General features: G+C 71.7%; 34 protein-coding genes and 1 pseudogene (2 of these 35 only partly in view). 20 read left to right on the top strand and 15 right to left on the bottom strand.

Annotation, left to right across the window (positions count from 1 at the left end):
* Positions 1 to 273: the 5' portion of an MmcQ/YjbR family DNA-binding protein gene (locus tag Q0Z83_RS34040; RefSeq protein WP_317787344.1), read on the bottom strand. Its footprint begins 114 nt before the window's first position; the window shows 273 of its 387 coding nt (coding positions 1–273); its start codon is at positions 271 to 273; its stop codon lies off the left edge, out of view.
* A 124-nt stretch (positions 274 to 397) separates the two neighbouring features.
* Between Q0Z83_RS34040 and Q0Z83_RS34035 the strand changes: the two genes are divergently transcribed.
* Both Q0Z83_RS34035 and Q0Z83_RS34030 read left to right on the top strand, forming a co-directional pair.
* Positions 398 to 1348 carry a sulfite exporter TauE/SafE family protein gene (locus Q0Z83_RS34035; protein ID WP_317787343.1) on the top strand — a complete coding sequence of 317 codons (951 nt, stop codon included), beginning with the start codon at positions 398 to 400 and terminating at the stop codon, positions 1346 to 1348.
* Positions 1349 to 1416: 68 nt separating this feature from the next.
* On the top strand, positions 1417 to 2487 hold the full coding sequence (locus Q0Z83_RS34030) for a hypothetical protein (protein WP_317787342.1): 1071 nt from the start codon (positions 1417 to 1419) through the stop codon (positions 2485 to 2487).
* Here Q0Z83_RS34030 and Q0Z83_RS34025 read toward each other — a convergent pair.
* The 4 genes from Q0Z83_RS34025 to Q0Z83_RS34010 form a co-directional block, all read right to left on the bottom strand.
* Positions 2484 to 3413, bottom strand: a complete 930-nt coding sequence (locus Q0Z83_RS34025) for a diacylglycerol/lipid kinase family protein (RefSeq protein WP_317787341.1) — start codon at positions 3411 to 3413, stop codon at positions 2484 to 2486. The genes Q0Z83_RS34030 and Q0Z83_RS34025 overlap by 4 nt on opposite strands.
* A 23-nt stretch (positions 3414 to 3436) precedes the next feature.
* Positions 3437 to 4606: a cytochrome P450 gene (locus Q0Z83_RS34020; protein ID WP_317787340.1), complete on the bottom strand. Its 1170-nt coding sequence runs from the start codon at positions 4604 to 4606 to the stop codon at positions 3437 to 3439.
* Positions 4607 to 4738: 132 nt separating this feature from the next.
* On the bottom strand, positions 4739 to 5893 hold the full coding sequence (locus Q0Z83_RS34015) for a glycosyltransferase family 4 protein (protein WP_317787339.1): 1155 nt from the start codon (positions 5891 to 5893) through the stop codon (positions 4739 to 4741).
* Positions 5894 to 5973: 80 nt separating this feature from the next.
* Positions 5974 to 7077 carry an MFS transporter gene (locus Q0Z83_RS34010; RefSeq protein ID WP_317797183.1) on the bottom strand — a complete coding sequence of 368 codons (1104 nt, stop codon included), beginning with the start codon at positions 7075 to 7077 and terminating at the stop codon, positions 5974 to 5976.
* Positions 7078 to 7274: 197 nt separating this feature from the next.
* On the opposite strand from Q0Z83_RS34010, the gene Q0Z83_RS34005 reads away from it, so the two are divergent.
* Complete coding sequence (locus Q0Z83_RS34005; RefSeq protein WP_317787338.1) at positions 7275 to 7883, top strand: alpha/beta fold hydrolase; 609 nt, start codon at positions 7275 to 7277, stop codon at positions 7881 to 7883.
* Positions 7884 to 8304: 421 nt separating this feature from the next.
* The gene (locus tag Q0Z83_RS34000) at positions 8305 to 9276 is read left to right on the top strand and encodes a TerC/Alx family metal homeostasis membrane protein (RefSeq protein WP_317787337.1); all 972 of its coding nucleotides are present in this window, start codon (positions 8305 to 8307) and stop codon (positions 9274 to 9276) included.
* On the opposite strand, the gene Q0Z83_RS33995 is transcribed toward Q0Z83_RS34000, so the two are convergent.
* Positions 9273 to 12068 (bottom strand): PAS domain S-box protein, encoded by a 2796-nt coding sequence (locus tag Q0Z83_RS33995; RefSeq protein WP_317787336.1) that lies wholly within the window; start codon positions 12066 to 12068, stop codon positions 9273 to 9275. The two genes, Q0Z83_RS34000 and Q0Z83_RS33995, sit on opposite strands and share 4 nt — an antisense overlap.
* Positions 12069 to 12194: 126 nt before the next feature.
* Between Q0Z83_RS33995 and Q0Z83_RS33990 the strand changes: the two genes are divergently transcribed.
* The 6 genes from Q0Z83_RS33990 to Q0Z83_RS33965 all read left to right on the top strand — a co-directional run bounded on the left by Q0Z83_RS33990 (position 12195) and on the right by Q0Z83_RS33965 (position 24988).
* Positions 12195 to 14222: a hybrid sensor histidine kinase/response regulator gene (locus Q0Z83_RS33990; RefSeq protein WP_317787335.1), complete on the top strand. Its 2028-nt coding sequence runs from the start codon at positions 12195 to 12197 to the stop codon at positions 14220 to 14222.
* 88 nt (positions 14223 to 14310) lie between these two features.
* Positions 14311 to 16095, top strand: a complete 1785-nt coding sequence (locus Q0Z83_RS33985) for a VanW family protein (protein ID WP_317787334.1) — start codon at positions 14311 to 14313, stop codon at positions 16093 to 16095.
* Between the two features lie 37 nt (positions 16096 to 16132).
* Positions 16133 to 16870, top strand: a complete 738-nt coding sequence (locus Q0Z83_RS33980) for an MBL fold metallo-hydrolase (protein ID WP_317787333.1) — start codon at positions 16133 to 16135, stop codon at positions 16868 to 16870.
* A 48-nt stretch (positions 16871 to 16918) separates the two neighbouring features.
* Complete coding sequence (locus tag Q0Z83_RS33975; RefSeq protein ID WP_317787332.1) at positions 16919 to 19255, top strand: putative bifunctional diguanylate cyclase/phosphodiesterase; 2337 nt, start codon at positions 16919 to 16921, stop codon at positions 19253 to 19255.
* Entirely contained in the window at positions 19252 to 24393 is a 5142-nt protein-coding gene (locus tag Q0Z83_RS33970) for a diguanylate cyclase (protein ID WP_317787331.1), read from the top strand. Before Q0Z83_RS33975 ends, Q0Z83_RS33970 begins: the two co-directional genes overlap by 4 nt.
* 34 nt (positions 24394 to 24427) lie before the next feature.
* Positions 24428 to 24988 (top strand): hypothetical protein, encoded by a 561-nt coding sequence (locus tag Q0Z83_RS33965; protein ID WP_317787330.1) that lies wholly within the window; start codon positions 24428 to 24430, stop codon positions 24986 to 24988.
* A gap of 60 nt (positions 24989 to 25048) precedes the next feature.
* On the opposite strand, the pseudogene Q0Z83_RS55965 reads toward Q0Z83_RS33965, so the two are convergent.
* Positions 25049 to 25378: pseudogene (locus Q0Z83_RS55965) on the bottom strand (ATP-binding protein); the annotation flags it as partial.
* A gap of 43 nt (positions 25379 to 25421) precedes the next feature.
* Positions 25422 to 26594 (bottom strand): helix-turn-helix domain-containing protein, encoded by a 1173-nt coding sequence (locus tag Q0Z83_RS33960; RefSeq protein ID WP_317787329.1) that lies wholly within the window; start codon positions 26592 to 26594, stop codon positions 25422 to 25424.
* Between the two features lie 150 nt (positions 26595 to 26744).
* Between Q0Z83_RS33960 and Q0Z83_RS33955 the strand changes: the two genes are divergently transcribed.
* On the top strand, positions 26745 to 27518 hold the full coding sequence (locus Q0Z83_RS33955; RefSeq protein WP_317787328.1) for a M15 family metallopeptidase: 774 nt from the start codon (positions 26745 to 26747) through the stop codon (positions 27516 to 27518).
* 70 nt (positions 27519 to 27588) lie between these two features.
* Positions 27589 to 27966, top strand: coding sequence for an HPF/RaiA family ribosome-associated protein (locus Q0Z83_RS33950; protein WP_317787327.1), 378 nt, complete (start codon positions 27589 to 27591; stop codon positions 27964 to 27966).
* 444 nt (positions 27967 to 28410) lie between these two features.
* On the opposite strand, the gene Q0Z83_RS33945 is transcribed toward Q0Z83_RS33950, so the two are convergent.
* The 5 genes from Q0Z83_RS33945 to Q0Z83_RS33925 form a co-directional block, all read right to left on the bottom strand.
* Positions 28411 to 29646, bottom strand: a complete 1236-nt coding sequence (locus tag Q0Z83_RS33945) for an AI-2E family transporter (protein ID WP_317787326.1) — start codon at positions 29644 to 29646, stop codon at positions 28411 to 28413.
* A 34-nt stretch (positions 29647 to 29680) separates the two neighbouring features.
* A complete protein-coding gene (locus Q0Z83_RS33940; RefSeq protein ID WP_317787325.1) occupies positions 29681 to 30904 on the bottom strand; it encodes a polysaccharide biosynthesis protein in 1224 nt (407 codons plus the stop codon).
* Positions 30868 to 31893: an NAD-dependent epimerase/dehydratase family protein gene (locus Q0Z83_RS33935; RefSeq protein WP_317787324.1), complete on the bottom strand. Its 1026-nt coding sequence runs from the start codon at positions 31891 to 31893 to the stop codon at positions 30868 to 30870. The genes Q0Z83_RS33940 and Q0Z83_RS33935 overlap by 37 nt, the downstream gene beginning before the upstream one ends.
* An 85-nt stretch (positions 31894 to 31978) precedes the next feature.
* On the bottom strand, positions 31979 to 32770 hold the full coding sequence (locus Q0Z83_RS33930) for a glycosyltransferase family 2 protein (protein WP_317787323.1): 792 nt from the start codon (positions 32768 to 32770) through the stop codon (positions 31979 to 31981).
* The gene (locus Q0Z83_RS33925) at positions 32767 to 33984 is read right to left on the bottom strand and encodes a nucleotide sugar dehydrogenase (protein ID WP_317787322.1); all 1218 of its coding nucleotides are present in this window, start codon (positions 33982 to 33984) and stop codon (positions 32767 to 32769) included. Before Q0Z83_RS33925 ends, Q0Z83_RS33930 begins: the two co-directional genes overlap by 4 nt.
* 201 nt (positions 33985 to 34185) lie before the next feature.
* Here Q0Z83_RS33925 and Q0Z83_RS33920 point away from each other — a divergent pair, with 201 nt between their 5' ends.
* Complete coding sequence (locus Q0Z83_RS33920; protein ID WP_317787321.1) at positions 34186 to 36057, top strand: hypothetical protein; 1872 nt, start codon at positions 34186 to 34188, stop codon at positions 36055 to 36057.
* Positions 36057 to 37844: a hypothetical protein gene (locus Q0Z83_RS33915; protein WP_317787320.1), complete on the top strand. Its 1788-nt coding sequence runs from the start codon at positions 36057 to 36059 to the stop codon at positions 37842 to 37844. Before Q0Z83_RS33920 ends, Q0Z83_RS33915 begins: the two co-directional genes overlap by 1 nt.
* Before the next feature lie 135 nt (positions 37845 to 37979).
* Here the strand turns inward: Q0Z83_RS33915 and Q0Z83_RS33910 are convergent, their stop codons facing one another.
* Positions 37980 to 39164, bottom strand: a complete 1185-nt coding sequence (locus tag Q0Z83_RS33910) for a glycosyltransferase family 4 protein (RefSeq protein WP_317787319.1) — start codon at positions 39162 to 39164, stop codon at positions 37980 to 37982.
* 104 nt (positions 39165 to 39268) lie between these two features.
* Between Q0Z83_RS33910 and Q0Z83_RS33905 the strand changes: the two genes are divergently transcribed.
* From Q0Z83_RS33905 to Q0Z83_RS33890, 4 genes are all read left to right on the top strand, one after another.
* Positions 39269 to 41005, top strand: a complete 1737-nt coding sequence (locus tag Q0Z83_RS33905; protein ID WP_317787318.1) for a substrate-binding and VWA domain-containing protein — start codon at positions 39269 to 39271, stop codon at positions 41003 to 41005.
* Complete coding sequence (locus tag Q0Z83_RS33900; protein WP_317787317.1) at positions 41002 to 45948, top strand: alpha-(1->3)-arabinofuranosyltransferase domain-containing protein; 4947 nt, start codon at positions 41002 to 41004, stop codon at positions 45946 to 45948. Before Q0Z83_RS33905 ends, Q0Z83_RS33900 begins: the two co-directional genes overlap by 4 nt.
* Before the next feature lie 67 nt (positions 45949 to 46015).
* Positions 46016 to 47074 (top strand): DUF3068 domain-containing protein, encoded by a 1059-nt coding sequence (locus Q0Z83_RS33895; protein ID WP_317787316.1) that lies wholly within the window; start codon positions 46016 to 46018, stop codon positions 47072 to 47074.
* Positions 47075 to 47254: 180 nt separating this feature from the next.
* Positions 47255 to 51268: a bifunctional nitrate reductase/sulfite reductase flavoprotein subunit alpha gene (locus tag Q0Z83_RS33890; RefSeq protein WP_317787315.1), complete on the top strand. Its 4014-nt coding sequence runs from the start codon at positions 47255 to 47257 to the stop codon at positions 51266 to 51268.
* 37 nt (positions 51269 to 51305) lie between these two features.
* On the opposite strand, the gene Q0Z83_RS33885 is transcribed toward Q0Z83_RS33890, so the two are convergent.
* On the bottom strand, positions 51306 to 55145 hold the full coding sequence (locus Q0Z83_RS33885) for an SCO7613 C-terminal domain-containing membrane protein (RefSeq protein ID WP_317787314.1): 3840 nt from the start codon (positions 55143 to 55145) through the stop codon (positions 51306 to 51308).
* A 157-nt stretch (positions 55146 to 55302) separates the two neighbouring features.
* Between Q0Z83_RS33885 and Q0Z83_RS33880 the strand changes: the two genes are divergently transcribed.
* Positions 55303 to 56784 (top strand): APC family permease, encoded by a 1482-nt coding sequence (locus Q0Z83_RS33880; RefSeq protein ID WP_317787313.1) that lies wholly within the window; start codon positions 55303 to 55305, stop codon positions 56782 to 56784.
* Positions 56781 to 57671 carry the 5' portion of an amidohydrolase gene (locus tag Q0Z83_RS33875; protein ID WP_317787312.1) on the top strand. 717 nt of this gene lie beyond the right edge of the window, so the window shows 891 of its 1608 coding nt (coding positions 1–891); it begins with the start codon at positions 56781 to 56783; its stop codon lies beyond the right edge, outside the window. Before Q0Z83_RS33880 ends, Q0Z83_RS33875 begins: the two co-directional genes overlap by 4 nt.

The following is a 57671-nucleotide window of genomic DNA, read 5'->3' as shown; positions in this document are numbered from 1 at the left end:
CAGTCGCAACATCACCAGTGGTAGCCCGTCGTAGCCGGGTGTGGTGAAGAACATGTCGGGCTCGCCGAGTAGCAGAGCCTGTTTCTCCGCTTCGTCGCCGACGAACAGAACCGCCACATCCGTACGGATCACCCGCGGTTTTCCGGGTAGACGTTCCGGATATGACCAGACGAATCCCCTCCCGGAGACCCGGAAGTCGAAGCCGTCACTGTCGATCTCCTCGACCTCGGGCAGGGCGAGCGCGACCCGGCGCACGTCATCAGCGTCACTCACGGTGGTCATTCTGCAACATGTCTGTCGACATCCGTGGCAATTGATTGCTTGCCTACTGGCTAGCTAGGCTTCTATTCTCCGATCCAAGAACTAGGAATTCCCCCTCCCACTCCGGCGGTCCGACATGCAGAAGCTCCTCCTCCTAGCCCTGGTCGGGCTGGGTGCTCAGCTCGTCGACGGCAGCCTGGGCATGGCCTACGGCGTGACCTCGACCACGCTCCTCCTGGCGATCGGCACGAACCCGGCGGCCGCCTCGGCCACCGTGCACCTCGCCGAGATCGGCACCACCCTGGTCTCCGGCATCTCGCACTGGCGGTTCGGCAACGTCGACTGGAAGGTCGTCCTCAAGATCGGCGTCCCGGGCGCGATCGGCGCCTTCGCCGGGGCCACCGTGCTCTCCAACATCTCCACCGAGGTCGCCGCGCCGCTGATGGCGGTCATCCTGCTGGTCCTCGGTCTGTACGTGTTCATCCGGTTCACCTTCCAGGGCCTGCCCAAGGGTCAGCTCGGCAAGCCGCTGCGCAAGCGGTTCCTCACCCCGCTCGGCCTGGTCGGCGGCTTCGTCGACGCCACCGGTGGCGGCGGCTGGGGCCCGGTCGGCACCCCGGCGATCCTGGCCAGCGGCCGGCTCGAACCCCGCAAGACGATCGGCTCGATCGACACCAGCGAGTTCCTCGTCGCCATCGCCGCCAGCCTCGGCTTCATCTGGGGCATCGGCAGCGAGAACATCGACTACGGCTGGGTGCTGGCCCTGCTGATCGGTGGCGTGATCGCCGCCCCGCTCGCCGCCTGGCTGGTCCGGCACATCCCGCCGCGCGTCCTCGGCGCCGCGGTCGGTGGTGTGATCATCCTGACCAACACCCGGTCCCTGCTGCGCAGCGACTGGATCGACGCCCCCGACGCGGTCCGCTACGTCTTCTACGCCGTCATCTACGTCGCCTGGGCCGCCGCGATCGTCTACTCGGTGCTCCAGTACCGCAAGCACGCCGCCGAGGACAAGCAGATCATCGCCGAGGCGGAGGGTGCCACGGCCACCGGCGCGGTGCCCGACGACAAGGCGACGGCCAACGCCTGACAGCGCCGAATCGCGGCAGATGCCGGGGTCCCCTGCGGACCCCGGCATCGCGCTTCTACGATGCGCCGATGTGGTGGAGGCGTAAGAAACGCACATTGCCGGACTTCTGCGAGGATCTGGCCCAGGGTGTCATCGCCCTCGACGAGGACGCGTCGGCGGCGGCGATGCGCGGGATCATCCGTTCCCTCGACGGGGCCGGCCCGGCCGAGCTGACCGAGGGGGTCCGCCGGCTGCTCCCCGCGGTCCGGCAGGTGTCGATCGGCAACGGCGGTCAGCTGGCCCAGGTCGCGGCCGGGCTGGTCGAGGCCGGCGCCGACCCGTTCGTCCTGCTGGAGGTCCTGGTCGAGCGGGTCACCGACGGGCTCGAGCACGCCGCCCGCTTCCCCGTCCTGGCCGACAAGGACGGCGGCGGGTTCGAGGCTCCGGGCAGCCAGGAGGAGGCCGACGCGCTGATCGACCGGGCCGCCCGGGCCGCCGCACAGGCCGGGATCTCCCGGGAGGAGGGCATCCGGATCACCGAGTCGTTCTTTACCGTCGACGAGTGGATCCCGAGCCTGCTCCTGCCGCTCCAGCAGAAGCGGGTGCGCCAGGCCTTCCCCGGCCGGGAGCGGCTGGCCGCCGCGGCCGACGCGATGACCGACCACGCGGATGCCGCACCGTGGATGTTCGGGCTGCTCCAGGTGCTCGACGACGAGCCGTTCCTGGTCATCCACCGCCCGACCGGCCGGGCGTTCCGCCTGACCGTCAGTGGGGTCGGTGACAACTTCCAGCTGCACACCCTGCTGGCCGCGACCCTGATCGGCGACCCGGCACAGGGCCTCATCGAGGGCACCCGTCCGGCGCCGGCCTGGATCGCCGCCGCCACCGACGGCCCGGAGATGCAACCGTCCGGCGGGGTACGAGGCCAGTTCGAGCTGTTCGGTGCGGACGGCGAACGGATCTGGGGCGAGGGACGCCCAGCCGACATCCCGGTGCTCGAGGGCCATCGGGTGGTGGTGCTGGACAAGCCGTCGTACGCCCGCTCCTGGAACACCGGCCGCGTCTACCCGCTGATGCACCCGGAGATCACCCTCGACCGGAAGCTGCCCGAGTCCGAGGCGGCCACCTGGCTGAGCAGGATCACCGATCCGGGGAACTAGTGATCCGGGGTCCCGGGCGGGGCCATGATCCGTAGAGCGTTGGGGTCGACGGCCACCCGTAGCGGGGTCGCGCCGCACGGTTCGCCGTCGACCTCCACGTGGGCCGGGCGGTCGGTCTCCAGCCACAGCTCGCCGACCGCGAGGAACGGCTGCTCACGCAGCGTCCGACGATGCCCGGTGAGCGCGTTGCGGGCGGTCTCGCGAACCAGTTCCAGCTTCGAGGCCCCACCCACCGGGTAGGCGACGAGCAGCCGGTCGTCGGCGTGCGCGTCGGCGGTGATCGGCCGGCCGGCGTGGAAGCCGCCGTTGGCCACGTAGACCTGGTGGGTGTGATAGACGATCTCCCGCCCGTCGGCCCGGACCGTGACCTTCAGCGGCCGATGCCTGGTGAGCAGCCCGAGCGCGGTGATCGGGTAGGCGATCCGCCCGATCACCCGTTTCAACCGGCTCGGCACGTTGATCATGATCTCGGCGGACAGCCCGGCCCCGACGTGGTTGGTGAACGGCATGTCACCGGCGATCCCCAGGTCGACGTCGATGACCTTGCCGTCGACGAGCGTCGACACCGCCTCATCGAGATCCGGGAGGATTCCGACCGTACGCGCGAAATTGTTCGTGGTGCCGAGGGGAAGCAGACCGAGAGCCACGTCGCGGTGGGCGAGCATCCGCCCGGCCGTGCTGATCGTGCCGTCGCCGCCACCGGCGACCAGCAGGTCCGGGTGGTGCGCGAGGGCCGCCGCCAGCGACTTCTCCAGCTCGCCGGGCCGGTCCACGGCATACGATCCGAGCAGCTCGAACCCGGCGGCGAGCAGACGGGCGCGCGCGTCGGCGTAAAGCTGCCGCCCGCGCCGCGACCGCGCGTTCACGACGAGCGCCGCCCGACGTTCGCGCCGGATGTCCTCGGTCAGCTCCTGCTTCGTCCGCACCGGCCGACCCTACCGTCCGGAGATCACATCACGTCCAGCCGGACCGACTCGTATCCGCGCAGCACGAACCCCGGGTTGCGAACCGGTTCCTCGGCCAGTTCCAGCCGTGGCGCGTGTTCCAGCAGGGCGGTCAGGGCGGCCTGCATCTCGATCCGGGCGAGCGGGGCGCCCAGGCAGAAGTGCAGCCCCGCCCCGAAACTCATGTGCGTGTTCGGCACCCGGCCGGCGTCGAACCGGTCGGGGTCGGCGAACACCGCCGGGTCCCGGTTCGCGGCCCCCAGCAGCGCCGCCACCTCGGCCCCCTGTGGAACGGTCACCCCGCCGATCCGCACATCCGCCGCGGCCGTCCGCACGAACAGTTGCGACGGCGAGTCGTACCGCAGCATCTCCTCGACCGCGGTCGGCACCAGCTCCCGGTCGGCTCGCAGCCGGGCCAACTCGCCGGGGTGGTCGAGCAGCGCCACCATCCCGTTGCCGAGCCCGTTGACCGACGCCTCGTGACCGGCGTTGAGCAGCAGGATCGCCGACGCCACCAGCTCCTCCGCGGACAGCCGGTCGGACCCGTCCCGCACCGACACCAGATGGCTGATCAGATCGTCCCCGGGTGCGGCGGCCTTACGTTCGGCCAGCTCCCGCATGTACTCGGCGAAGTCCCGGCACGCCTCCAGCGCGGCCGCCTCCACTTCCGGGGTGCGGTTCACCTCGTACATCCGGACCATCGCCGCCGACCAGGGCCGCAGCCGGTCCCGCTCGTCCGCCGGAACGCCCAGCAACTCGGCGATCACGGTGACCGCCAGTGGTTCGGCGAGATCGGTCAGCAGATCGAAATCGGACCCGGCCGCCTCGACCAGCGCGGTCGCCTCGGCCGCCACCGTGGCTCGCAGCCGCTCGATGTGGCCGCGCGCGAACGCCTTCGCCACCAACGCCCGCAACCGGGTGTGCACGGGCGGCTCGTTCTCCATCATCTGATGCCGGTGCAGCAGATTGAACGGCTCGAAGACGGCGGCCGGCTCCTCGTCCCGCCAGAACCGCCCGAGCCGCCGATCCCGCAGAACGGCGTCCACGGCCGCGTGGCTGACCGCCAGCCAGCGCCCGCTCGGCTCATGAAAACCCAGGTCGGCCTGCTCCCGCAGCCGCGCCAGAGCGGGATAGGGATCCCGGACGAACGACGGGTCGGAAAACTCAAGGTCCACCCGGGGCAGGTTATCCCTTTTCGGTACGCGCCGACCCGCCCCGCCAGAACCAGACAGTTCCGGAACCACACCGCGACCCGGTCCCGGCGCCGGCCCCCGGCGCGACCGCCGGGCGGTCCGGCGGGGCCGGGGTCAGGCGACCGGGACGGCGTCGGCCGGGACGGTGGCGGGGATGGGTCGGGTCAGGGCCTGACGGTAGTGGTCGAGCAGTTCGTCGCCGATCGCCGCCCAGCTTCGGTTCTGCACGGCTGCGCGACCGGCCGCGCCCATCGTGTGCCGCAGCTCGGGGTCGGCGGCGAGTCGGGCGACCGACGCGGTGAAACCGTCGGCGCGGTGTGGTGGCACGAGGAAGCCGGTGCGCCCGTGTTCGACCAGGTCGAGCGGGCCGCCGGCGGCCGGGGCGACGACCGGCAGACCGCTCGCCATCGCCTCCTGCACGGCCTGCCCGAACGTCTCGTACGGGCCGGTGTGGGTGAACACGTCGAGACTGGCGTAGATCCGGCCGAGCTGGGCGCCGTGGCGGGCACCGAGGAACACCGCGTCCGGCAGCGCCCTCCGCAGTAGCGGCGCGGCCGGGCCGTCACCCACCACCACGAGCCGCACCCCGGGTAGCCGGGAGACGTCGGCGAGCAGCCCGATCTCCTTCTCCACGGCGAGCCGGCCGACGAATCCGGCCAGGATCTCGCCGTTCGGGGCGAGGGCCCGGCGCAGCCCGGAACTGCGATGCCCGGGGTGGAAACGTCCGGTGTCGACGCCGCGTCGCCACAGGTGCACCCGTCGGACACCGTGCGCGGCCAGGGCGGCGACCGATTCGGTCGAGGGCGCGAGGGTACGCCCGGACGCATTGTGGACGGTCCGGATCCACCGCCACGCCATCCGCTCGGTGAGCCGCACCCGGTAGACGCGGGCGTACGACGCCACGTCGGTCTGGTAGACGGCGACCGACGGCACCCCGAGAGCGCGTGCGCTCGCCTGCGCCCACGCGCCGAGCACGAACGGGCTGGCCAGGTGCACCACGTCGGGCGCGTGCCGGCGCAGCGCGGCGTGCAGGGCCGGGGCGGGCAGCCCGAGCCGTAGCTGCGGATAACCGGGCATCGGTAGGGACGCCACCCGCGCCACCGGGTACGGCAGCCCGCTCACCGGCGCCCGTGATCCGGGCGGGGGCAGGGGAGCGACGACAAGCGGCTCGTGGCCGTTGCGGGCGAGGTGCTCGGCCATCCGTGCCACCGAGTTGGCGACACCGTTGACATCGGGAAGGAACGATTCCGTGACGAGCGCGATGCGCATGGGAACAGGGGAACCGGAATCACGATCCGGCAGGAGACCATCCTGTGACCGGCGGCCGAACGATCAGCGGATTCTCCGCATCAGCGCATGCGGAGGGTCACCGTGAGCAGGACGGCGGAGGTCACCTGCGCACCCGCCAGGACCACCGCCAGTAGCGCCGGCGACTGCTCGTAGAGGGCGCCCGCCAGCACCCCGCCGGCCAGCGCGGCGACACCCTGCACCGCGGCGAAGACACCGTAGGCGGTGGCCCTCCGGGGCGCCGCGACCAGATCGGCGACCAGGGCCTTGACGGTGGAGTCCTGCACGCCGATCGCGGCTCCCCAGAGCAGCGTCCCGGTGACGATCGCGGCGGTGCCGTCGGAGAGGGCGAGCGCCGGGGTGGCCGCGGCCAGGGCGGGCAACGCATAGAGGACCCGCGCGCCCCACCTGTCGTAGAGGTGCCCGCTGGCCAGAGCGGCGAGCGCCCCGGCGGCCATCGCCCCGGCGTAGAGGACCGGCACCAGGGCGATCGGGAGCTGCCCGGTACGACTGGCGTGGTACGAGATGAGTCCGAAGGTGACCAGCCCGCCGGTGGCCGCCGCGGCCGACGCGGCGAACCAGTGGAAGCGCCGGGGCAGCCGCCCGGTGTCGACGGCACCGGCCGAGGACCTGGCCGCCGGGGCGGGGAAGCGCCGGCTGATCCAGACCAGCAGCACCATGGCGGCGGCACCGGGGATCGCGAGCACGGCCAGCGCCGGCCAGATCACCCCGGCCGAAGCCGCGACCAGAGCGGCGACCAGCAGCGGCCCGGCGAACGCGCCGACCTGGTCGAGTGCCTTGTGGACGGCGAACCCGCGGCCCCGCCCGACCGCTCCGGCGGCCTCGGCGAGCAGCGCCGACTTGGCCGGCGAGCGGATCGCCTTGCCGATCCGCTCGGCGACGATCAGCACGGCGGCGACGGCGAGTCCGGCGCCGCCGAGGGCCGGTGCGAGAGCCAGCAGCGGTACGCACACCGCGGTCAGCCCGTAGCCGACGATGGTGAGCGCCCAGTATCGGGCGGTGCGATCGGCGAGCGGCCCGGACACCAGCCGGAACAGCAGCGCGGCCGCCTCACCGGCGCCGGTGACGAGGCCGACCACGAGCGCGGAGGCACCCAGCCCGGCGAGCAGCGGCCCGGTGATCGACCGGGCGCCCTCGTAGACCATGTCGGCGGCCAGACTGACCAGCCCGAATCCGAGGATGGCCCGCCACGGGGAGAGGGCCCGCGCGTTGGTCAGAGCGGAGGACACGGTGGTAACGATACGGACCGTGCACCGAAGTGGATCAATTCCCGGCAATGTTTGGTGGACCGGGGGAGACCAGCGCATGTTTGGTGTCCCCCCGAATCAGGAAGACCATCGCCGTGCATCCTCAGCCCCCGCGCCGCACCACTCACGCCTATGGAACTCCGAAGAACCTGCTCGTCTACGACCGCTGGGGCCGCTACGGGCGGCCGGTGGTGCTGTTGCACGGCCTCTTCTACGACCGGACCACGTGGTGGCCGGTCGCGGCCGAGCTCGGTGACACGTGCAGCGTGATCGCCGTCGACCTGCCCGGGCACGGGCACTCCGCGGCCCGTGACTCCAACGATGTGGCGGGCCTGGCCCGGGACCTGGCGGTGCTGGTCAACGGCCTGAATCTGCATCGGGCGCCGGTGTTGGTGGGCCAGGGGGAGGGTGCGCTGCTGGCCGAGGCGTTCGCCGACTCGTACGCGACCCGGGCGGTGCTGACCTTCGACGAACCGGCCGCCGAGCCACCCGACTGCCCGGAGCGGCACCGGGCGACGGCCGACCTGGCGGGGGTTCCGGCAGCGTACCGGCAGTTCGCCCAGGCGCGCTGGGACGGGAGCCTGCTCCGGTCGTACAAATGCTGGTTCTCGAATCGCAGGCAGTCACGGACCGGGAAGCGTCCCTGCTTCCCGCACCTGCGCGCCCCGGCGCGGTTCGCCGCGACACTGAAGGACCTGATCTGACCGGGGAGCAGCCGCCCTCGGAGAGAGCGGCTGCTCACGGATCGGTCAGCCGTGCCGGTGCCGGCGACGCCGATGCGTCGGCGGCGTCAGAGCGGCGGCGCTGATCACCATGCAGACGATCAGCAGCGTGCCTACCAGGATGTCGACGAACATGGCGGTACCCCCCTCGGAACCGCTGGTCGGCTGCGGTGACAGCCGAGCCTCAACGGTCCACCCGCCACCCCGACCCGTCAACCGGAATGCCGGAAATCCCGAGGTTGGCCTGGCCTGCCGGGCGGGTCCTGCCTAAGCTGGCCGCGAGGGGAGTACCTCCGCGAGAGCGTGGCGGTCACCACGGGCATCCATGTGCCCTCGTGCGTTCGCCCGCCGTTGGCGGGTGAGGGAGACCTCGGACGATGACTCGTGTCCGAGGGGGCTCTCCGTGTTCGATCTACCGTCCATCGCTTCTCCGCAGCTCTGGGCGATCTCCATCGCCGTGCTGCTGGCCCTGCTGGCCGTCGACTTCATGATCACCCGTCGCCCGCACGACGTGGCGATGCGCGAGGCGGTCGGCTGGTCGCTGTTCTATCTCGCGCTTCCGGCCGCGTTCGGGGCATTGATCTGGCAGCTGTACGGCCGTCGCCCGGCCATGGAGTTCTACACCGGCTACGTGGTGGAGAAGTCCCTGTCGGTCGACAACCTGTTCGTGTTCATGCTGCTGCTGGCCGCCTTCGCGGTTCCGGCGAAGCTGGCCCAGCGGGTGCTGCTCTACGGCATCGCCGGCGCCCTGGTGCTCCGCGGGATCTTCATCGCCGCCGGTGCGGTGGTGCTGCAGAGCGGCACATGGGCGTTCCTGCTGTTCGGCGGGATTCTGCTGCTGACCGCCGCCAAGGTGCTGCGGGAGGCGATGCGGCACGAGGACTACCAGGTCGACATCGATGCGATGCGCAGCGTCCGGCTGATGCGCCGGCTGATGCCGGTGACCGGCGAATACCGGGGCGGGAAGCTGACGGTACGGGAGGGCGGCCGCCGCGCGCTGACCCCGCTGGCCCTGGTCGTGGTCGCCGTGTTCATGACCGACGTGGTGTTCGCGGTCGACTCGGTGCCCGCCGTCTACGGGGTGACCGAGGACCCGTACCTGGTGTTCGCGACGAACGCGTTCGCCCTGCTCGGTCTGCGGGCGCTGTACTTCGTGCTGCACAACGTCCTGGACCGGCTGCGGCACCTGAACTACGGCCTCGCGATCATCCTGGCCTTCATCGGGGTGAAACTGGTGCTGCACTGGGCGCACGGCCTCTGGGACGGTGTGCCGGACATCCCCACCGAGGCGTCCCTGGCGGTCATCGGCGTGACCCTGGCCGCGGTGACCGCGACCAGCCTGTACGCCGACCGCCGCGAGCGGGTGTCGGCCTAGCCGACGCCGACCGGGTTGCGGCGGATCAGGTCGGCGGCGTCCCGGGCCATCATGATCAGGGGGCGCGCGGCGGTGAAGGTGACCACCGCCGCGTCCAGGTCACCGGCCCGGGCCGCGGTCTCGATCCGGCCGCACGCGGTCGTCGCCGGTCCCGCTCCCAGGTTGGCCAGCACACCCATCAGTTGGTGCGCCTCGATCCGGAGCTGGTTCGTGTCGTCGAAGGCGAGGGCCTGCTGCATCCGGTCCAGGTGTTCCGGGATCTTCGCCGACAGCGACGCGAGGAGCCCGGCCAGCGCTCCGGCGGTGGCCGCCGGGTCGGGGCCGCGCAGCTGGTCCAGCCGCCGTTCGATCTCGGTGACCATCGTCGGCAGGTCGGGCCGGACCGGTTCGGCTTTGATCCAGTGCTCCAGCACCCGGGACACGTCGGCCGGGACGAGCGGCTTGGCGATGTGCTCGTCCATGCCGGCGGCCAGGCACCGGGCCCGGTCCTCGGCCAGCGCGCCGGCGGTCAGCGCGATGATCGGCACGTGCCGGCCGGCCTGCTCCCGGCGGCGGATCTCGGCGGTCGCCGCGTAGCCGTCCATCTCCGGCATCAGGCAGTCCATGAAGATCGCCTGGTACTCGTGGCGGGTGGCCAGCTCGACCGCCTCCCGCCCGTTGACCGCGACGTCGGCGCTGTAGCCGAGGTTGGCCAGGATGCCGAGCGCGACCGTCCGGTTGATCTCGTTGTCCTCGACCACCAGCAGGTGACCGCGCCCCGGCGGCGCCTCGGCGGTGGTGCTGATCGCCTGGTCACCGGCCCGGTCGCCGAGCACCCCGACCAGGGCGTCGTAGAGCTGCGACTGCCGCAGCGGTTTGGCGAAGGCGGCCGCCACCCAGGCCGGGTCGGGTTCGTCCGGCAGGTGATGGGCGTCCTCGGCGAGCAGGATCGTCCGGGGCGGCGGGCAGTCCGGCGGGGTGATCGCCACGGTGTCCTCGGGTGCCGTGTGCATGTCGACGATGAGCAGGTCGATCGGCCGTCCGGCGGCGGCCGCGTCACGCAGCACGGCGATCGCCTCGACCGTGTCGGCCACCCCGATGGCGTCCATCGACCAGGCGGCCAACTGCTCGGCCAGGACGGTACGGTCCTCCGGGTCGCGGTCCACGACGAGCACCCGCAGCCCGTCCAGGGCGTGCCGTTCGACGAGGTCCAGGTGCTCCTGTGCGGTCCGCAGCGTGACCGTGAACCAGAACGTGCTGCCCCGCCCCGGTTCGCTGGCCACCCCGATCCGCCCGCCCATCAGCTCGACCAGGTCCCGGCTGATCGCCAGGCCCAGCCCGGTGCCGCCGAACCGCCGGGTGGTGCCCGCGTCGGCCTGGGTGAACGCCTCGAACAACTCCTCCTGCCGGTGCCCGTCGATGCCGATGCCGGTGTCGTGCACCTCGAACCGGATCGGTACCGCCTCCGGCCCGCAGGCGAGCCCGGTGTCCAGGTGCGCGGCGACCGTGATCGTCCCGTGCGGGGTGAACTTCACCGCGTTGCCGGCCAGGTTGAGCAGCACCTGACGCAGTTTGGCCGGGTCGCCGCAGACCGCGTCGGGTAGCCGCTCGTCGCAGATCGCGGTGATCGAGAGCCCGTCGTGCGTGTCCGGCGGGGCGACCAGCGACACCACGTCGTCGAGAAGTCTGCCGATCCGGAAGTTGGCCTCCTCCAGCAGCACCTTGCCGGCTTCCAGTTTGGAGAAGTCGAGGATGTCGTTGATCACCGAGAGCAGCGCGGAGCCGGCCGAGCTGATCCCCTCGGCGTACCGGCGCTGGCGTTCGTCGAGTGTGGTGCCGAGCAGTAGTCCGGTCAGCCCGATCACCCCGTTCATCGGGGTGCGGATCTCGTGGCTCATCGACGCGAGGAACTGCGACTTCAGTCGGGCCGTCTCGACCGCCTGGTCCCGCGCCTGGCCGAGGGCCTGCTCGGTCTGGAGTCGGGCGGTGATGTCGCGGACGAAACCGTGGAAGTGCGAGCCGTTGTTGTGCCGGATGCACCACATCGTCAGCTCGACCGGGATCTCGTGTCCGTCCCGGTGCGTCGCGGTCATCTCGGTGGGCCGGTCCAGTAGCCACCCCCACCGGCCGGCGAGCAGCCGGCCAAGTGCCGGGTGGTAGCGCGTGGGCAGGATCGTGCCGGTCACGTCGCGACCCAGGATCTCCGGGCGCCGCCAGCCGAAGACGTGTTCGGCCTGCCGGTTCCACTCGGTGATCACACCCTCGCCGTCCATCGTGAAGAACGGGTCGCTGGCCGCCTGCATGATCATTTCGAGCTGTTCGCGCTCCACCCGGCGGCGCTGGTCGGCCTGGACCCGGACGGTGATGTCGTGCGCGACGGTGGCGGTACCGATCACCTCGTGATCGGTGTCGCGCATCGGGGCCATGCTCAGCGACACCTCGATGATCTTCCCGTCCTTGCGGCGACGGCGGGTCTCGTACCTGGTCAGGGCCTGGCCGCGGCGGACCCGGGCGAGCAGTTCGCGCTCCTCACCGAGCCGGTCCTCGGGCAGCAGGCGGCACACGTCGCTGCCGACCATCTCCTCGGCGGTGTATCCGTAGAGACGCTCGGCGCCGGGGTTCCAGCTCTTGATGGTGCCCTCCGGGGTCTTGCTGACGATCGCGTCCTGGGAGGCCTCGACGATGGCGGCGAGCCGGGCGTTCTCCAGGGCCTCGGTCCGCCGGCCCGCCTCGGCCCGGGCCGCCGCCTTCCGGGACCGGTGGGCCAGCAGCACCGCGGTGACGCCGGCGGCCACTCCAGCCAGCAGAGACACGGCCCTACGCAACACTGCGGCCTCCGAGGATCCGAATCCGATTCAGCATCAACGTACATGCGACCTTCTTCTGCTTTAGCCTTATTACGGACATAGCACCCACAGACTCGCCGCAAGGGAGCCGACGTGGCGACAGTGATGGTCGTCGACGACGTGGCCGCGAACCGGGAGATCGTGCGCATGCTGCTCGGTTTCCGTGGCCACGACGTCATCGAGGCGCACGACGGGGCCGACGCGCTCCGGCTCGCCCACGCGCACCACCCGGACGTGGTGGTGTCGGACGTCCTGATGCCCGGCATCGACGGCCTCGAACTGGTCCACCGGCTCCGTGCCGACCCGGACCGGGAGGCCGCTCAGGCTCCGGTGATCTTCTACACCGCCAACTACCTGGAGCCGGAGACCCGGCCGATCGCCGAGGCCTGCGGGGTCAGCCAGGTGGTGCTGCGCTCCCAGGACCCGGACGCGTTGCTCGACGCGATCGACACCGCGCTGGCCGCCGGGCCGGTCGACGTCAGCGTGACCACCGACGAGGTGTTCGCCCAGGCCCACCTGCAGACCGTCAACGCCAAGCTGGTCGAGAAGGTCCGGGCGCTGCACGACACCGAGCGGCTCTTCGAGGCGATGGCCGTCGCGTCCCCGGTCGGGATCGGGATCATCAACCGGCGCGGCAGCGCCGACTACGTGAACCCGCGGCTCGCCGAGATCCTCCAGCTGCCGATGGATCAACTCGCCGACTCGCCGGCCTGGCTGTCCCGCCTCGGTCTCGCCGCCCGCGACGAGGCGGCGGTTCTGGCGCTGCTGCGTGGCGACGGCGCCGGCGACGAACTGCGCTACAACCATCGGATCACCTGGCGTGACGGCACCGCCCGCTCGCTGCGCATCCACCTGCGCCAGACCCACGACGAGGACGAGGGCCTGACCGGCGGCGTGCTGATGGTCGACGACGTCACCGACGTCACGCTGGCCGAGGAGCGGCTGCGCGAGGAGAGCCAGCGCCGCCAGGACGAGGCCCGGCACCGGGACGCCGAGCGCCTGGACAGCCTGCGCCGGATGGCCGGTGGCACGGCCCACGACTTCAACAACATCCTGGGCGCGATCCTCGGCTACACCAACCTGGCCATCGAGTCGATCAACGACGGCCGTGACGACGGCAGCATCCCGGCCGAGACCGTCGAGTCACTGCTGGGTGACCTGGCCCAGGTGGTCAAGGGCGGCGAGCGGGCCAAGGCCCTGACCCAGCACATGCTGGCGTTCGGTCGCCGCGAGGTGAACCAGCCGGCCGCGGTCAAGGTCAACGCCCTGCTGGAGGAGTGTCAGGAGTCGCTGCGCGCGGCCGCCGGCCCGGAGTGCGAGGTGCGCTTCGTGCTGCGCGCCGACCTGCCCGAGGTCAAGGCCGACCCGGTGCAACTGGCCCGGGCGCTGGACAACCTGGTCCGCAACAGCGGCGAGGCGATGCCGGACGGCGGCCGGGTGACCGTCACCACCGCGACCGAGGGCGGAAACGTCACCATCGAGGTACGCGACACCGGCTCCGGCATGACCCCGGACGTGCTGGAACGCGCCTGCGAGCCGTTCTTCAGCACCAAGTCGACGACCGGCACGGTCGGTCTCGGCCTCTCCACCGTGCACGGCATCGTCAGCCAGGCCGGCGGCCAGCTCGCGCTGCGTTCGTCCGGCACGGGCGCGTCGGTGACGATCTCGCTGCCGGCCGTGGCCGGAACCGTCCCGGCACCGCCGCCCCCGCCGCAGCCGGCCCCACGGGAACGCGGGGGAGGGGAGACCCTGCTACTGGTCGACGACGAGGACGCTGTGCTCCAGGTGACCGCCCGGATGCTCGGCGGCGCCGGGTACCGCGTGCTGACCGCCCCCGACGCGGCCGAGGCCCTACGCCTGCTGGAACGGCACGGCGGTGAGATCGCCGCCCTGGTCACCGACGTGGTGATGCCCGGGATGGACGGCCGTCAGCTGGCTCGGATCGCCTCCGGCCGGCGACCCGACCTGTGTGTGGTGTTCGTCTCCGGGTACGCCGAGTCGCTCTTCGACGAGAAGGGCAACAATCTCGAACCGGGATCCACCATCCTGGCCAAACCGTTCGACCGGGAGAGGCTGGTGAGCACCGTACGAACAGCCCTTTCTCTGACCCGACAGAGCTGACCGCCTGTCGGTCACGTGTCCGCTATCGATTAGGATTCCTGGCTCACCGCCCCGACGCACACCGCCCCCGACCCCCCGAGGAGGCACGGTGGCCACCGCCAGCGACCGGCAGCCCATCGACGGTCAGCCCGCAGTCCGGCTGCCCCAGCAGGCCTCGCCCACCCACGACGACCTCGAGAGCCCGCCCGCCGCGCCGCAGCCGCGTCGCGGCCGCCGCCTGCTGATCGCCGCTCTCACCGCCGTCGCGGTCGCCGCCGCGGCCGGTGGCACCGCCCGCTGGGCGTTCACCGGTGACGTGCCGCGCGGCGTGACGGTGCTCGGTCTCGACCTGGGTGGCCTGGCCCGGGCCGAGGCGGCCGCTACCCTCCGCGCCCACCTGGCCGGCGACCCGAGGTCCACCGCGGCGGTCCAGGTCCGGGTCGAGGGGAAGAGCGCCGCCCTCAGCCCGGCCGACATCGGCCTGGTCGTCGACGTGGACGCGACCGTCGACGCCGCGTCGCGGGGCCGCCCGGCACTGTTCCGGGACCGGGTCGTCGAGCCGGTGATCGCGGTCGACGCCGACCTGCTGGACGCCGCCCTGCGCAAAGCGGTCGGCGCGGTCGGCACCGCGATGCGGGCACCGGCCGTGACGTTCACCGGGCTCACCCCGAAGGCCGTGCACCCGAAGCCGGGCCGTGGGCTCGACCCGCGGAGTTCCGCCGAGGCGGTCAAGGCCGGCTGGCTCTCCGGCGAGCCGGTCGCCGTCCCGCTCGTCGAGCTGCACCCGGCCACCACCGCCGAGCAGGTGGACCAGCTGGTCGAGACGGTCGCCCGGCCGGCCGTCGCCGCGCCGGTCACGATCACCTCCGAGCGGGGCACCCTGACCATCCCACCGGCCGCGATCGCGAAGAGCCTGGTGCTGACCGGCGACCGGACCGGGCTGATCGAGCCGCGGATCGACCCGAAGAGGCTGCGCGCCGCGGTCGCCCCGGGCCTCGCCGAGATCGAGGTGGCGGCCGCCGACGCGAAGTTCACCTTCACCGGCGGGAAACCGCGGATCGTGGCTGGCGCCGCGGGCCGGGGCATCGACTTGACCGCGCTCGCGCCACAGCTGCTCACCGCGGCGACCAGCGCGGACGCCCGTACCGTGAAAGCCGCCCTGACCGCCGCCGAACCCGCCACCTCGGTGGCGGACCTGGAGAAGCTCGGCGTCACCGAGAAGGTCTCCACCTTCACCACCAGGTTCACCGGTGGCCTGTCGTCGTCGCGCAGCCAGAACATCGTGACCGCGGCCAAGCAGGTCCGCGGCGCGCTGGTGCTGCCCGGCAAGACGTTCTCACTGAACAAGCACACCGGCGAGCGTGGTTACGCGCAGGGCTACAAGGACGCACCGGTGATCGTCGGCGGCCACCTGCAACCCGGTGTCGGTGGTGGCGTCTCGCAGTTCACCACGACGCTCTTCAACGCCAGCTACTACGCCGGTCTGCAGGACGTCGAGCACAAGCCGCACTCGTACTACTTCGACAGGTACCCGGCGGTCATCGAGTCCACCATCTTCTGGCCCGACCTGGACTTCAAGTTCAAGAACGACAGCCCGTACGGCGTGCTCATCGACACCGCCTGGACCAGCGACTCGATCACCGTGTCGATGTGGAGCACCAAGGTGTGGGACAAGGTGACCACCGAGTGGAGCGCCCGCCGCAACATCACCTCACCGCCGACGATCACCAAACCGGACGGCCCGGACTGCATCTCCACCAGCGGCCTGATCGGGTTCACCCAGGACGCCTGGCGGTTGTTCCACTCCGATGGCAAGGTCGTCAAGCGGGAGAAGTTCACCTGGAAGTACGACCCCGAGCCGCGCTTCATCTGCGGCGGTGCGACCACCGACTGAGGTCGTCGAACTCCGGCGAATGAGGTAGGCAGGGAGGATGAACCGCAGACTCCTGATCACCGCCGGTGCCGGAGTGTTCGGCATCACCGTCGTCAATACGCTCTCCGGCTGCTCCGAGGAGAAGAGCCCCGCGGCCGGGGCCACCTCGCAGCCTGCCTCGGCGCCGGCCGCGGCGTCCGCTCCGGCCGCCGTCGACTGGCATCGTGTCGATCTCGACTTCGTCGCCGTCTACCTGTTGGTCCGCAACGGCGAGGTGGCCGTCGTGGACACCGGCACGCCGGGGTCGGCCGCCTCGGTCGAGGCCGGGCTCAAGGCCGCCGGTCTCGGCTGGGCCTCGGTCAAGCACGTCATCCTCACCCACCAGCACGACGACCACGCCGGCGGACTGGCTGAGATCGTGCCGCAGATCTCGGCCACCCTGTACGCCGGGACCGACGACGTCTCCGCGATCAACGCCGCCGGTCGGCAGATCCAGGCGGTCAAGGACGGCGACGAGGTCTTCGGCCTGCAGATGATCGGCACCCCGGGGCACACCCTGGGCCACGTGTCGATCTTCGAACCGGGCACCGGGGTGCTGGTCGCCGGTGACGCGCTGCGCAACCAGAACGTCCTGGAGGGTTCGGCCCCGATGTACACCGCCGACGCGGCACAGGCGGTCGCCTCGGTGAAGAAACTGGCCGCTCTCGACGTGCGTGCCATCCTGCCCGGCCACGGAAAGCCGATCACCGACGGTGCCAAGGAGGCCCTGCAGAAACTGGCGGCCACTATCCAGTGACGCCCGTCCGGCAACCGTTCCGCACTCCGGCCGGGTGATCGTGGTCGGGTGCGCTCCTCGACGGAACGGAATCGTGGCTGGTCCCGGCTGCTGCTCGCCGGTGCGCTGCCGGTGATCGCGGCGCCGCTGCTCGGCGACACGGCTCGCCAGGCGGCGTACGTCGTGGTGGCCGGAGCCGCGCTGATCGCCGTCCGCGGTGGGGTGCGCCGGCATCACCTGGCGCGCCGCCGGGCCTGGTGGCCGTTGGCCGCCGCGATGCTGTGCAGCGCGGTGGCCAACGCGATCTGGGGCACCGCGATGGCCGCCGGACTGCCGGTGCCGAACGGCCTGACCATCGTCGACCTCGTCTACGTGGGCATGTATCCGCTGCTCGCGGCCGGCCTGCTCAACCTGGCCCAGGGCCGGGGCGGTTCGAAATGGGCCGGCATGACCGAGGCCGGGATCGTGCTGTGCACCGGCGCGGCGCTGATGTGGGTGACGCTCTACGACCCGTTCGTGATGGACCGCGGGTACTGGTCCGGCCCGGCGTGCGCGCTGGTGTTCCCGGCTCTCGACCTGCTCGTGCTGGCCGCGGCCACCCGGATGATCGTCGTGCACGGGCGCCTGACCTGGGCCGACCGGCTGCTACTGGCCGCGGCGTGTGTCCTCACCGTCGCCGACGTGCTCTACTTCCTGGCCGCCGCGGACGGCGGGTCCTGGTCCGGGCCGGGCTGGACCGCGGCCGGATGGTTGCTCGCGTTCCTGCTGATCGGGACCGCGGCCCGGCACCCGGAGGCCGGCGCACCGGTCGATCAGAGCCTCGTGCCGACGACCCGGCAGACCCGTACCGCGCTCGCGGTCAACATCGTGCTCGTGATGATCGGCCCGGCCACCACCGGATATCTGCTGCTCACCGAGAACCACCGCAAGGATCTGGTGGTGCCGGTGATCGCGACCGCGCTGACCGCCCTGCTGCTGGTGCTGCGCCTCACCCACACCAGCGGCCTGGCCGACGCGCGTGCCACCAGCCTCCGGGACTCCCTCGCCGAGCAGGCCGAACTCCAGCGCACCCTGACCCACCAGGCTCGCCACGACGCGCTGACCGGCCTGCCCAACCGCACCCGACTGGAGGAGCTGCTCGCCGGGCAGACCGGGGGCGCCCTGCTGCTGGTCGACCTGGACGGGTTCAAGGACGTCAACGAGCGGTTCGGCCACCCGACCGGCGACGACCTGCTGACCTCGGTGGCCCGGCGGCTCGCCGGCCTGATCGGCGACGGTGACACCGCGGCCCGGCTCGGCGGCGACGAGTTCGCGCTGCTGCTGCCGGGCGCCGGCCCGGCCGAGGCGGCCGCCCGCGGTGACGCCGTGCTGGCCGCGCTGCGCGAGCCGGTCCCGGCCGGCGGCCAGCCGCTGCACGTCACGGCGAGCGCCGGCATCCGCGTCTTCTGCGCGACCGCCGACCCGGTGCAGGTGCTCAGTGACGCCGACCTGGCGCTCTACGCGGCCAAGGCGGCCGGTAAGGACCAGGCGTCGGTCTTCGACGTGGGCATGCGCCAGGAGCAGGCCGACCGGATCCGCCTGCTGGAACGGCTGCGCGCGGCGGTCGACGCCGACGAGTTCGCGGTCCACTACCAGCCGATCGTGACGCTCGACGACGCCCACCCGGTGGCGGTGGAGGCGCTGGTCCGCTGGCTGCCGCCGGGCCGTTCGCCGATCGGGCCGGACCTGTTCATCCCGGCCGCCGAGGACAGCGGCCTGATCGTCGCGCTCGGTGAGTGGGTGCTGCGCCGGGCCTGCGCCGACGCGGCCGCCTGGCATCACCGCTGGGGCACCACGGTCACCGTCAACGTCTCCCCGCGCCAGCTCGCCGACCCGCATTTCACCGTGAAGGCGCTGGCCGCGCTGCGGGCGAGCGGCCTGCCGGCCGCCGCCCTGACCCTGGAGATCACCGAGGGCGTGCTGGTCCGTTCCGGTGCGCACGCGGCGCAGGCGTTGCTGCACCTCTCCGCCTTGCGAGCCGAGGGGGTACGGGTGGCGATCGACGACTTCGGCACGGGTTACTCGTCGCTCGCGTACCTGCGGGACCTCCCGATCGACGTGCTGAAGATCGACCGCTCGTTCATGCCGGTCGACGACACCGACGGCCGGCAGACCGCGCTGGTCCGGGCGATCGTCGACCTGGCCGGCGGGCTCGGCCTGACCACCGTCGCCGAGGGGGTGGAGACCGGCGCCCAGGCCGCACTGCTGCGTGACCTGGGTTGCCACCGGGCCCAGGGCTACCACTTCGCGCGTCCGGTCCCGGCCGCGAACGCCACCGAACTGCTGGCCTTGGCGGGGAACGTTCAGATCGACCAGATCGCTGCCGATCAGCACAGTGACGCCGGACGCGGAATGAGTGTCAAGTGACGGAAACAGGGCTGACCGGCCTGGAATTGGTCGACGAGCTCGGCCGTGGCGCATTCACGATGGTCCACCGGGCCCGGCGGGGTGACCGCTGGTACGCGGTGAAGCGCCCGCTCGCCGACGCGAGCGCCTACCCGGAGATCCGGACCGAGTTCAGCCGCGAGGCCGCCCTGCTGGCCTGCATCGACGACCCGGGTGTGGTCCGGGTGCACGCGGTCGGTGACCTCGACGGCGTACCGGCCATGGTCCTCGATCATCTGACCGGCGGTTCGCTGGCCGACCAACTCGGCGGCACGCTCAGCGAGGAATGGGTGGTCACCATGGCCGCCCGGCTGGCCCGTGGCCTGGCCGCCGCACACCGCCTCGGCCTGGTGCACCGGGACATCAAACCGGGCAACATCATGGTCGGCCCGGACCAGCCGGCCACCCTGATCGACTTCGGACTGGCCCAGATCGGCGCCGAACGCGGCGACACCGACGAGGCGGTCGGCACCTTCCTCTACAGCTCGCCGGAACAGTCCGGCATGCTCAAACGCCCGGTCGACGGGCGCTCCGACCTGTACTCGCTCGGCGTGGTGCTGTTCGAGTGCCTGGCCGGGCGGCTGCCGTTCGAAGCCGACGACGTCGGGGAGCTGCTCCGCCTGCATCTGGCCGCCCCGGTGCCGGACCTGGCCGAGTTGCGCCCCGGCCTCGACCCGGCCCTGCACGCCGTGGTGTCCCGGCTGCTCGCCAAGGACCCCGACGACCGCTACCCGGACGCCGCGACCCTGCTGGCCGACCTGCGCGGCTGCCGGGGCGGGGTGGCCGCCGAGCAGGCCGCCGTCACCGGCTGGCCGATGCGGGGCCGGGCCGAGGAGGCCGACCGGCTCAGCCGCCGCTGGGAACGTGTCCGCGCCGGTCAGGGCGGGATCGCCGTCATCCGGGGCGCGGCCGGCGCCGGCCGGACCCGGCTCGCCCAGGAACTCGCGGCCGAGGTCGCGGTGGCCGGACTGCCGGTGTTCTGGGCGACCTGCCGTCCCGACGAGGCGTCCCCGTTGGCCGCCGCCCGTGAGGCGATCACCTTCTGGCAGGCCGGGGTACGCCGACTGTCGCCGGACCAGCGCGCCACCGCCGACGCCCAGATCGCCGAGGCCGGTGCGGCCGCCGGTCCGGGTTTGCTCGCCCGGCTCTTCGGCGACCTGGTCCCGGCCATCTCCGGGGAGCCCACACCGGGCGGGGACGAGCACGTCCTCGGCGCCGGGGTGGTCTTCCTCGGTGAGCTGGCCACCCGGGCCGGCGGGCTGCTGCTCGTCGTCGACGACGCCCAGCACCTCGATTCCGGCACCCGCCAGCTGATCGAGAAACTCGCCGCCGAACTGGCCGGACTGCCGGTCCTGGTGCTGTTCACCGCACCCGACGGGGCCGACGACCCGGCCGCCGGGCTGGAGAGCACCGGCACCCTCGAAGTGTCCTGCGCCCCGCTGCCCGCCCCGGCCGTCGCCGACGTGATCGCGTCCCGGCTACCCGGCGCCGAGGTCGGGGTCGAGCTGGTCCGGCACGTCACCGCGCGTACCGACGGAACACCGCTCGCGGTCGTCAGCTACCTGCTGCGGTTGCTCGACGCCGGCCTGCTCAGCCCGGTCTGGGGCGGCTGGCGGCTGGACATCGCCGGCGCCGACGCGCTGCCGCCGGCGGCCGACGTCCGCGACCTGATCGCGGCCCGGCTCACCGGCCTGTCGGACGCCACCCTGGACTGTCTGACCGTGGCCGCCGCGGCCGGCACCCGGTTCCGTCCGGAACTGCTCTTCCAGGTCGGCGAGACCGACCGGGTGCTCGGTGCGCTCGCGGCCGCCGCCGACCGGCACGTCCTGGAACCCCGGCCGGGCGGCTGGTACGCCTTCATCCACCCGCAACTGCGCGACGTCCTGCTGGACCGGGTCGGCGAGACCGAACTGCGGCAGCTCAACGCCGACCTGGCCGCCGCCCTCGAACGGCTGCCCGAAGACCTGCGCGACGAGGGGCACGCGTACGCCGTGGCCCGCCACCACCGCCGGGCCGGGGACGCCGCCGCACCCGAGGACCGCCGCCGCAGCGCCGCCATCGCCGGCCGTCGTGCCCTGGCCGACCAGGCCCCGACCGAGGCGATCGACTACCTGACCGACGCCGTCGACGGTGATCCGGCCCCGGACAGCGGGCTGCTGCACGTGCTCGCCCAGGCCTACCTGGCCGCCGGGCGGTTCGACGAGGCCGACGCGGCGATCGACCGGGCCCTCGCCGGCGCCACCGACCGGCGGGTGCGTGCGCGACTGCTGACCACCCGGATCGAACTGCACCACACCCTCTGGGACGACGGGAAGGCTCTGGCGACGGCCCGGGAGGCGCTCGCCGAGCTGCGCCGGCCGCTGCCCGGGCGGGGCCTGTTCGCGCTGGTGCAGACACTCTTCATCGCGATGGTGGGCGGGCTCGTACGGCGTACCGGAATAGGGTTTGGAACAGCTCGCGGCGGAGACCGCGAGGTGCAGGCCGCTCTCGCCGCCGTCCTCGACGCCGGCGGTTATGCCGCCGCGGTGGGCATGCGCCTGCGGGAGGCGGGAGTTCTCGCGCTGCGTGCCCTGTACGCGGTGAACCGGCTCGGTCCCTGCCCGGAGTACGTCCGCGTGTACGCCCTGATCGGCTACGTCACCGCGATGATCAAACTGCGCGGCACCAGTGAGCGCTGCCTGAAGCGGGCCGAACAGGTGGCCGAGGGGCTCGGCGATCCCGGCCTGGTCGCCTATGTGGAGTGGCTGCGCGGTGTCGCGCTGCTGTTCAGCGGTGCCGACGACGGCAGCGTCTGGGAGAAGACGATCACCCGCAACGCCCGCTGGTACGTGCCGGCCCAGCTGATTCCCGGCTATGCCACTCTCGGCCTGCGGTTCCTGCTGCGCGGCTACGTCGACGACGCGGCCCGCGAATACGAGCGCGGCATGCAGCGCCTGGCCGACCAGGAGCTGGCCCTCGGCACTTCGCTGGGCATGCTCAGTGTCATGGTCCCGGCCGGGCAGAGCCGCTTCGGTGACGCCGCCGCCGCCCTGAAACACCTGCGTGAGGTGTTCCCGCCGGGCGCCGGTACCCGCGTGCAGCGGGCCAACATGCTCACCGCGGCCGCCTGCACCCTGATCGAACAGGGTGACGTCGGGCCGCAGCTGGAGGAGGTCTTCGCCGAGTTCCACGCGCTCGGGCTGCGGCACAGCGACCTGATGCCGCAGCACCGGTGGATCTACGTCTACATGGCGCACTCCCGCCTGATCCAGTTCCGGTTCGCCTCCGACGCGGACCGGCCGGCCCGGCTCGCCGATGCGGCCAAGGCGATCAAGGAGCTCGGCAAGGTCGGCGGCACCCCGCTGCTGCGCTGCGTCTACCTCACCACCAAGGCGTCCCTGCACCTGGCCTCGGCCGAACCGCAGAAGTGCATCAAGGTCGCCGACGAGGCCGAACGGAAGCTGCGTAAGCTCGACGCGCCGTTCATCCAGTACGAGGTGTTCCGCATCCGGGCCCGGGCCATGCGTGCCCTGGGACTCGCCAACGAATCCGACCGGCAGGCCCGGTTCGCGCTCGGGATGGCCATCTTCCACGGCTGGGAGCAGCGGCGCCGGCAGACCCGTACCGAATTCGGGGTCGACGAAGGTGCCGGCACGCACCGCCGGACCGTCGCCGAACGTCGGCCGGCCTCCGGCCGCAACCGCCACCTGGATGCGCTGCAGCAGGTCGGCAGCGCGGCCGCCACCATCCTCGACCCGCAGCAGTTGGCCAGCGTCGCCCTCGACGAGATGCTGCGCATCCTCGGCGCCGAACGGGCCATCTTCTTCCTGCTCGACGACAACGGCGAACCGGTCCGCTACGCCGGCCGGGACGCCACCGGCGACCTCGCCGACACCGGCGAATACGGCACCAGCCTGGTCCGCCGGGTCGCCGAGAGCGGCGAACCACTCGTCGTCACCGGCACCGAACAGGGCGCCGCCCTCGGCTCCCGCAGCGCCGTCGTGCACGGCCTGCGCAGCATCCTGATCGCGCCGGTCCAGTTCAAGGGCCGGATGGTGGCGGTCGTCTATCTGGACAGCCGGCTCGCCCGCGGCATCTTCACCGACGAGGACGTCGCCGTGCTCACCGCGGTCAGCAGCCACGTCGCCGTCTCGCTGGAGACCGCCCGGGCCGCGCAGCTGCACTCGGCCGTCCAGGCCGCCCGCCAGCAGCAGGCGTTCGCCGAGATGCTGCGGGCCAGCCACGCCGAACTCACCGCCATCCTCGAACCGGACAAACTGCTGCGCCAGCTCTGCGGCACGCTCCAGACCGCCCTCGGCGGCACCGCGGCCTGCCTGATCGGCCGGGACGGTGAGGTGCTGGCGGTCGACGGCGCCGCGTCACCGGAGACCATCGCGACACCCGTGCTGCTCACCGTGGGCGAGGCCGTCGAGCTTCTCGATCCGACGGAGACCGCGGGGGTACGGGAGAGGCTGCTCGCCGGTGCACCGACCGCCCTGGTGGTCCCGTTGACCGGCCGCGACGGCCCGGTCGGGATGGTGCTGGTCGGCGGGGCCGGGCTGGACGACACCAGCCGTCAGGTGGCGGCCGCGCTCGCCACCCAGGGCATGGCCGCCTACGAGAACGCCCGGCTGTTCAGCCGGGTCCAGGAGCTGGCCACCACCGACGAGCTGACCGGGCAGCACAACCGGCGGCACTTCTACGCCATCGCCGGGGCTCTGGTGCAGGCGGCCGCGCGCAACGGGCGGCAGCTGGCGGCGGTCATGCTGGACATCGACAAGTTCAAGAACATCAACGACACGTACGGGCACGGGGTGGGCGACGAGGTCATCCGTACCGTGGCCGCCCGGATCCGCGGACGCCTGCGGCACTCGGACGTGCTCGGCCGGTACGGCGGTGAGGAGTTCGCCGCGGTCCTGCCCGATCACGAGGGGCACGCCGCGGACCTGGCCGAACGGATCCGCCTGGCGGTCTCGTCCGAGCCGGTGCCGACCCAGGCCGGGCCACTGACGGTCACCATCAGTGTCGGCCTGACCAGCCTGACCGACGACGACGGCACCCTCGACGAACTGCTCGCCCGTGCCGATCATGCGCTTTACCGGGCAAAAGAGGCAGGTCGCAACCGTGTGATGATCGACTGACCGACCTTGACGCAAGCGTTTACGCTCTGCCGTCATGCACATGCTTTCAGTGGGAGCGGCCGGCGGTCAGCGCGCCGTCGGCGCCTTCGTCGGGGTGTTCTTCATCCTGATCGGCTCGGGTGTGGGTGCCTTCGGAGCCGGGTTCGGCGGCGGCGCCGACGGTCTCGCCCCGGACGGTCCCGACGGACTCTTCCAGGTCGTCGGCCTGGTCTTCGCCGCTGTGGGCATGCTGGTGGTGGCCTTCGGCGTCACCGTCATCCTGCGGGCCGTCCGGTTCGCGGCCTGGCTGGACGGGACCCGGGCGTACGTCCGAGGCGCCTACCGCACCCGCAGTGTCGACCTGGCCACCGCCTACGTCCATCAGGGCGCCGTCACCGGGCGGGTCGGCCGCCAGGCGATCTCCACCGCCACCCTGGAGGCCCGCGACCCGGCGACCGGTGCCACGCTGACCATCCCGCTGGAGAGCGCCGGTTCCGGCCGGCTCCCCCCGAACGAGCTGCGCGCCCTGGCCGACGCCATGAGCCACGGCCGTGGCACCTCCGCCGACGACCAGGACGTGCTCAGGTTCGCCGAGACCCTGCGTTCGGCCCGCTGAAGACCTTCGCAGGACGGCCCACACCACCTTGCCGGACGGTGTGGGCCGGGCGCCCCAGCCGGTCGAGGTCGCCTGCACCACCCGGAGGCCGCAGCCCCGGTCGTCCAGCGGCCGCCCCCGGCGCACCCGGGCCGGCCGCCGCAGCCGGGGCAGTCGCGGATCACCGTCGGAAACCGCGAGACACAGCCCGTCCCCGTCACCGGTGAGCGTGACCCGCACCTCGGTGCCGGCATGCTCGACCGCGTTCCGGACCAGCTCGAACAGCACCCGCCGGGCCGGGTGCAGCAGCCCCGGCAGGCGCCAGGCCAGACAGGCGTCCGCGAGCAGGGCGCCGGCCAGGCTCGCGGCCTCCGGATCGGGTGCCAGCACCACGGTCAGCGTCTGCGTCATGGCCGAACGCTAAGCGCACCCACCCGCCGGCTGATTACCGGAACTAATCACGGATCCCGGCCCGGCCCGCGAGACCACGCAGACGGCCGTCCCGCCCGAACCGCGGGCGCGACAGCAGGGTCCGCAGCGCCTCCCGGGCGCCGTCCGACGCGCAGACCTGCTGCGGCGCGATCATCTCGGCCCGGTACAGGGCGGTCACCGCCGGGTCCTCCAGGCCGCGGCCCTGCAGCAGAGCCCGCGACAGATCGATGAAGTAGGTGGCCCGGCGCTGCGCCGAGGGCAGGCTCTCCGGATGGAAACCGGGCATCGGGGTACGGGCGGCCACCCCGTCGCCGAGCGCCACCAGGACGGCGAGCCGCCACATGCCCACGTTCGTCGGCCCGAAACTGAACCAGTCGTCGGCCCGTTCCCCGGTGAACGCCGCGACCGCCGCCGCCTCGTCCAGATGGGCGGTCGCCGCCTCGGCCCGGCCCGCCCGCGCCGCCATCTCCGCCGCGATCAGATGATGCATCCCGTAGGTCCCGGCGGTGACCGGGTTCGCACCGGCGTACCGGGACAAACGCTCGATCCCGTCCCCGACGACCCGGTCGGCGCCGGCGGTGGTGCCGACCGCCCGGATCCGCGCATAGTTCGCCAGCCCCAGGTAGGCCGGTTCGCCGAGGTCCTCCGCCGCCCGCATCGCCATCCCGGCCGGGGCGAGCGTCAGATCCGGATGCCCCAGCTGCACACAGGTGGCCACCGTGGTCGAACACACCTCCACCACCCGGCGCAGATGGCACCGCCCGGCCGCCCCCGCGGCCGCTCGCGAACCCAGTACGGTCAGCGCCTCTGCCAACGCCGGAACCAGCAGGTCGTAGCGGCACGCGCCGTAGAAGCGGTCCAGGGTGGCGGTGTCCACGTCGCCGGCCGTCGACGGTTCTCCGCCGGTCACCACCGGAACCGCCAGCGCCACGATCCCGGCCCGCAACCCGGCGACCGCCGCCGCACCCACCGGTGATTCCGGCGTCCCGTCGTCCGTCCGCCCGGTCAGCTCACCCACCGAGATCTGCAACGCCCGGGCCAGGGATTCCCGCGCGGCCCGACGTTCCAGAGGCGCGGTCCCGCTCTCGATCTGCGCCACATATCCCTGGCTGAACCCGGCCAGCTCGGCCAGCACCCGTTGGCTGAGCCCACGCCGTAGCCGCCAGCGCCGCAGCCGCGTCCCCACATGTTCCATCCGGTGATCACCCACGCCCACTGAACACCGGCCGCCGATCCGCACAACGCACACCCTGTCCGTCGATCCCGCCGCCCTGCCGTGGCGCCGTTGAGTGATCGGTGCCGGTTTTCCGGAGGAGTGCGGGTCTTTGGGTGACCCTGGAGTGCTGTGAGAAGATCACTGTCCGCGCTCGTCTGCGCGATCCTGCTGGCCACCCCGGCGCCTGTTTCGGCTTCGCCGGTGGCTTCGGCCTACGTCATCCGTCCCGGCGACACCCTCTCCTCGATCGCCAAGCGATACCGGGTCGCCCTGTCTGACCTGCGTGCCTGGAACGGCATCGCCCGTGGGGAGCCGCTGCGGGTGGATGGCCTGCTGCGCCTGACCGCCCCGGAGACGCCGCTGCCCGCTTGGAGCACCCGTGTACTCACCGTGACCGCTGCCGAGGCCAACGGGGATCCGGCCAAGAAGTGTCCGGTTCCGGCGTCCGACCTGCGCAAGATCTGGGTTCGCTATCTGGGGTTCGACGGTCTGGCCCACGACGGGTACGTGATCATGCACCACACGGTGGCGGGTGCGATTCAGCGGGCGTTCGGCCGGCTGTACCGGTGGCGGTTCCCGATCATGGCGATGCCGCCGATGGTGGTCGAGGACCGTACGGTGCTGACGCTCGGCTACGAGTGCCGGTTCGTGGCGGGTACGACGAGGTGGTCGCAGCATTCGTACGGCCTGGCGATCGACATCAACCCGCGCCAGAATCCGATGCTCCGCGGTGACTATCTGGATCCGCCGAACAGCCGGACGTGGCTGGCCCGGGAGCACTACTGGCCGGGGATGATGCACGAGGACGGTGCGGTGCCCGCGTTCACGGTCGAGGGCTTCTATTGGGGTGGCCGGTGGAAGACTCTCCTCGACTACATGCATTTCAGTACAAATGACCGCTGATACTCCGTTCAAGATCCCGGGTCCCGGGGTAGGAGGACGGTGACCGTATCCGCCGGAAAGAGGAGATCAGATGAGTGCCGTCGCCAACCCGGCCACTGTCGCCGAGTGCCTTCGTGTCGGGGCCGGGTTCTCGCAGGGTGACCGGAACTGGATCGTCGAGCAGTTCGGCACCCTGGACAGCCGGCTGGCCGCCTTCCACGCCGACGCCACCGAACTCGAGATCTCGGTGAAGGACCGGGAGTCGCGCGGCCAGAAGGTCACCCTGGAGTGCTGGGTCAACGGGGGTGACAAGGTCGTCACCACGTCGTCGGAGGAGGACCTGCACGCCGCGATCATGGACGTCCGTGATGACCTGCGCCGGCGGCTGAACGACGCCAAGACGAAGCAGGAGCCGCGCCACAACCGTCATCTGCGTGAGGTTCCGCAGCCGGCCGACGTGGAACTCTGACTCCGGCGTGTGCCCCGGCCGGATGTCGCCGGTCGGGGCACGGACGCCGCACCGTGATCATGAAATCACCATTGGAGAATGGTGGGCGAACGCGCCGCCCCGAATCGGCCGTGCGCCCACCATGCCGTTCGCGGATGATCAGTGGTTGATTTCCGCGACCTCCCGCAAAATGCTTGCGCGGGAAAACAATCGACACACTCGCCCGTTCGCGGCGGTGCGCGAATGCGAATATAAGCGCTGCGCCGGACGGTTGAAGTTCTCGGTGAGCAAGGCCACCTGCTTCGACGAATCTTTACTTTCGCGAAGTGGTAGGCGATTCGCGCACGGGGATGAATCGGGCGCAAACGGTAAAGGAAACAAAATTTGCGGTACGCGCTTCGCGTACCGCGGCAGGGTTGAAATAGATCTGCCCCCGCCCGGCGAAAGGCGGAGGCAGACCCGGTGTCAGGCCTCCGCGGGCCGAGAATCCGGCGGCGGAGAAGGCGCGCCGGAAACGGGCTCGGCAGAAACGGTCGCGGCCGACGGGGCCGGGGAGGACGGCGTGGCCGTGACCGGCGTGGCCGTGACCGGCGTGGCCGAGACAGGCGTGGCGGAAGGCGGCGGCGCGGAAACCGGATCCGGAGGCGGCGGCGTTTCGGTGAGCTGTTCGCGGAGATAGATCCAGAGGACCGCCACCATCGCCGCGACAGGCACCGCGAGCAACGCCCCCACGATCCCGTAGAGGCTGCTGCCGAGGGTCACCGCGAGCAGAACCACCCCGGCATGCAGCCCGAGCCCCCGGCTCTGGAGCATCGGCTGGAAGACGTTCCCCTCCAGTTGCTGCACGACGATGATGATGGCCAGCACGATCAGCGCATCGGTCCATCCGTCGGTGACGAACGTGATGACGACCGCGACGAACCCGGCGAAGAGCGCACCCACGATCGGGATGAACGCGGTCACGAAGGTGAGCACGGCGAGCGGAAGCGCGAGGTCGACCCCGAGAACGGCAAGACCGATTCCGATGAGTACGGCGTCCAACAGCCCGACGAGTGCCTGCGACCGGACGAACGATCCGAGCACCTCCCAGCACCGGGACGCGACCGCGGGCACGTCACCGGCGAGGCGGCCGGGAAGCTGACGGCCGAGCCAGGGCAGGAACCGCGGCCCGTCCTTCAGGAAGAAGAACATCAGGAACAGCGCGAGCACCGTGTTGACCAGGCCGTTGAACACCGAACTGACGCCGCTCAGGGTGGCCGTCGCGATGCTGCCGACGCTGGCCTGCAGCTTGTCGACGGCGGCGTCGAGGTAGACGGTGATGTCCTCGTTGCTGATCCTCAGCGGCGGCCCGGCGGCCCAGCTCTGCAACTCCTTGACCCCGGCCACGACCTGATCGGCCAACTCGGGGCCCTTGGCCGCGACGGGCGCCACGATGCCGACCATCGTGCCGATCGCGACCACCAGGAAGAGCAGGGTGACCAGTCCGGCGGCGAGGGCCGGTGGCCAGCTGTGCCGGCGCAGGAACCGGACCGGCGGCCAGGTCAGCGTGGTGAGCAGCAGCGCGATGACGACCGGCCAGATGATCGACCAGGCGCCGCCGAGCATCCGCCACGCCACCCAGCCGGCCAGCAGGACCAGCAGCAGCTGCAGCGACACGCTCGCCGAGGTGCGCAGCGCTGTTCGCGTCTTTCTCGAGTTCAAGCCGGTGACCATGTGATCACCCTAGAAGCAACGATCACCCGGTGCGCGCCGGGACGCGCGCCCGGCGGTGGCGGGCGATGGTGGGCACCGCGGTGGCCACCAGGATGAGCAGGGCGGTGCCGGTCGCGCACCACATGATCGCCTGAAGGGTGTGCGGCACGACGAACTCGGCGACCACGACGAGCAGCCCGGTCCCGGCCCACAGCGGGGCCGACGGCCACTTCGCGCCGGCCGCGACCTGGGCGTTGATCAGCACGAACACCAGGGCGTAGAGCGCGCCGGTGGCGGCGAACACCGGCGCGTAGCGGCCCAGTGCCACGTAGTTCTCGCCGCCCGCGAACCGGAACGCCAGTCCGCCGGCCACCGCGGACGCCGTCACCAGGATCGTCCCGGAGGCGGTGACCAGGCCGAGCGCGACGATCAGGGCACGCCGGCTGCCTTTCGCGAGCCGTGGAAGCAGCAGCACGGTGACCACCTGCGGCGCCCAGATCGCGCCCTTGGTGAGAACGGTGCCGACCGCGTACGCCCCTGACTCGTGGCCCGGCAGCAGATGCCGGGCCAGCAGGAAATCGGCGTAGGAGACGACGAGCATGGCGAGGGTGGCCGAGCACGCGGTGAAGACCTGCCGGGCGGTGATGGTCATACCGGCCCGGACACCACGGACGGCGCGGGTGAGCACCGGGAGCACCGCCGGGATGAGCAGGGCGGTGGCGGTGCCGATCAGCATCGACCCGGTCAGTCCGGCGCCCAGCAACAGTCCGGCGCTGAGACCGCCGTACCGGCCGGCGGCCAGCACCGACATGCCCAGCGCGAGACGCAGGAACCGCTCGTCGCCCTGCAACTCGCCGAGCCAGCGCCCGGCCGGCACGATCGCGCCGGTGTAGACGGCCAGCAGCAGGATCACCGGCGCCGGCACGTCGAGCAGGGCGTCGGCGACCGGCGCGAGCATCGCGACCAGGGCGGCACACGCGGCCGCGGTGAGCCAGCCGGCTCGCCGCGCCGTGGCGCCGGGCTGTTTGGCCCGGTGCACGGCGACGGCGATCTGCAGACCCATGCTGGGCACGGCGACGATGCCGGCGATGGCCAGGACGGTGGCCAGAGCGCCGAGATCGGAGGCGTTCAGGGTACGGGCCCCGAGCACCGGCACCAGGTAACCGAAGGCGCTGGTCACCGCGCTGGCCACGGCGACCGCCGCGGCGCCGATCCCGAGGCGCGAGGGGGCTACAGCCGTCCCTCTTCCACCGCCTGCGTGATCCACGGGATCACCTCGTCCAGCATCGTGTCGAGGCTGGTCTCGGCGGTGAAACCGAGCACCTCGGCGGCCTTGGTCACGTCCGGCACGCGCATCGCGACGTCGTGCGCGAACGGTTCGTCGCTGACCACCCGGAACGGCACGTCCGGCCCCTTGATCTTGCGCCAGATCACCTCGGCCAGCTGGAGCACGGTGGTGGACTCGGCGGTCGACAGGTTGAAGTCGTCGTTCAGCGCGCTCTCGTGCTCGATCGCGGTCGCGATGCCCCGCGCGAGGTCCCCGCCGTACGTGTAATGCCGCACCTGGTCGCCGGAACCCAGCACATGCAGCGGGTCCTGGCCCTTGAGCACCTTCTGCACCAGGTCCGGGACGACGTGCGACATGGCCAGCTTGACGTTGCCGGACATCACCTCGGCCGAACCGAGCGCCCGGCCCTCGCCGATGCCGACGCAGTTGAACGGACGCACGATGGTGTACGGCAGCTTGTACTGGTCCCAGGCGGCGCGGGCGTAGTACTCGACGGCCAGCTTCTGGAAGCCGTACGACGAGATCGGCGGCGGCACCTCCAGCTGGTCGCCCTCCTTGCTGGGCCAGCGGTCGGTCGACTCGAAGACCATCGACGACGACACGTAGGTGACCTTCTTCAGCGTCCCGCCGTTGCGGTGCGCCGCGATCGCCGCGTCACACGACGACGCCATGATCCGCTCGTTGGTGGCGAGCAGGTCGTACGCGTACGCGTGGAAGTAGGAGATGCCACCGATCATCGCCGCACCGGCCACGAAGTGGTCGCAGCCCGCCAGCAGCCGGGTCACCAGCTCGGTGTCCCGGGCGTCGCCCTCGGTGAAGCTGTAGTTCGGGTGGTCGTCGTAGCTGTGCGACACCGGCCCGTACTTGGAGAAGTTGTCCAGGCCGACGACCTCGTGCCCGCGGCCCAGCAGTTCCTCGACCAGATATCCGCCGATGAAACCGGCCGAGCCGGTGACCAGCACCTTCATACTGTGCCTTCCTGGGCATGCTCTCCCGGCCCTCGCCTGGGAGGCTTCCTGTTGAGTGCAGGGGGTCGCGGCTCGGTGCAGTCGATCATGCCGGCGTGTCCTCCCTGTGTCGCCCACCGACAACCGGTGCCGGAGCAGGCCTCTTCGCCGCCCAGCGGGCGGCCATCTGAGCGTCCGACATCCGCCGGCCGAACGCGAAAAAGTACCAGCGCAGATAACTCGGCATGAACCGGCCCACGTCGAAGTGTGACTCGCCGAGCTGCCGGTCGAGCCAGATCGTCGGGATCTCGGCCACCGGGCGGCGCAGCCGGGTCGCCTTCGCGGTCAGCTCGATGCCGATCTCGAAACCGGTGTCCGACTCGATGCCCACTTCACGGACGAATTCGGTGTCGTACGCCTTGAAGCTGTTCGTGGCGTCGCGGGTGCCGACCCGGGCGAACGTCTTGAGCGTCTTGCCCGCCCACCGGGACGCGATCCGCTTGAACCGGGGACCGCCCACCTGCTGCCCACCGGGCATGTAGCGGGACGCCGCCGCGACCACCACCCCGCGGTCGACGAGTCGGGCCAGTTCGTCGATCTGCTGCGGGTCGTCGCAGCCGTCGGCCATCGTCACGACCGCCACCGGGGCGCGTGCCGCGTCGATGCCGAACCGGATCGCGTTGGCCGGCCCGCGCCCGTACGTGTTGAGCACCGCCCGCACCCGCGGGTCGGTGCGGGCCAGCTCGTTCACGAACGGCACCGTGGTGTCCTCGGGCATGTCGTGCACGACCAGTATCTCGGCCGGCAGCAGCACCTCCCGGAGGATCCGCTCCAGGTGGCGGACCACCTCCGGTCCCTCGTTGTAGACCGGGATGACGACGGAGACCCGTGGCGTCATACCAGCACCCCCTGTCCGGTGAGGCCCCACATGTCGATGACCGGTTTCTCGGTGTCCAGCGTCCGGTAGTCCGGGTGCGGCGAGGCGATCACCAGCAGGTCGGCGCGCTTGAGCACGTCGTCGAGCGGCAGGAACCGGTCGTCCTTGACGTAGGGATCGGTGCAGAGGGTCTCCCGCGCCTTCAAGGTCAAGATCTTGCGCAGCTTGTACGCCAGACTGTCCCGTGAGTCGTCGGAGCCACCCTTGAACGCCATCCCGAGGATGCCGACGCTCAGCTCGCCGAGGTCGAAGCGGTCCTCCAGCCGGGACACCAGGTACAGCGGCAGGCCCTCGTTGATCAGCATCGCGGAGTGGCCCAGCACGAAGTTGTTCCGGTTGAACGCGGCCAGCTGCATGGTGTCCTTGAGTAGGCACGGCCCGGCCGCGAACCCGGGCATCGGCAGGTCGGCGGCGCGCGGGTAGTCGTACGCGACGGCGTGCCGGATCCGTGCGAAATCGAGGCCGAAGTCGTTGGCCATCATCCAGAACTGGTTGGCCGCGGCGAACTTCAGATAGCGCCAGGTGTTGGTGAACAGTTTCGCCAGCTCGGCCTCTTCGGGTTCGAGCGTGACGATCGAGTCGGTCAGGTGCCGGAACAGCTTCTCCGCCCGGTCGAGGGCCTGCGGGGTACGCGCGGCGACGATCTGCGGCAGGGCGAAGAGCTCGGTCATCGCCTTGCCCTCGGCGATCCGCTCCGGGCAGAACGCCACGTCGACGTGCAGGCCGCGGCTGTTCAGCAGCTTCTCGGTGAGTGCGGTGACACCCGGGTAGACGGTGCTGCGCAGCACGATCAGCTGGCCGTCGTGCAGGTATTCGACGCAGCGCTCGATCGCCCGCGGCACCGCGCCCAGGTCCGGGTTGAGGTGCTCGTCGACCGGGGTGCCGACCACCACGACCAGCGCCTCGGCCCGTCCGACACTCTCCGGGGCGGTGTCGGCCCGCAACCGGCCGGCGGCCAGCGCCTCGGCCAACGGCTCGGCCGCGCCCTCCTCGTCGAACGGCATGACACCCGAGTTGACCCGGTCCACCGCGGCCGCGTCGATGTCGTACAGCAACACGGACAAGCCACGGGAGGCGAGGGCGATGCCCAGCGGCAGGCCCACCCGGCCACATCCTCCGACCACGCAGACGTCCACCCCGGCCTCTGTGCCGGTGACGTCCAGGGAATCGGTCATCTCGCCTCGCAATCGCCTCGGTGCCACCGATCTGTGTCGGCTCTGTATCGGCTTGGTGTCGGCTCGTGCAGGTTACTGGTGAGTCAATCTCGGGTCTAGTGGCTACTTTGAACGCTGATTCAGCGGGTCGGACCAGCACGTCTCGCCCTGTTGATCGGCCCCGACCTGTCCAAAGGAGGGAGCCTGTGGCAACCTGCTGACGTGTCCTTGGCTCCGCAACCCGAGCGCAGCTCACCGCCTTCACTACCGAGCGGTAACCCGATTCCCGGGATCACCCTGTCCGTGACCGCCGTCGCCGCCGTGCTGATCGCGATCAGCGTGGCCGCGCGAGCGATGATCGCGCACCGCGGATATCTGTCGTACGACGACTTCCCGCTCGTCTCGATGGCGGAGAAGCACGGGCTGAGCCCCGACTACCTCTTCGGTCTGTTCAACAACCACCTGATGCCGGCCGGTCAGTTGGTCACGTGGATGACCAACCAGGTCGGCGGGTTCACCTACACGCCGTACCTGACGTTGCTGGTGGTCGGGCAGCTGGCGGTGAGCATCGCGCTCTACCGGCTGCTGCACCTGATGCTGGAGCCCGGCTGGGCGGTGCTGGTGCCGCTGTCGATCTTCCTGTTCAGCCCGCTGACCCTGGAGGCCACCTCGTGGTGGGCGGTCGGGATCAACATGCTGCCGATGCAGCTGGCGATGATCCTCGCGGTCGGTGCACAGGTGAAATACATCCGGACCCGCAGGCCGAAACACCTGGTCACGCTTGGTCTGTCGATCGCGTTCGGGCTGATCTTCTTCGAGAAGGCACTGCTCGCGGTCGCCCTGGTCTTTTTGACCACGCTGTGCCTCTACACCCGGGGCGGCCCGTTCCGGTCGCTGTGGACCACGATCCGCCGCTGGTGGCCGTCGTGGGCGGTGCTGACCAACATCTCAGTGCTGTTCCTGCTCTTCTACCTGCTCCGGTCGACCTCCTCGCTGCGCCGGCCGTCCTCGGTGCAGGAGGTGATCACGTTCGTCACCCAGATGTTCGGCAACACGCTCTTCCCCGGCATGGTGGGCGGGCCGTGGCAGTGGATGGCCGCCGGTGACGGCGCCCCGGTCACCGCGCCGGTGGAGGCCTTCCGCTGGGCCGCGACCGGCGTCGTGGTGCTGCTCATGGCGTTCACCGTGTGGCTGCGGGGCGCCGAGGCCGGGCGGGCGTGGCTGCTGATGTTCCTGTATACGGCGCTGGTGGCGGGCCTGCTCGGGGCGACCCGCCTCGGGTCGATCTACAGCGGCGTGGCCGGTGCGGTGCCCCGCTACATCGCCGACGTGATGGTGGTGGTGGCGATCGCGGCCGGTGCCGCGTTCTGCGGGGTGCGACGCGAGGGGATCGAGGAGGCGGCCGCTCCGGTCCGGCCGCGGGCCCGGCTGCTCACCGGCCCCCGGGCACTGCCGGTGCTCGCGTTCGTGATCGTGCTGCTGGGGGCCAGCGCCGGTCTGACGTCGATCCGGTTCGGCGACGAGTGGGCGATCAAGAAGGGCCGCGACTACCTGCTCACCGCGAAGGCGGAGCTGGCCGCCGCACCGGCGGGCACGGTGTTCATGGACGGGACGGTCCCCGAGGACGTGGTGGGGCGGCTGTCCGCGCCGTACAACAAACAGTCCGAGTTCTTCTCGCCGCTCGGCAAGGACGGCCCGATCTTCGTGATCCAGTCCCGTCAGCTGTCGGCGTTCGACGAGGGCGGCCACATCCGCCGGGCCTGGGTGAACGGGGTCTCCGCGCAGCCGGGACCGGTGCAGGGCTGTGGGTATCGGATCACCGGCGCCCCGGTCACCGTCCCGCTGCAGTCGACCGTCTTCGACTACTGGTGGGTGGTGCGGATCGCGTACCTGAGCGACAAGAACGCCTCGGCGACGCTGCGGATCGGTTCCGGCGAGCTGATCCCGTTCGACGTGCACCAGGGGCTGAACGAGGTGTTCGCGCTCGCCTCGGGCGGCGGGAACACGGTCGAGATCGACCTGCTCGGTGACGGAGCCGGGGTCTGCACCGACGAGATCACCGTGGGCCAGGTCGTCCCGGCCCCGGCGGGGTAGTGCGCGCGGGGCCGGTCCTCCACACGATCGCGGGCGCCGTCACGGCGGTCGTGCTCGCGCCGCTCGCCCTGCCCGGGTACGTGCTGCGCTACGACATGACGTTCGTGCCGCGGCAGCCGATGACCTGGGAGATGGTGGCCCCGGCGGACGCGCTGCCGCGGGCCGTGCCGCTGGACGCCGTGGTGTCGGCGGCGAACACGGTGATGCCGGGCTGGCTGCTGCAGCGGATCGCACTGGTGGCGATCGTCTACCTGGCCGCCCTCGGCGCGGCCCGGCTGCTGCCCACCCAACGGCTGCTACCCCGAGCCGTGGCGGCGCTGGCCTTCGCGTGGACCCCGTTCCTGGCCGAACGCCTCCTGCTCGGCCAGTGGGCGCTGCTTCTCGCGTACGCCTGCCTGCCCTGGCTGATCATCGCGGCGCGGGACGTGCGCGCCGGCCGCAAGGGTGGCCTGCCTCGCCTGGTGATCGCGGCCGGACCGGCCGCCCTGACGCCCACCGGCGGCCTGATCGCGCTGGTGACCGTGGCCGTGCTGCTGCCGCTGCGTCGGCGGGTGACCGCCGCCGCCCTGGCCGCGGTGACCGCGCTGAACGCGCCGTGGCTGGTGGCCGCGCTGACCAGCCCGGCCGGGGGAGCGTCCGACCCGGAGGGGGTGGCCCAGTTCGCGGCCCGTGCCGAGAACTGGGCGGGCACGCTCGCCGCGCTGCTCGGGACCGGCGGCATCTGGAACGCGCAGACCGTCCCGGCCAGTCGTGAGTCGGTGCTGGCCCCGCTGGTGACGCTGGTGCTGCTGGCAGTGGCCGTGCCGGGCCTGCGGGAGCTGCGCCGCCGCCTGCCGGACGTCGCGGACCGGCTGTTCGTGCTGGCCGCCGGTGGATTCGTACTGGCGCTGGCCGGGATCACGCCGGCCGCCGGGCTGCTGGAGTGGGCGGTCGTGCACGTGCCGGGCGGCGGGCTGCTCCGCGACGGGCAGAAGTTCCTCATCCCGTACACCCTGGTCCTGGCCCTCGGTTTCGCTCTCGGCGCCGAGCTGATCGCCGAACGTCTCGCCCGCCGATGGGATCCGGCCTCCGGCCGGGCCCTGCTCGTCGCGGCCGCGCTGCTGCCGGTGATGCTGTTGCCGGATCTCGCGTTCGGTGCGATGGGACAGCTCAGGCCGGTACGGTATCCGGCCGATTGGGACGCGGTGGCAAGACTGGTGTCGGCGAGTCCGGGCGAGGTGCTGTCCCTGCCTTTCGAGGGCTATCAGCGGTACGGCTGGGCCGGCGGCGTGGTGATCAGGGATCCGGCGCCCCGTTTCCTGGACGTGCCGGTGCTGATGAACGACGCCCTGCGGGTCGGTCTGGTGACCGTCGACGGCGAGAGCCCACGGGCCGGCGCCGTCGGCGCGCTGCTCGCCGCGGGACGCCCGGCGGCCGCCGCCGGAACCCGCTGGGTGCTCGTCGCCGAGGGTGCCCAGCAGCTGGACAATTCCGTACTTTCGGGTCTGCGCCAGGTTTACGACGGTCGGTACCTTCAACTGTGGGAGAACCCGTCGGCGCCCGCTGTCCTCCGAGAGGCGGACTCCGGTCGCCGTGCTGCCGCCCTGGTCGCGCACCTGCTCGCGGCCGCGGTCGTGATCGGCGGGGTTCTCTCCCTACTGCTACTGGGCAGTAGATCGTGGTACCGTCCGCGCACCTACCGAACCGGGGAGGAAAGATCATGGCCAAACTGGCCACGTTCATTGTTGCGACGTTCGCCGGGGGCATCCTCGGGGTCGTCGGAGTGTTCGCGGCGGCCAGCGCCCTGAACCCCTCCGCCGACCACGTCGCCAGCGTGAGCAAGACCGATCCGCAGCAGGGTGCGGCGGCCTACGGCTCTCGCTGAGTACCGAGGAAACAGCCGGTCAGCATCTCGCTGACCGGCTGTTTTCGTTCTGCGGTCGCTAGTTGCGAACCGGCTCGTCGGCCGGGATCTGCTGGCCGCCGCCCAGCTGCCGGGCCACCACGTCGGAGAATCCCTGGCCGGCCTTCTCCCAGGTGAAGGCGCTCGCGTGCACGGCCGCGGCCAGGCCCATCCCGGTCCGGCGGGAGGCGTCCAGCAGCAGCGCGCGGACCTGGAGGAAGAAGTCGTACTCGTTCTCCACGAGCACGCCGGTCTCCCCGTCGGCCATCGCGTCGGCCACCCCGCCCGCCGAGCGGAACGCCACCGAGGGTGTGCCCCGGACGCCCGCCTCGACGATGGTCAGGCCCCAGCCCTCCTTGAGTGAGGGCATCAGCAGCAGCCACGACCGGCAGAGCAGCTCGTGCTTGTGCTCCTCGGTGACGAAGCCGGTGAACCGCACCCGGTCCTCGATCCCCAGGTCGGCGGTGAGCTGCAGTAGCGGCTCGTCCCACCAGCCCTGCCCGGCCACCACCAGTTCGATGGTGGGCAGTTCGGCGGCGAGCAGCGCGGTGGCCCGCAACGCGAACTCGACCCGTTTGTGCGGCACCAGCCGGCCCAGCACCATCAGGGTCGGGTTGGGGCTGCGCGGATGCGGTGGTCCGGTCACCTCGGGTGTCCCGTTGTGCACCACCGAGATCCGGTGCCGGTCCACGCCCAGGCCGACCAGTTCCTCACGGGTCGACTCGGAGACCGTCACGTACGCGCAGCGCCGGTAGACCCGGACGGCCAGTACCGACTCGATCCACCAGCCGATCCGTGCGATCCGTGGGCCGAACACCACCGGCCACTGCTCCCGGTGCACGTGGTGGACCAGCACGATCACCGGTTTACGGACATAGAGGCGGCTGAGGAACGGCATGCCGTTGCCCACGTCTATGATCAGGTCCGGTCGGCCGAGGCGACGTCGGGACAGTGGTCCGATGCCGAGGAAGCCGAGCAGGTAGGTGATGGCGGCCAGAAGGTAGACGGTGTGCCGTCCACCGCGGCGGACGATCCGCACCCCCTCCGGGGTGCTCTCCTCCGCCGGGGCGGTCCCGTGTGCCTGGCAGAGCAGGGTCACGCGGTAACCGTGGCGCACCAGTTCGGTGGCCACCCGGTCCAGGTAGAGCTCTGAGCCCCCGCCCTCGGGGTGCTTGGTGTCGCGCCAGTTCATGAACAGGACGTGACCGCCGCAGGCATCCGTCATGGTCTACTCTGCCACCCCTACTAGCGAGTACGATTCGCGGTCGCGTCACACTAGGTCAGCTCTGGGAACGTACGCAACGGGCGCGTTACATCGGAAGGAGCCGCGTGAGCGAAGGGAGCCTCCGCTCGCGACCGGAGTTCTGGCCGGTCACGATGCTGAGCATCGCGCTGATCGCGGTTCTCGCGGGATGGTCGGGATATACGTATATCGATCGAACCCGGAGCGATCCGCCGTGCTCGCAGCGGACCACGCTGCGGGTCGCCGCCGCACCGAGCATCGCCCCGCCGATCCGGGAGATCGCCTCCCGGCTCACCGCGCGCGACGAGTGCCTCGACCTGATCGTCGAGGAGCGCGAGTCGGCGGATGTGCTGCGCGCGGTCGCGCGTACCGCCCCGGATTCGGCTGTCACGGTTTCCGGATCGGCTTCCGCGAGCCCGGCTGGAGGAAAGTCGGCAAGCCCGAGTGCCGGCGCCCCTGTCGAATCGGCCGAACCGGCCCCCGACGTCTGGGTGCCCGAGTCGACGTTGTGGCTGCGCCGGGCCCGGTCGGCCGGCGCGTTCGGGGTACCGGCCGAGGGCATCTCGGTGGCCACCTCCCCGGTCGTCCTCGCGCTCGACCAGAACACGGCCACCCGCCTGGCCGGCAAGAAGCAGCTCACCTGGCCGAAACTGGTCGGCGCCGCGAAGCTCCCGGTCCCGGTCGCGCTGCCCGACCCGGCGACCAGCCCGCTCGGCTTCGGCGCTCTGGTCGGCATCCGCAACATCGCCAAGGGCGACGCGCCGGGCACCGCGGCGATCATGCGGCGGCTGTCGCCGTACACCGTCTCCACCGCCGGTGAGGCCGTCCCGGACCCGGCCGGACCGGGTAAGGACGAGTCCGCGGTGATCAGCACCGAGCAGCAGGTCCTGTTCGCCGCCGACGGCGGGAAGAAGCAGGTCGCCGTCTACCCGGGGACCGCGGTGCCCGGGCCGGACTACCCGTACGCGGTGATCACCGCCGAGGACGAGCCGCGCGAGTACGCGGCCACCCTGCTGCGCGCGATGCTGGCCGCCAACGGGGCCTCGGTGATCAGCGCCTACGGGCTGCGCACCCCGTCCGGCGCCGCTCCGGCCGGGGTCGTGAGCGCCACCAAGATCCGCACCGGGACGTACGCGCCGGCCGCCCTGCCCTCCGAAACCGACACCGAAGCCCTGCTCAACGCGTGGGGCGGGGTGCACATCAGTGCCCGCATGCTGGCCGTCTTCGACATCTCCGGCTCGATGGCCGCGGTCGTCCCCGGCTCGTCGGAGACCCGGATGCAGGCCACCGTGAAGGCCGCCCAGGACGGGGTGAAGCTGCTGCTGCCCACCACCGAGCTGGGCATCTGGGAGTTCTCCACCGATCTGGACGGCAAACGCGACTATCGCGAGGTGATCCCGGTCGGCCCGATCGGCCCGCGTCGCGAGGAGCTGATCCGCAAGGTCGGCAGGATGGAGGTCGAGCCCAACGGGCACACCGGCCTCTACGACACCGCGCTCGCCGCGTACCGGGACGCCACCCGCAACTGGACGCCCGGCCGGATCAACATGGTGCTGATCCTGACCGACGGCACCGACGACAACGCGAGCGGCCTCAAACGCCCGGAACTCCTCCGTGAGCTGGGCCGGCTCGTCGACCGCAAACGCCCGCTGCCGATCCTTTTCATCGGTGTCGGCCCGGAGATCGACGCCGGCGAGCTGAACCAGATCGCCAAGGCCACCGGCGGTCAGGTCGCCCTCACCGAGAAGCCCTCCGGCATCCGACAGATCTTCTACACTGCGCTGGCCGAGTTCAGCTGCCTGCCTCCGAGGTGCCGCCGATGACCGCGACCCTGGAGCGGTCGACCCCTGTGACCAGCCTGCGGCCCTCGGTTCCGCCGAGCCCCAGCCGGCACGTGCTCGCCGGCCTGGGCGCCGTGGTCCTGATCGTTCTCGCCTTCATCCAGCGGCCCGGCCGGATCACCTTCGACACCAAGCTCGACATGGCCGAGAACCCGATCGGCTTCATGGAACGGGCGCTGCACCTGTGGAACCCGTGGTCCGCCTCCGGCGAACTTCAGCAGCAGGCGTACGGCTACCTGTTCCCGATGGGCCCGTTCTTCGCCGCCGGTGACCTGCTCGGTGTGCCGCCCTGGATCACCCAGCGGGTCTGGTGCGCGCTGCTGCTCTGCGCCGCCTACTTCGGCACCCTGCTGCTGGCCCGTGCGCTGCGGATCGGCACCGACGCCGGCCGGATCGTCGGCGCGCTCGCGTACGCGCTGGCCCCGCGCATGCTCACCGAGATCGGCCCGCTCTCCTCGGAGATGCTGCCGGTCGTCTTCCTGCCCTGGGTGATGCTGCCGCTGGTCCGGGCCCGCCAGTTCCGATCGCCCCGTCGGGCCGCCGCGCTCTCCGCCCTGGCCGCCCTCTTCATGGGCGGCATCAACGCGGCGGCCGTGGTGATGGCCCTGGTGCTGCCGGGTCTGTGGCTGATCACCCGCCGTTGGGACCGGCGCCTGTTCGCGCTGATGTTCTGGTGGGTGGTGTGCATCATCGGGACCACCCTGTGGTGGATCGTCCCGCTGCTGCTGTTCGGTCAGTACAGCCTGCCGTTCCTGGACTTCATCGAGTCGTCCGGCACCACCACCGCGGTCACCTCGCAGTACCAGGCGCTGCGCGGTACCAACCAGTGGGTCGGCTACATCGTGCAGGGCGACCCGTGGTGGCCGGCCGGCTGGACGCTCGTCGACAACCCGGCCCTGATGGCCGCGACCGCGCTGGTCGCCGTGCTCGGGCTGTGCGGTCTGGCGATGCGCGGGATGCCGGAGCGCCGCTTCCTGATCATCGCCGCGCTGACCGGCCTCAGCCTGCTCACCGTCGGCTACGTCGGCACCCTGGACAGCCCGTTCGCCCCGCTGGTGCGGGAGTTGCTGGACGGCCCGCTCGCCCCGCTGCGCAACGTGCACAAGTGGGAGCCGGTGCTACGGCTGCCCGTCGTGCTCGGCCTCGCCTACCTGGCGAGTAAGGCCTTCCGCTGGCGGCGGGTGCCGCTGCGGGTGCCGGCCGCCCCGCTGGTCGCGCTGCTGCTGGTGGTGGCGGCCGCGCCGGCCGGGATGATGCTGCTGCGCCCCGGGCCGGGCTGGTCCGAGATGCCGTCCTACTGGCGCGAGGCCACCGGCTGGCTCACCGATCAGAACGCGCAGGCCCGCACTCTGGTGGTGCCCGGCTCCGGGTTCGCCCAGCACACCTGGGGCCGGACCGTCGACGAGCCGATCCAGCCGCTGGCCGGGGCACCCTGGTCGACGCGTAACCAGATCCCGCTCAGCTCCGAGGGCAACATCCGAGTGATGGACACCGTCGAGGCGGTGCTCGAGCAGGGCCGCGGCTCACCGGCGCTGGCCGAGTTCCTGGCCCGCTCCGGCTACAAGTACCTGCTGGTCCGCAACGACCTGGACCGGGCCGCGTCCGGGGCGCCGCCGATCACCGTGGTGCGCGCCGCGATCGCCGGATCGCCGGGTCTCGGCCTGGCCGCCGACTTCGGCCCGCGGGTGGGCGTCGGTGGCTCCGACCCGAGCCCGGTCGATGCCGGAGTGTCGGTTCCGGCCATCGAGATCTACCAGGTCACCGCGGACGTCCCGCAGGTGTCGGCCACCGTGCTGGCCGACGTCCCGGTGGTCAGCGGCGGTCCCGAGTCGCTGCTCGGCGTACTCGAGCAGGGTTTGATCGACGGCGGTCAGCCGGCCGTGCTGGCCGGTGACGCCACCGGCAGGCTCGGCCTGACCACGGGTGAGTCGTCGGCCCGGCCGATCGTCTCGGACGGCCTGCGCCGCCGTGAGGTCAACATCGGCCGGGTCCGGGACAACATCAGTCAGACCCTGACCCGGTCGGAGAAGACCAGGCAGGGTCGCCTGCGCGCGGACTTCCTGCCGTTCCAGGGCAAGGTCCACCAGACCGTCGCCGAATATCAGGGCATCCGCTCGGTGCAGGCGTCCAGCAGTGTCGGGTTCGCCGACTCGATCAGTGCCACCGACCCGTCCGGGATGCCGTTCGCGGCCCTCGACGGCGATCCGGGTACGGCCTGGCGCTCCGACCCGTTCCAGTCCGGCGTCGGGCAGTGGATCGACGTCGAGCTGGGCACCGCCAAGCGGGTCACCGCGGTCACCGTCGACTTCTCCGAGGACCTGCGGGTCGCCGCCCCGGTCGCGATGGTCCGGCTCACCACCGACCAGGGCATCGTGGACCGGCTCGTGCCGGAGACCCCGGGACCGCACACGCTCTCCACGCTGCCCGGGCTCACCACCGCCGTACGCGTCACGGTGCTCGCCCTGCGCAGCGGCTACCGGGGTGCGGTCGCGCTACGCGAGCTGGGCATCCCCGGCCTGGACGCGGAGCGGGGCCTGCGGGCGCCGGACGACCTGGAGACCACGGCCACCCCGTCGTACGTGTTCGCCCGGGACGCCCAGCAGCGCGGCGCGTGCTGGAACTCCCGCTGTGACCAGTTCCTGGCCCGCAACGGCGAGGAGCCGCTGGGCCTGGACCGCTACTTCACCACCCCGGTCGACGCCGCGTACGACCTGCGCCTCACCGCCCAGCTCCGCCCCGGCGCGACGGTCCCGCTGACCCTGCCGGTCCGCGCCTCCGCGTCGACGACGCTGGCCGGCGACGTCAACGCCGGTGCCCAGGCCGCGGTGGACGGTGACCCGGCCACCGCCTGGCTGGCCGAACCCACCGACGACAACGCCACGCTCACCCTGGCCTGGACCGGTGTGCGCCGGATCGACCGGATCACGGTGACCGCCCCGGCGGCGCCCACCGCGGCCACCCCCACGAAGGTGTCGATCCGGGTCGGCGACAAGGTCACGGTCACCGACATCGGCCCGGGTGGGCTCGTCACGTTCCCGGCGGCGAACACCGACCGGATCGACGTCACCGTCGTCAACGCCGACCGGGTGATCGCGGACCCGCGCGGTCAGGGCTGGCCGGCCCCGGACGGGATCGCCGAGATCACCGTCCCCGGCCTGAACGGGCTGCTCACCCCGGCCGCGGACAGCACCCCGCTGGCTGCCGCCTGCGGCACCGGCCCTACCGTGGAGATCGGCGGGGTCACCTACCCGACGTCGGTCACCGGCACCCTCGCCGACGTCCGCACCGGCCGGGACCTGCCGGTGACCATCTGCGACGACTTCGCCGTGGACGCGGTCCAACTGCCGGCCGGTGACCAGCACCTGCGGACCAAGCCGTCGGCGGCGTTCCTGATCGACACGGCCACGATCGTCCCGGACGGCTCGCCCGCCGCAGCCCCGGCCGTCACCCGTCGGGCGGTCACCGTCGAGAAGTGGGACGCCACCGCGCGGACCGTCACGGTCGCCGCCGGCGAGGCGTCGCTGCTGGTCGTGCCGGAGAACCACAACGCCGGCTGGGCCGCCACGCTGAACGGGCAGGAGCTGCGCCCGGTCCGGGTGGACGGTTGGCAGCAGGCGTTCGTGGTGCCGGCCGGCGAGGAAGGCTCGGTGATCTTGCGCTTCACCCCGGACGAGCCGTACCGTACCGGCCTTGCGGCCGGTGCGGGATGCATCCTGCTGGTCGCGATCCTGGCGCTGCTCCCGGTCCGCCGGCGTGCCGTGGTGGCGGGTCCGTCGCCGGATCGTGGATCCGGTCGAGCCGGGTGGACGCGGGCCTGGTGGATGTTCGTGCCGCTGATGATCCTCGCGGTCGTCCTCGGTGGTCCGGCGGGTGCGGCACTGCTGCTGGCGGCGCTCATCGTGCGGCAGGTGCGGCCACGCTGGCTGCCACCGCTCGCCTTCACGGCCGCCGCGGCGGGCATCGGGATCGCGGTCGGTGGTCGGCTGCTGGGACACGGTCAGGAGTGGGCGTACGGCGCCGCGGTGCAGCTGGCGATGCTGGCGGCCGCCTGCGCGGTCGCGGCCGCCGCCGCACCGTCGGCGGGTAGGCCGGAGAGGGAGATCTCAGTGGACGACCAGCCGATCGTCGAGCACCGGGCCACGCTGGGCCGGTCGGTACGCCTGTTCCGCACCTTCCTGGTCGAGCAGACCGACCCGGACCGGTTCTACTCGCTGCTCGCCGAGGACTCGGTACGCCAGCTCGGCGCCTACGTCGACCTGAACCGGGCCCGGGTGCTCGACGTCGGCGGGGGGCCGGGATATTTCGCCTCCGAGTTCGAGAAGGCCGGCGCCTCGTACCACGGGCTCGACCCGGCCGTCGGTGACTTCGCCGACGCCGGGGCCAAGGTCGCCGGTATGGTGCGGGGCAGTGGCACCGCTCTGCCGATCCGGACCGGCTCCCTGGACGTCTGCTATTCGTCGAACGTCCTGGAGCATGTCTCCGAACCGGAGAAGATGCTCGACGAGATGGTCCGGGTGACCCGCCCGGGCGGCACCGTCTTCGTGTCTTTCACACCGTGGTGGTCACCGCACGGCGGACACGAGACGGGACCCTGGCACCTGCTCGGCGGCGAACGTGCCCGACGCCGTTACCTGCGGAAATTCGGTCGCGAGCCGAAGAACCGTTACATGGAGACGCTCTTCCCGGTCAGTGCGGCGCGAATGATGCGCTGGGCCCGGGCCGCCCGCCGTGCCGGCGCTGTCACGGTGGTCGATGTGATTCCGCGATACCACCCCTGGTGGGCCCACTGGGTGGCCTCGGTGCCGGTGCTCCGGGAGTTCGCGACGTGGAACTTCACGGTCGTGTTCCGGCGCGAAAACGAGTCCGTTTCAACAATCGTTCAGGAAGATGTGTCAGGGGTCTCGCTTCCTGATGTGACTCAGTAGTAACCTCCTGCAAGCTCGGCATACATCTCACCTGCCGCAATTTCGTTTCCATCCTCGTGGAGGACATATGAAGTCCCGCGTCATCGGCACCGTGCTGTTCGGTTTCGGCGTCTTGGCGCTGGTGTTCGCCGGCGGCCTTGCCTTCGTCGTGGCACCGACAGCCGCTCAGCTCCCGTACGACATGGAGCTGACCCAGTCGGTGGCCGAGGCGCCGAACGCCCGTTTCATGCAGATCACCAACGGCCAGGTAGTGGTCAACTCCGGCAACCTGCGCTCGACGGTCACCGTTCAGCCCGACGCCGGTTCGACCGCGAAGCTCAGCGGCGGCCTGGACGGCACCGCCCTCGTCTGGGTGGCCGGCCAGCAGGTCCAGCGCACCGACACGTCCGAGCTGGTCAGCGCGTACAGCACGTCGCTCGCGGTGGACCGCAAGACGGGTGCCGCGCAGGACTGGAGCGGCCAGTGGCTGGACACCGGCGGCGAGCGTGAGCCGGTCAAGTACGCCGGCCAGGTCTACAAGTTCCCGTTCGGTACCGAGAAGAAGACCTACCAGATCTTCGACCGGGACATCCTCGCCGCCAAGGACGCGGTCTTCGTGAAGACCGAGGAGATCCAGGGCCTGGAGACCTACCAGTTCCAGCAGACCCTCACCGATGAGACCCAGAACGTCCCGGCCGACCGGCTCTCGGTGATCCTCGGCGCGCTGCTGCCCGGCGCGACCAGCGGCTCGGTCAAGTACAGCAACGTCCGTACCGTCTGGGTCGAGCCGAAGACCGGCGCCTACATCAAGGTGCAGGAACAGCAGAAGAAGCAGCTCGTCTCCACCGACGGCCGCTCGGTCGACATCCTCGACGCCAACTTCGCCTACACCGACGAGACCGTCAAGAAGTCGGCTGACACGGCCAAGTCGAACGTCAGCAAGCTGAACCTGGTCGGCGTCTGGGGCCCGATCGGCCTCGCCGCGCTCGGCCTGCTGCTGGCGATCATCGGCGGCATCCTGGTCGCCCGTGGTGGCAAGGCGGCTCCGGTCGCGGTTCCGGGCCAGTGGGCCGGCACCCCGCGGCACGCCGCCAAGGAAGAGGACGACGAGGCGGAGACCACCCAGGTCACCTCGGACAAGGCCTGACCGTTTCGACTGAGCCCGTACCATCGCAGACTCCGGCGATGGTGCGGGCTTTTTCGTGCCTCACAACGGTCGGGCCGGGGAGGTGACCTTCGGGTAATCGGCGACGCACTTTCAAGTGACCACGTGGAAACCGGGGCTTTCTAGGTTTGGTGGGCAAGCTAAACGTTTGAAGGGGTGTCCGTGGCTGCCGATGTCACCCAGGTGCGAACCGTGTGCGGGTACTGCGGCGTCGGCTGTGGGATGGTGCTCGACGTAGCGCGCCAGGACGACGGCCCGCTGAAGGTGATCAAGGCGAGCGGCGACCGGGACCACCCGGCGAACGCGGGACGCCTCTGCACCAAGGGCGCGACCAGCGCCGACCTGCTCGCCGCGACCGGCCGACTGGACACCGCGCTGGTCCGCGCCGACCGGGGCGCCACCCCGGCACCGTTGGGCGTGGACGCGGCGATCAGCGAGACCGCCCGCCGGCTGCGCGCGATAGTCGACGAGCACGGCCCGGACGCCTTCGCCATGTACGTCTCCGGTCAGATGACCCTGGAGGCGCAGTACCTGGCGAACAAGCTGGTCAAGGGCTACATCGGGACCAACAACATCGAGTCCAACTCGCGGCTGTGCATGGCCAGTGCGGGCACCGGCTACAAGCTGTCGCTGGGCGCGGACGGGCCGCCCGGCTCCTACGACGACCTCGACCACGCCGACGTGTTCCTGGTGATCGGTTCGAACATGGCCGACTGCCACCCGATCCTCTTCCTGCGGATGATGGAACGGGTCAAGGCCGGCGCCAGGCTGATCGTCGTCGACCCGCGCCGTACCGCCACCGCCGAGAAGGCCGATCTGTTCCTGCAGATCCGGCCGGGCACCGACCTGGCCCTGCTCAACGGCCTGCTCGGGTTGATCACGCCGGACCTGGACTTCATCGAGTCGTGGACCGAGGGCTGGGAGGTGATGCCGTCGTTCCTCGCCGACTACACCCCGGACCGGGTCGCTGAACTGACCGGCCTCGCCGAGGACGACATCCGGACGGCGGCCGGGTGGATCGGCGCCGCCGCGAACTGGGTCAGCCTGTGGACCATGGGACTCAACCAGAGCACCCACGGCACCTGGAACACCAACGCCCTGATCAACCTGCACCTGGCGACCGGCGCGATCTGCCGTACCGGCAGCGGCCCGTTCTCGCTCACCGGCCAGCCCAACGCGATGGGCGGCCGCGAGATGGGCTACATGGGCCCGGGGCTGCCCGGCCAGCGGTCCGTGCTGGTTCCAGCCGATCGCGAATTCACCGAGAAGGTCTGGGGCGTGCCGGCCGGCACCCTGCGCACCGACGTCGGCCGGGGCACCGTCGACATGTTCGAGCAGATGGCCGCCGGGCGGATCAAGGCCTGCTGGGTGGTCTGCACCAACCCGGTCGCCTCGGTCGGCAACCGCAAGACGGTGATCGCCGGTCTGGAAGCCGCCGAACTGGTGATCACCCAGGACGCGTTCGCCGAGACCGAGACCAACGCCTACGCCGACATCGCGCTGCCCGCGGCCATGTGGTCCGAGGCCGACGGCATCATGATCAATTCGGAGCGCAACCTCACCCTGGTCCACCCGGTGGTCCCGCCGCCGGGCGAGGCGCTGCCCGACTGGCAGATCATCGCCCGGATCGCGGTCGAGATGGGTTACCGCGAGGCCTTCACCTACGGTTCGGCCGAGGAGATCCTCGAGGAGATCAAGAACTTCGCCAACCCGCAGACGGGGTACGACCTCCGCGGCGTCACCTACGAACGTCTGGCCCGGGGCCCGGTCCAGTGGCCCGCCGCCCCGGACGGCCCGGACCGGAACCCGATCCGCTACCGCACCGCCGACGGCGGGCTGCGTTTCGCCACCCCCGGCGGCAAGGCGGTCTTCCACGCCCGCCCGCACACCGACCCGGCCGAGCTGCCCGACGACGATTACCCGTTCGTCCTCAACACCGGCCGACTCCAGCATCAGTGGCACACCATGACCAAGACCGGCAAGATCGCGAAGCTGAACCGGCTCAACCCGAAGCCGTTCCTGGAGATCAACGCGGTCGACGCCGAGTTGTATGAGATCGCCGCCGGTGACCTGGTGGAGATCGCGTCCCGCCGCGGACGGGCCGTGCTGCCGGCCGTGGTCACCGACCGGGTGCTGCCCGGCACCTGCTTCGCGCCGATGCACTGGAACGACCTGTTCGGCGAGTACGTCAGCGTCAACGCGGTCACCAGCGACGCCGTCGACCCGATCTCGTTCCAGCCGGAGCTCAAGGTGTGCGCGGTCTCGCTCACCCGGGTCGCCGCCGCGCCGCCCCCGGCCGTCACCCCGCCGGCCGGGCACTCGATCGCCGAGGCGGCGCTGTCCGTCGAGGCCAACGCGGTGCTCGCCCGGCTCGGGCTCGACCCGGCGCCGCCGGTGCTCGACGAGGGGCAGCGGCGGTATCTCGCCGGGTTCCTGGCCGGGGCCACCCTGCGGCCCGCCCCGGCGGCGCTGCCCGAGAACGCGCCGTTCGACCGGGCCACGGCCATGTGGGTCAACGGGCTGCTCGCGGGGGTGCTCTCACCCGTACCGCCGCCGGGTGTCGATCTCGCCCTGCACCAGCCGGCGACGGCTCGCCTGCAGGTGCTGTGGGCGTCGCAGACCGGCAACGCCGAAGACTTCGCGCGGACCGTGGCCGGGCGTCTCGCCGAGACCGGGCGGCAGGTGAGCGTGCTCGGGATGGACGGGCCGGCCGCCGACCTGCTCGATCCCGGTGCCGACGTGCTCGTGGTGACCAGCACGTTCGGTGACGGGGACGCGCCCGACAACGGGAGCACGTTCTGGGACTCGCTCGCCGGTGACGGGGCGCCGCGCCTCGACGGGCAGCGGTACGCGGTGCTCGCCTTCGGCGACTCCAACTACGACGACTTCTGCGGGCACGGGCGGCGTCTCGACGAACGGCTCGCCGAACTCGGCGCGGTCCGGCTGGCCCCGCGGGCCGACTGCGAGCCCGATTTCGAGGAGACCGCCGACGGCTGGCTCGCCTCGGTGCTGGCCGCCCTGACCTCCTCCCCGGTCGTGCCCGCCGCCCCCTCCGCCGCGCCGTTGAAAGCCGCGCCGGTCACCGCGTCGCTGGTCGGTAATCGGCTGCTCAGCCGGCCCGGGTCGGCCAAGGAGGTCCGGCAGTTCACCTTCGACACCGGCGGGATGATCGACTACCGGGCCGGTGACGCGCTCGGCGTCTGGCCGGTCAACTGCCCCGAACTGGTCACCGAGTGGCTCGACGTGACCGGCCTGGCCGCGGACACCGTCGTCACCCTCGACCGGGTCGGCGACGTGGCCCTCCTCGACGCGCTGACCAGGCACCTCGACATCACCCGGGTCACCACCGACCTGCTGCGGTTCGTCGCCGAACGCAGCGGCTCCGGCCAGCTCAAGACCCTGCTGCGCAGCGACAACAAGGGCGAACTCGCCAAGTGGACCTGGGGCCGGCAGGCCGTCGACGTGCTCGCCGAACACCCGATCGACGTCACCGCCCAGGAACTGTCCGACGTCCTCAAGAAACTCCAGCCCCGGCACTACTCGATCAGTTCGACCCCGGTCACCGACCCGAACCTGGTCAGCCTCACCGTCTCGGTGGTCCGCTTCGACAACCATCGGGGCCGCTCCCGCAAGGGCGTCTGCTCCACCCACCTGGCCGACGCCCCGGCCGGCGTCGACGTGCCGGTCTTCGTGCAGAAGGCGCCACACTTCCGGATCCCGGCCGACCCGAATACGCCGATGATCATGGTGGGTCCCGGCACCGGTGTCGCCCCGTTCCTCGGCTTCCTGCACGAACGTCAGGCCACCGGCGCGCCCGGCGGCAACTGGCTGTTCTTCGGTGAACAGCGCAGCAGCACCGACTTCTACTACGCCGAGGAACTGGAGGCCCTACGCGCCGACGGCATCCTGAGCCGCTTCGACGTGGCGTTCTCTCGCGACCAGCGGTCCAAGATCTATGTTCAGGACCGGATGCGTGAGAAGGGCGCCATGCTGTGGGCCTGGCTGCAGGCGGGCGCCCACTTCTACGTGTGCGGCGACGCCAGCCGGATGGCCCGCGACGTGGACCAGGCCCTGCACGACATCGCCGTCAACCACGGCCGCCTGGACACCGAGGCGGCCACCGCCTACCTGAAGCAGTTGGCCACCGAGAAGCGCTACGTCCGAGACGTCTACTGACGCCCCACCCTCCGCGGGCCGGCCGAGCCGGGTCGGGTCAGGCCATGCCGGCGATGGCTGTCCGGAGGCGGGCCAGGTCCCGGCGGCGCTGTTCCATGGTGGTGGCGATACCGACCAGGAGCAGACCACCGATCGCGAGCGGCGCCCAGCGCGGCACCAGATCCCAGAACTGGATCAGTTCGTGCAGCGCGACGAGCAGCAGCGTCGCGCCGCCGGTGACCACCGGGGCCTGCAGACGGGCCCGGGCGCCGACGACCAGCACCACCAGCGCACCCACCCCGAGGAGGAGCCGCCGCAGGTATTGCGGTTCGTCGGCGGTGGTGTTCGCGATGACGGCGAGGGTGGGCAGGAACGCGGCGGCCAGCGCGGCGCCGTAGGCGCTCCAGGACGGCAGTTCGGGCCGGTTCCGGCGGGCGAACCAGCCGGCGGCGAGGGCCAGGGCGGCGGCCGGAAGCGTGTAGATCTCGGTGGTCTCGACGTCTCGTGAGGTCAGCAGCAGCCACCAGCCGACGAGCGCCACCGAGCCGGCGGCCATCCCGTACCCGAACCGGCGGGTCTCACCGGGCCGCAACGCCCGGACGGTGAGCACCAGCGCCCACAGTTTGCACACCAGCGCCGCCCACCCGAGGTCGTCCCCGGTGAGGAGCACCGCCACCAGCGCCGACCCGTGCCCGACGACCAGCGGAGCCCAGGCCTCGGCGGGCCGACGCCCGGCGAGGAGCCATTCCAGGCCGATCACCGCGGCCGCCGCGGTGAGGACGAGGAGCGGCGGTCCGGCGAGGCCGAGGTCGGCGAGATCGGCGATGGTGTACGCGACGACCACCACCGAAACGGACCCGGCGAGCCAGCCGGCGACCCGGTCGAACTCAGCCCGCCCGTGGACACCGGCGACCAGCCCGGTCACCAGGACGAGAGTGAAGGCGGCGACGGTCGCCCCGTGCCCCGCCGCCGACCCGGCCACCCCGGCCGCGGCGAGTGCCCCGAAGAGCACCGCGAGCAGGTTCCCCACCGTGTGCCGGCCCGGCGCCAGCGCCACCGCGAGCAGCCCGCCCAGCCCGGTGACCAGCCCGGCGATCGGAACCGCGGGCCAGGCCAGGCCGCCGGCCGCGAAAATGAGCGGCACCAGCACCGCGACGAACGGCAGAGCCGCACAGGCCGCCACCACCCGCGCCGAAGCCGGAACGCCGGCCGGGACCGGATTCTCGTCGACGTCCGAAGCCGTACCCGATGCCGAAGCCGCGGCCCGGACCGGTTCCGGGCCGTCGGGGAGTGGCTCGCCAGGTCCGGAGTGGGTGGTCGCGGAGTCCGAAGTGGTCGCCCCGACCGGCGCGAAAGCCATCACGAGCGACCCCGTCCGGGCGAGCAGCCGGCCACCGGTGGAGGCCGCCAGCCCGGCGGCGGCGAGGGCGGCGACGTTCGACCAGGCGACCGGCGACTGCTGCGGTGGAAGCCCGGACCAGACGTCCCGGAGGGCGGTCCAGGGTTCGAGGAGCACGACGGCCAGGTCCGTGGCGGTGACCGCGAGCAGTGCCAGCCCGGGCAGCACCGCGGCGACGGCACCGGCCGCGGTGCGGGCGTCGGGTAGCGGCAGCAGCGTGACGATCAGCAGGAGCGCCGCCGCCGAGTAGAGCACCGCGGGGTCCGAGCCGGGCGCCGCCCAGGCCGGTGCGAAGCCGACCACCACGAGCGCGACCCCGAGCGCCTGCCGGCCGTACACCGGAATCCGCCGGTGCACCGCATGCGCGACGAGACAGAGCAGTGCCGCCACGCCGAGCGTCACCCGGACCCGCCAGGTGACCGGAACCTCCGCCGCGAACAGCACCAGCCACACCGTCGCCGGGGCGGCCAGGAGCCCGGCGACCATCGCTCCGGCCCCCACATCGGTCTTCCGGGAGGAGTCGCGCAACGCGAGAGCGACGCCGACACCGAGCACGGTGATCAGCCCGGACACGGCGGCGATGACATTCGCGCTCCCGACCCCGGTGAGAATCGCATGCGTGGCCCCGGCCAGGCAGAACACGACCCGGTATCCGACATCGGTCGGCGTGTGGGCCCGCGCGGCGAGACCCAGCGCGACCACGGCGACGACGAGCCCGGCCACCGTGGCGGTCCACCACGCCAACCCGAAGGCGGCCGGAACGATCAACCCGACCACCGCGAGGGCGGTGAGGCCCAGGTTCGCGAGGGTCCGGCGAGGCAGCATCAGCGCGTACGCGACAGCGGTCACCGAAGCGGCGACCAGCAGATCGGTGCCCGGCCCGTCGACGCCCCGGTCGAGCGGGGCCTCGAAGACCGGCCGGGCCGCCTGCACGCTGCGGACACCCCCGGCGGCCGCGGCCAGCAGCACCGTTGCGGCGGGAGCCGCCGCGACGAGAAGCGCCCCGATCCAGGCCCCGAACCCGACCTCACCACGGACCCACCGCCGCAGCCCGGAAACCCCCGGCGAGTCGCCGAAATGTCTGGAAGGTCCGGAAGAAAGGGGCGAGACCGGCAAGCCGGAGGAACCCGAGACGGATCGGGCCCCAGTCGAGACCTCCGAAGGCGCCGCGGAGGTGAGCGGGCCGGGATCGGCGGAGGGCGAGGTCGTGGAGGAAGGCGCCGCGGAGGTGAGCCGGGCGGCATCGGTGGAGGGGGAACCCGCGGCCGACGGTGGCGCAGGAGGCGCGGGCGCGAGGGTGGAGGCTGGGGCGATCAGGGGCCGGGTGCGGGGCAGCAGGGCGGTCACCGCGGCGAGGACGAGGGCGACGGCCGCGAGGCGGCCGGCCTGCCATCCGGAGTCGTGGAAGTCGATCGGCAGCGTCCAGGCCCAGCGTGTCCCCGCGACCCCCGCGACGACGACCACGAGACCCGCCGCGACGGCTTGAGCGAACGGCTTCCGGATCATCAACGCCCAGACCAGCAGCAGGATGAACGGCAGGAGGAGCGCGACCCCGGCGACCGCGGCCGCGCCGGGCCGGTCGGTGGAGGCCAGATCGCGGAGGGCGACGCACGCGCCCACCCCGCCGGTGACGACGGCGCAGACGGATGCGAGCCCGCCGAACCCGCCGACCGTGAACCGGGCGGCCCGCAGCCGCAGGGCCGCGAGGTCGAGCGCGGCCGTGCCGGTGAAGGCCGCCGACCACCAGACGAGACCGACATCGCCGGCCGCGGCCAGCAGCGGAAGCACCGGCTGCCCCATCAGCAGGGCGGCGATCCGCGGTCCACGGAGCTTCGTCAGAGACGAGTACCCGACCGCGACGGCCGAGGTGAACGCGAGCACCGCGGCCGCGTACCCCCACGGGTCGAGGAGCCGTACCCACAGGAAGTCGACCGCCCACGCCGCATAACCGTCGAGAAGGATCATCAGCAGGCCGACGGCGGCGAGGGTTTCGGCGGCGGCCGTGAGGCCGCGCCGGACCGCGAACGGCGGCACCGCGAGCACCGCGACGGTGGCCCCGGTGAGCAACAGCGCCCGACCGGTGACGCCGACCTGCGCCCACGCCACGGCGGTGAACACGGCGGCCGCCACCACGAGCAGCAGCCCGCCGATGATGAACAGGACGTTCTGCACGGTGAGTGTGCTGAGCCGGGGTTCGACCGGGGGAGCGGACGCGATCGGGGCGAGGACGGCGACCGGAACCGGCGCCGGGGCGGGCCCTCGACCGGCGACCACCCGGGCCGCGGTCTGGTTGCGGACGGCGCGGGTGTCGTGCAGCTTCCGGTCGAGGGCGGTGACCTGAGCGCGAGCGTCGTGCAGCTGCCGGGTCAGCTCGGCGATCTCGGCGTCCAGTCGGATGACCTCGGCGGCGTCCGGGTCGGGTCCGGCGCCGCAGGCCGGGCATCCGTCGGGGAGGGACGCGGCGGCGCCGCATCGAGGGCAGGGATACGAGGTGGTCACGGCCGTCCCGGGCGGAAGTGCGAGCAGGGACCGCCAGCTTTGCGCACCGATGCAAATCCGGGTAGACGTTTCCCGCCCGTTAACAATGTTGCTCCAGGTCTTCACTAACCGAATGGCATTCGATTAACGTGGCGCCACTTCGGATGAGGAGGCCCGCGTGGCGGAGCAAGCTCGACTCAAGACCGGTGCGCTCGGCGCTGCCGGAATCACGTTTCTCGTGGTCGCGGCCGCGGCCCCGCTGACCGTCATGACCGGGGTGGCGCCGCTCGCGGTGTCGATCGGGGGCATCGGGGCGCCGGTCGGCTATCTGCTCGCCGGTCTCGTCCTGACCGTCTTCGCGGTCGGTTTCACGGCGATGACCCGGCACACGCGTGGCGCGGGGGCCTTCTACTCGTACATCACCCTGGGTCTCGGCCGCCCGTTGGGCGCCGCCGCCGGCCTGCTCGCCGTGCTCTCCTACAACGCCCTGCAGATCGGGGTGTACGGCCTGCTCGGCGTGCAGTTCGCGGGCGCCTGGACGCGGTTCACCGGAACCGGGGCACCCTGGTGGATCTTCACGGCGATCGGCATCGCCGGTGTCTGGGCGCTCGGTCGCCGTGGCATCGACGTCGGCGCCAAGGTGATCGGCACCCTGCTGATCGCCGAGACCGCGATCCTGGCCCTGCTCGTCGCCGGTGTCCTGACGAAGGGGCAGCTGACCGCCGGTACGTTCACCCCGAGCGCCGTGACCAGCCCGGGCATGCTCGCCATCCTCGGTTTCTGCTTCGCCGCGTTCATGGGTTTCGAGTCGACCGCCCTCTACCGCGGTGAGGCGCGCCGTCCGGACCGCTCGATCCCCCGGGCCACCTACGCCTCGGTCGCCTTCCTCGGCCTCTTCTACTGCCTGGTGGTGTGGGCGATCGTGCAGGCGTTCGGTGACGAGCGGGTGGTCGAGGCGGCCGGCACCGACCCGACCGGGCTGTTCTTCACCGCGATGGACACCTTCGTCGGGGCGTGGGCCAGCGACCTGATGTACGTCCTGGTGCTGACCAGTGTCCTCGCCTCCCAGTTGGCCTTCCACAACGCCATCAACCGGTACGCCTTCTCACTCGCCCACGACGGGCTGCTCCCGGCCGCGTTCGGCCGTACCCATCCGCGATTCCTGTCCCCGGCGGCGGCCGGTGCCGCGCAGACGATCCTCGCGGCGGTCGTGGTGGCCGGTTTCGCGCTGGCCGGCGCCGACCCGTACCTCCAGCTGCTCCTGCTGGTCAACACGCCCGGCGCGATCGGCGTGGTGACCCTGCAGGCGCTCACCTCGGCCGCCGTCCTGGCGTACTTCCTGCGTCGCCGGGGCGTCTCCGGCTCCCGGGTCGCGATCGCCGCCGGCGGGCTCGCACTGATCCTGCTGAGCGTCGTGCTGTACCTGCTCATCGACAACATCGCCCTGCTCACCGGGGCCGCCTTCGGCGCCAACGCGGCGCTGGTGGCGGTGGTCCCGGCGATCCTCGCGGCGGGCGTCGCCTGGGCCTTCAAGATCAAGATCAAGAGTCCGTCATCGTACGGGCGAATCGGCGGCGAAGAGGTGCGGGCGATGAACCCCGGCCCGTCCGCGGCGGTACTCGACAACGAGAACCGCCACACGGAGGAGACCCACGCGTGAGCGCCGCCGATCTGATCCTGACGGCCGACCGGATCCACACCCTGGCCGGTGACTCCTCGCCCGCCCCGACCGCGATCGCACTGTCCGGCGGCGTGATCACCGCGCTCGGCGACCGTACCGACGTCCGTTTCTGGCGCGGCCCGCACACCGAAGTCGTCGACCTGGGCGACGCCACCGTCACCCCGGGCCTGGTGGACGGGCACTTCCACCCGGTGATGGGTATCGGCCTCACCCGTGGCGTGGATCTGTCGTCCGTCCGTACCGTCGAAGGGTTGACAGCGGCCTTGCGCGCCGCGGACGTGGCGCCGGGCGGATGGCTGGAGGGCTGGGGTCTCGATCCGAACGCCTTCGAGGGCGCCCCGATCACCCACGCGCCGCTGGTCGAGGCCGTCGGCCCGGACGTCCCGGTGTTCCTGCTGCTCTTCGACGCGCACTCGGCCCTGGTCAGCCCGAAGGCGCTGGCGATGGCCGGGATCGACGGGCCGCGCGGGTTCGCCTCCGGCGCGAGCGTGGTCTGCGACGCCGACCGCGTCCCGACCGGGCACCTGCTCGAACTGGAGGCCCTCGACCTGGTCCGCACCCTGCTGCCGGACGACGCCCCGGCCGAACGCCGGGCCCGCCTGACCGACCTGCTGCGGCGGATGGCGGCGTGCGGGTTGACCGCGGCCGACGCGATGGACTTCGAAGCCGACTCGCTCGAACTGTTCCGTGCCCTGGAGGACGACGGTGAGCTGCCGGTCCGCTGGCGGTTCGCGCCGTTCGTGATGCCCGGGACCGGGCGCGACGGGCTGGACGCGGTGATCGCCCAGCAGCGGCTGTCCGGCCGTCGCTGGCAGGTGCAGGGCGCCAAGTTCATGATCGACGGCACGATCGACGGCGGCACCGCC

The organism is Actinoplanes sichuanensis (assembly GCF_033097365.1).
In the GTDB taxonomy this organism is placed as follows: Bacteria; Actinomycetota; Actinomycetes; order Mycobacteriales; family Micromonosporaceae; genus Actinoplanes; species Actinoplanes sichuanensis.
The sequence above is the reverse complement of the archived record's forward strand: the minus strand, read 5'-3'. Positions and strand labels throughout refer to the sequence as shown.

Coding starts and splice junctions, on each gene's coding strand:
- Q0Z83_RS34035 (WP_317787343.1), top strand. CDS start 398: ATGCAGAAGCTCCTCCTCCTAGCCCTGGTCGGGCTGGGTGCTCAGCTC.
- Q0Z83_RS34030 (WP_317787342.1), top strand. CDS start 1,417: ATGTGGTGGAGGCGTAAGAAACGCACATTGCCGGACTTCTGCGAGGAT.
- Q0Z83_RS34015 (WP_317787339.1), bottom strand. CDS start 5,893: ATGCGCATCGCGCTCGTCACGGAATCGTTCCTTCCCGATGTCAACGGT.
- Q0Z83_RS34010 (WP_317797183.1), bottom strand. CDS start 7,077: ATGGTCTACGAGGGCGCCCGGTCGATCACCGGGCCGCTGCTCGCCGGG.
- Q0Z83_RS33980 (WP_317787333.1), top strand. CDS start 16,133: ATGAACCGCAGACTCCTGATCACCGCCGGTGCCGGAGTGTTCGGCATC.
- Q0Z83_RS33965 (WP_317787330.1), top strand. CDS start 24,428: ATGCACATGCTTTCAGTGGGAGCGGCCGGCGGTCAGCGCGCCGTCGGC.
- Q0Z83_RS33960 (WP_317787329.1), bottom strand. CDS start 26,594: ATGGAACATGTGGGGACGCGGCTGCGGCGCTGGCGGCTACGGCGTGGG.
- Q0Z83_RS33950 (WP_317787327.1), top strand. CDS start 27,589: ATGAGTGCCGTCGCCAACCCGGCCACTGTCGCCGAGTGCCTTCGTGTC.
- Q0Z83_RS33935 (WP_317787324.1), bottom strand. CDS start 31,893: ATGAAGGTGCTGGTCACCGGCTCGGCCGGTTTCATCGGCGGATATCTG.
- Q0Z83_RS33930 (WP_317787323.1), bottom strand. CDS start 32,770: ATGACGCCACGGGTCTCCGTCGTCATCCCGGTCTACAACGAGGGACCG.
- Q0Z83_RS33925 (WP_317787322.1), bottom strand. CDS start 33,984: ATGACCGATTCCCTGGACGTCACCGGCACAGAGGCCGGGGTGGACGTC.
- Q0Z83_RS33910 (WP_317787319.1), bottom strand. CDS start 39,164: ATGACGGATGCCTGCGGCGGTCACGTCCTGTTCATGAACTGGCGCGAC.
- Q0Z83_RS33900 (WP_317787317.1), top strand. CDS start 41,002: ATGACCGCGACCCTGGAGCGGTCGACCCCTGTGACCAGCCTGCGGCCC.
- Q0Z83_RS33895 (WP_317787316.1), top strand. CDS start 46,016: ATGAAGTCCCGCGTCATCGGCACCGTGCTGTTCGGTTTCGGCGTCTTG.